At 61.4% G+C, this 57,671-nt stretch carries 47 protein-coding genes and 1 pseudogene (2 of these 48 running past the window's edge); 29 read left to right on the forward strand and 19 right to left on the reverse strand.

The window, feature by feature from the left end; translation table 11 throughout:
* Positions 1–407 carry the 3' portion of a TetR/AcrR family transcriptional regulator gene (locus C1T17_RS05875; protein WP_104952643.1) on the forward strand. Its footprint begins 337 nt before the window's first position, so only the last 407 of its 744 coding nucleotides appear in the window; its start codon lies beyond the left edge, outside the window; the stop codon is at positions 405–407.
* A gap of 229 nt (positions 408–636) precedes the next feature.
* Here the strand turns inward: C1T17_RS05875 and C1T17_RS05880 are convergent, their stop codons facing one another.
* From C1T17_RS05880 to C1T17_RS05890, 3 genes are all read right to left on the reverse strand, one after another.
* Positions 637–1,626 carry a family 43 glycosylhydrolase gene (locus C1T17_RS05880; RefSeq protein WP_104955029.1) on the reverse strand — a complete coding sequence of 330 codons (990 nt, stop codon included), beginning with the start codon at positions 1,624–1,626 and terminating at the stop codon, positions 637–639.
* A 63-nt stretch (positions 1,627–1,689) separates the two neighbouring features.
* Positions 1,690–2,715: a glycosyl hydrolase family 43 gene (locus C1T17_RS05885; protein WP_411269230.1), complete on the reverse strand. Its 1,026-nt coding sequence runs from the start codon at positions 2,713–2,715 to the stop codon at positions 1,690–1,692.
* A gap of 77 nt (positions 2,716–2,792) precedes the next feature.
* Positions 2,793–3,737 (reverse strand): Gfo/Idh/MocA family protein, encoded by a 945-nt coding sequence (locus C1T17_RS05890; protein WP_104952645.1) that lies wholly within the window; start codon positions 3,735–3,737, stop codon positions 2,793–2,795.
* A 258-nt stretch (positions 3,738–3,995) separates the two neighbouring features.
* Between C1T17_RS05890 and C1T17_RS05895 the strand changes: the two genes are divergently transcribed.
* The 5 genes from C1T17_RS05895 (at position 3,996) to C1T17_RS05915 (ending at position 11,847) form a co-directional block, all read left to right on the forward strand.
* A complete protein-coding gene (locus tag C1T17_RS05895) occupies positions 3,996–5,723 on the forward strand; it encodes an IlvD/Edd family dehydratase (protein ID WP_411269212.1) in 1,728 nt (575 codons plus the stop codon).
* Positions 5,723–6,571: an SMP-30/gluconolactonase/LRE family protein gene (locus C1T17_RS05900; RefSeq protein ID WP_411269213.1), complete on the forward strand. Its 849-nt coding sequence runs from the start codon at positions 5,723–5,725 to the stop codon at positions 6,569–6,571. Before C1T17_RS05895 ends, C1T17_RS05900 begins: the two co-directional genes overlap by 1 nt.
* Positions 6,572–6,585: 14 nt before the next feature.
* On the forward strand, positions 6,586–7,734 hold the full coding sequence (locus C1T17_RS05905; RefSeq protein ID WP_104952647.1) for an aldose epimerase family protein: 1,149 nt from the start codon (positions 6,586–6,588) through the stop codon (positions 7,732–7,734).
* A 17-nt stretch (positions 7,735–7,751) separates the two neighbouring features.
* Positions 7,752–8,885, forward strand: coding sequence for a cellulase family glycosylhydrolase (locus C1T17_RS05910; RefSeq protein WP_104952648.1), 1,134 nt, complete (start codon positions 7,752–7,754; stop codon positions 8,883–8,885).
* A gap of 145 nt (positions 8,886–9,030) precedes the next feature.
* Positions 9,031–11,847 carry a TonB-dependent receptor gene (locus tag C1T17_RS05915; protein ID WP_104952649.1) on the forward strand — a complete coding sequence of 939 codons (2,817 nt, stop codon included), beginning with the start codon at positions 9,031–9,033 and terminating at the stop codon, positions 11,845–11,847.
* A gap of 123 nt (positions 11,848–11,970) precedes the next feature.
* Here the strand turns inward: C1T17_RS05915 and C1T17_RS05920 are convergent, their stop codons facing one another.
* The gene (locus tag C1T17_RS05920) at positions 11,971–12,681 is read right to left on the reverse strand and encodes a FadR/GntR family transcriptional regulator (protein ID WP_104952650.1); all 711 of its coding nucleotides are present in this window, start codon (positions 12,679–12,681) and stop codon (positions 11,971–11,973) included.
* Between the two features lie 107 nt (positions 12,682–12,788).
* Between C1T17_RS05920 and C1T17_RS05925 the strand changes: the two genes are divergently transcribed.
* The 8 genes from C1T17_RS05925 (at position 12,789) to C1T17_RS05960 (ending at position 21,407) form a co-directional block, all read left to right on the forward strand.
* Positions 12,789–14,369, forward strand: a complete 1,581-nt coding sequence (locus C1T17_RS05925) for a sodium/sugar symporter (protein ID WP_104952651.1) — start codon at positions 12,789–12,791, stop codon at positions 14,367–14,369.
* Positions 14,360–15,247 (forward strand): 2-dehydro-3-deoxygalactonokinase, encoded by an 888-nt coding sequence (locus C1T17_RS05930; RefSeq protein WP_104952652.1) that lies wholly within the window; start codon positions 14,360–14,362, stop codon positions 15,245–15,247. The genes C1T17_RS05925 and C1T17_RS05930 overlap by 10 nt, the downstream gene beginning before the upstream one ends.
* On the forward strand, positions 15,237–15,866 hold the full coding sequence (locus C1T17_RS05935; RefSeq protein WP_104952653.1) for a 2-dehydro-3-deoxy-6-phosphogalactonate aldolase: 630 nt from the start codon (positions 15,237–15,239) through the stop codon (positions 15,864–15,866). The genes C1T17_RS05930 and C1T17_RS05935 overlap by 11 nt, the downstream gene beginning before the upstream one ends.
* A gap of 50 nt (positions 15,867–15,916) precedes the next feature.
* On the forward strand, positions 15,917–16,831 hold the full coding sequence (locus C1T17_RS05940) for a MipA/OmpV family protein (RefSeq protein ID WP_104952654.1): 915 nt from the start codon (positions 15,917–15,919) through the stop codon (positions 16,829–16,831).
* A gap of 155 nt (positions 16,832–16,986) precedes the next feature.
* Entirely contained in the window at positions 16,987–17,160 is a 174-nt protein-coding gene (locus tag C1T17_RS21200) for a hypothetical protein (RefSeq protein ID WP_189338508.1), read from the forward strand.
* Between the two features lie 312 nt (positions 17,161–17,472).
* Complete coding sequence (locus C1T17_RS05950) at positions 17,473–18,078, forward strand: RNA polymerase sigma factor (protein WP_223262825.1); 606 nt, start codon at positions 17,473–17,475, stop codon at positions 18,076–18,078.
* Between the two features lie 55 nt (positions 18,079–18,133).
* Entirely contained in the window at positions 18,134–19,123 is a 990-nt protein-coding gene (locus C1T17_RS05955) for a FecR family protein (protein ID WP_104952657.1), read from the forward strand.
* A complete protein-coding gene (locus C1T17_RS05960) occupies positions 19,092–21,407 on the forward strand; it encodes a TonB-dependent receptor domain-containing protein (RefSeq protein WP_189338509.1) in 2,316 nt (771 codons plus the stop codon). Before C1T17_RS05955 ends, C1T17_RS05960 begins: the two co-directional genes overlap by 32 nt.
* 67 nt (positions 21,408–21,474) lie before the next feature.
* Here the strand turns inward: C1T17_RS05960 and C1T17_RS05965 are convergent, their stop codons facing one another.
* The 3 genes from C1T17_RS05965 to maiA form a co-directional block, all read right to left on the reverse strand.
* Positions 21,475–22,221 carry a sulfite exporter TauE/SafE family protein gene (locus tag C1T17_RS05965; RefSeq protein WP_104952659.1) on the reverse strand — a complete coding sequence of 249 codons (747 nt, stop codon included), beginning with the start codon at positions 22,219–22,221 and terminating at the stop codon, positions 21,475–21,477.
* Positions 22,222–22,308: 87 nt separating this feature from the next.
* Entirely contained in the window at positions 22,309–22,491 is a 183-nt protein-coding gene (locus tag C1T17_RS05970) for a PspC domain-containing protein (protein ID WP_104952660.1), read from the reverse strand.
* Positions 22,492–22,845: 354 nt separating this feature from the next.
* On the reverse strand, positions 22,846–23,526 hold the full coding sequence (gene maiA / locus C1T17_RS05975; protein ID WP_189338510.1) for a maleylacetoacetate isomerase: 681 nt from the start codon (positions 23,524–23,526) through the stop codon (positions 22,846–22,848).
* Positions 23,527–23,732: 206 nt separating this feature from the next.
* On the opposite strand from maiA, the gene C1T17_RS05980 reads away from it, so the two are divergent.
* The 5 genes from C1T17_RS05980 to C1T17_RS06000 all read left to right on the forward strand — a co-directional run bounded on the left by C1T17_RS05980 (position 23,733) and on the right by C1T17_RS06000 (position 29,771).
* Positions 23,733–25,394, forward strand: coding sequence for an MFS transporter (locus tag C1T17_RS05980; protein ID WP_104952661.1), 1,662 nt, complete (start codon positions 23,733–23,735; stop codon positions 25,392–25,394).
* A 71-nt stretch (positions 25,395–25,465) separates the two neighbouring features.
* The gene (locus C1T17_RS05985; RefSeq protein WP_223262826.1) at positions 25,466–26,572 is read left to right on the forward strand and encodes an HlyD family secretion protein; all 1,107 of its coding nucleotides are present in this window, start codon (positions 25,466–25,468) and stop codon (positions 26,570–26,572) included.
* Positions 26,569–27,933, forward strand: a complete 1,365-nt coding sequence (locus C1T17_RS05990) for an efflux transporter outer membrane subunit (protein ID WP_104952663.1) — start codon at positions 26,569–26,571, stop codon at positions 27,931–27,933. The genes C1T17_RS05985 and C1T17_RS05990 overlap by 4 nt, the downstream gene beginning before the upstream one ends.
* A 66-nt stretch (positions 27,934–27,999) precedes the next feature.
* Entirely contained in the window at positions 28,000–28,581 is a 582-nt protein-coding gene (locus tag C1T17_RS05995; RefSeq protein ID WP_104955032.1) for an ANTAR domain-containing response regulator, read from the forward strand.
* On the forward strand, positions 28,578–29,771 hold the full coding sequence (locus C1T17_RS06000) for a CmpA/NrtA family ABC transporter substrate-binding protein (protein ID WP_104952664.1): 1,194 nt from the start codon (positions 28,578–28,580) through the stop codon (positions 29,769–29,771). The genes C1T17_RS05995 and C1T17_RS06000 overlap by 4 nt, the downstream gene beginning before the upstream one ends.
* Before the next feature lie 68 nt (positions 29,772–29,839).
* Here the strand turns inward: C1T17_RS06000 and C1T17_RS20960 are convergent, their stop codons facing one another.
* Positions 29,840–30,217 carry a hypothetical protein gene (locus tag C1T17_RS20960; RefSeq protein ID WP_145958959.1) on the reverse strand — a complete coding sequence of 126 codons (378 nt, stop codon included), beginning with the start codon at positions 30,215–30,217 and terminating at the stop codon, positions 29,840–29,842.
* Between C1T17_RS20960 and C1T17_RS06005 the strand changes: the two genes are divergently transcribed.
* From C1T17_RS06005 to cobA, 6 genes and pseudogenes are all read left to right on the forward strand, one after another.
* Entirely contained in the window at positions 30,216–31,424 is a 1,209-nt protein-coding gene (locus tag C1T17_RS06005; protein ID WP_104952665.1) for an MFS transporter, read from the forward strand. The two genes, C1T17_RS20960 and C1T17_RS06005, sit on opposite strands and share 2 nt — an antisense overlap.
* Positions 31,391–32,572: an alginate export family protein gene (locus C1T17_RS06010; RefSeq protein ID WP_223262827.1), complete on the forward strand. Its 1,182-nt coding sequence runs from the start codon at positions 31,391–31,393 to the stop codon at positions 32,570–32,572. The genes C1T17_RS06005 and C1T17_RS06010 overlap by 34 nt, the downstream gene beginning before the upstream one ends.
* A 9-nt stretch (positions 32,573–32,581) precedes the next feature.
* Positions 32,582–35,055: pseudogene (gene nirB, locus C1T17_RS06015) on the forward strand (nitrite reductase large subunit NirB).
* Positions 35,055–35,399: a nitrite reductase small subunit NirD gene (gene nirD, locus C1T17_RS06020; protein ID WP_411269231.1), complete on the forward strand. Its 345-nt coding sequence runs from the start codon at positions 35,055–35,057 to the stop codon at positions 35,397–35,399. Before nirB ends, nirD begins: the two are co-directional and overlap by 1 nt.
* Before the next feature lie 139 nt (positions 35,400–35,538).
* The gene (locus tag C1T17_RS06025) at positions 35,539–38,145 is read left to right on the forward strand and encodes a nitrate reductase (RefSeq protein ID WP_104952667.1); all 2,607 of its coding nucleotides are present in this window, start codon (positions 35,539–35,541) and stop codon (positions 38,143–38,145) included.
* Positions 38,138–38,944, forward strand: coding sequence for a uroporphyrinogen-III C-methyltransferase (gene cobA / locus C1T17_RS06030; protein WP_104952668.1), 807 nt, complete (start codon positions 38,138–38,140; stop codon positions 38,942–38,944). The genes C1T17_RS06025 and cobA overlap by 8 nt, the downstream gene beginning before the upstream one ends.
* Here the strand turns inward: cobA and C1T17_RS06035 are convergent.
* The 5 genes from C1T17_RS06035 to ung form a co-directional block, all read right to left on the reverse strand.
* On the reverse strand, positions 38,887–39,918 hold the full coding sequence (locus C1T17_RS06035; RefSeq protein WP_104952669.1) for an ATP-dependent DNA ligase: 1,032 nt from the start codon (positions 39,916–39,918) through the stop codon (positions 38,887–38,889). The two genes, cobA and C1T17_RS06035, sit on opposite strands and share 58 nt — an antisense overlap.
* A complete protein-coding gene (locus C1T17_RS06040; protein WP_104952670.1) occupies positions 39,915–40,853 on the reverse strand; it encodes a cation diffusion facilitator family transporter in 939 nt (312 codons plus the stop codon). Before C1T17_RS06040 ends, C1T17_RS06035 begins: the two co-directional genes overlap by 4 nt.
* Before the next feature lie 77 nt (positions 40,854–40,930).
* Entirely contained in the window at positions 40,931–42,178 is a 1,248-nt protein-coding gene (locus C1T17_RS06045; protein WP_223262828.1) for a cation:proton antiporter, read from the reverse strand.
* A gap of 79 nt (positions 42,179–42,257) precedes the next feature.
* The gene (gene purT / locus C1T17_RS06050; RefSeq protein WP_104952671.1) at positions 42,258–43,430 is read right to left on the reverse strand and encodes a formate-dependent phosphoribosylglycinamide formyltransferase; all 1,173 of its coding nucleotides are present in this window, start codon (positions 43,428–43,430) and stop codon (positions 42,258–42,260) included.
* Between the two features lie 33 nt (positions 43,431–43,463).
* A complete protein-coding gene (ung, locus tag C1T17_RS06055; protein WP_104952672.1) occupies positions 43,464–44,186 on the reverse strand; it encodes a uracil-DNA glycosylase in 723 nt (240 codons plus the stop codon).
* A 146-nt stretch (positions 44,187–44,332) separates the two neighbouring features.
* Between ung and C1T17_RS06060 the strand changes: the two genes are divergently transcribed.
* The gene (locus C1T17_RS06060) at positions 44,333–44,692 is read left to right on the forward strand and encodes a DUF962 domain-containing protein (protein WP_104952673.1); all 360 of its coding nucleotides are present in this window, start codon (positions 44,333–44,335) and stop codon (positions 44,690–44,692) included.
* 44 nt (positions 44,693–44,736) lie between these two features.
* Positions 44,737–45,813: a GNAT family N-acetyltransferase gene (locus C1T17_RS06065; RefSeq protein ID WP_104952674.1), complete on the forward strand. Its 1,077-nt coding sequence runs from the start codon at positions 44,737–44,739 to the stop codon at positions 45,811–45,813.
* Here the strand turns inward: C1T17_RS06065 and C1T17_RS06070 are convergent.
* The 6 genes from C1T17_RS06070 to C1T17_RS06095 form a co-directional block, all read right to left on the reverse strand.
* Positions 45,791–46,669: a cupin-like domain-containing protein gene (locus tag C1T17_RS06070; RefSeq protein WP_104952675.1), complete on the reverse strand. Its 879-nt coding sequence runs from the start codon at positions 46,667–46,669 to the stop codon at positions 45,791–45,793. The genes C1T17_RS06065 and C1T17_RS06070 overlap by 23 nt on opposite strands.
* Before the next feature lie 6 nt (positions 46,670–46,675).
* Positions 46,676–47,821, reverse strand: a complete 1,146-nt coding sequence (locus C1T17_RS06075; RefSeq protein ID WP_104952676.1) for a GNAT family N-acetyltransferase — start codon at positions 47,819–47,821, stop codon at positions 46,676–46,678.
* Between the two features lie 56 nt (positions 47,822–47,877).
* A complete protein-coding gene (locus tag C1T17_RS06080) occupies positions 47,878–48,588 on the reverse strand; it encodes a class I SAM-dependent methyltransferase (protein ID WP_104952677.1) in 711 nt (236 codons plus the stop codon).
* Positions 48,588–49,715, reverse strand: a complete 1,128-nt coding sequence (gene prfB / locus C1T17_RS06085; RefSeq protein ID WP_104952678.1) for a peptide chain release factor 2 — start codon at positions 49,713–49,715, stop codon at positions 48,588–48,590. The genes C1T17_RS06080 and prfB overlap by 1 nt, the downstream gene beginning before the upstream one ends.
* 61 nt (positions 49,716–49,776) lie before the next feature.
* Complete coding sequence (locus tag C1T17_RS06090; RefSeq protein ID WP_104952679.1) at positions 49,777–52,326, reverse strand: penicillin-binding protein 1A; 2,550 nt, start codon at positions 52,324–52,326, stop codon at positions 49,777–49,779.
* Positions 52,327–52,396: 70 nt separating this feature from the next.
* Positions 52,397–53,383 (reverse strand): N-acetylmuramoyl-L-alanine amidase family protein, encoded by a 987-nt coding sequence (locus C1T17_RS06095; protein WP_411269214.1) that lies wholly within the window; start codon positions 53,381–53,383, stop codon positions 52,397–52,399.
* Between the two features lie 414 nt (positions 53,384–53,797).
* Between C1T17_RS06095 and C1T17_RS06100 the strand changes: the two genes are divergently transcribed.
* Both C1T17_RS06100 and C1T17_RS06105 read left to right on the forward strand, forming a co-directional pair.
* On the forward strand, positions 53,798–56,566 hold the full coding sequence (locus tag C1T17_RS06100) for a ribonuclease E/G (RefSeq protein WP_223262829.1): 2,769 nt from the start codon (positions 53,798–53,800) through the stop codon (positions 56,564–56,566).
* Between the two features lie 123 nt (positions 56,567–56,689).
* Positions 56,690–57,671, forward strand: the 5' portion of a protein-coding gene (locus C1T17_RS06105; RefSeq protein ID WP_223262830.1) for a M48 family metalloprotease. Its footprint extends 383 nt past the window's final position; the window shows 982 of its 1,365 coding nt (coding positions 1–982); it begins with the start codon at positions 56,690–56,692; its stop codon lies off the right edge, out of view.

Consider the following 57,671-nt stretch of genomic DNA (forward strand, 5'->3'; position numbering starts at 1 on the left):
TCGCAGACGAGAATGGCGGCCACCCCTATTCGGCCTTCCTGGCGCAGTATCTCACTCGTTCACGGGCGGAGGGAATCAGGCATCCCTACGACGATCCGAAGGTTCCCGTGCCTGCGCTCCGCCGCGTAAGGCGGCTGATCGTGGAGCGCGTAAGCTATGTTCCGCCGGAGGTGCTGCGTCTGCGCGTCGGCCTGTGCAAGCTGATGTTCCTCAACATGCTGATGCGGCGCGACAGCGGTTTTCCTCTCCCCGATCAGGATATTGCTTTGCATTCGCTGGTCGATGACACACTGGAACAGATGTCGGCGGCGTTGACAGCGCCGTACCATGATAATGGCCTGAAGCTTTTCGAAAACCTCGCCCTGCCTAAGATCAGTGAAGGGCCAGAAGTGCTTGATGGAATTTAACGGCGCGAAGAGGATCCGCGCGTCTCGGCCGATGTCAGCTTGAGGCGCAGCATTATTTTGCGCGTGTGTTCGAGGATCGACGCCCAATTCGAAGGCGCATCTTATTTCGGAGTTTTGTGAAGGCTCATTCGGAGGGCGAGGAGCCGTTATCGATGGCGGACTGCAAAGCGTAATGGCCCGTTTATCGGCTTCGAGTCGATGGTGGCAGCAATGGAAAGAGGCAGGGGTCTCAACGCTTCCGCAGGGGTGCAGGAATGCGAAGCGCGGAGGACGCTGGAACAGGGAAAAGGGGTTGCCCTTTGGCGGACCATTCGATCCGCTGAATGCGCGGAGAGCGCTGCGACGTACATTTCATGTCCGGGGCAGGGTTGGCGTGATAGACGATCCACGTTTCACGTCCATCCGGCGCGGTGAAGAAGCCATTGTGCCCCGGCGCATAGACGCCTTGGTCAGGTGCCTTGGCCATCACCGGCTTCGGCGCCTTGATCCAGGCAGCGGGATCAAGGGGATCGCTGCCGGGTCGTGCGCTGAGTAGCCCGATGGCGTAATCGTCCGACCAGCAGGCGCTGGCGGAATAGCTGAGGAATAGATCTCCTTTGGGTCCGATCAGAAATTCCGGACCTTCAAGGATCTGACGTCCTCCGCGACGTTCCCAATCCAGATCGGGGCGAGCGATGATGCTTTCCCTGCCGACCAGCGTCCACGGGTTAGCCATCTCCACAATCGCCAGGACGCTGTCAGGTCCGACGTAGGGCGAATAGACAAAATACCGTTTGCCCCGATAAGCGAAGGTTGTGCCATCGATACCAGTATGGGCCGTCTCCAGACGACCGCGATCGATCCATTTACCCTGCGTCGGATCGCGGCTGACATTCTCCAGCACGAAAACGCCGCGATGCGCGTCATCGTCGTGCCCGGCCTCGGCCGCCGTGTAGTAGATGTACCATGCCTTCCCGATCCGATGGAGTTCGGGCGCCCATATCGATTGTGCGTTGAGGCCCGTTGCTGGTGGCGTCCACACAGTCGTCTCAGCGGCGTCCGACAGGCGCGAGAGATCCTTCGTTTTGCGGATGGCAATGCGATTGCCAAGCGTGTTCATGTAAAAATAGGTGTCGCCGCTGCGCACGATCCAGGGATCTGGCCCAGAGGGCAGGAGCGGGTTGGTGAAAGTCGCCGCGGATTTGTCGTTCCGGGCCGGCAACGGCGACACGAGCATCATACCAAGGCCCGTCGCCACGGCGAAGGCGACTTTCAATGGGAAGAACTTCAAGGCCATCCTCGCTTAATTCGCGGCGAAAGCAGCAACGATGGCGTCATATTGCGCACGGGAGATGCCGATCATCGACCCGTGACGCACGCCGGGAGGCATCTCAAAACGATTCCACTCAGGAACGCCACTGTTGCCTGATACCTGAAACCATGGACCTTCAAGTCGTGGTGCCATCGACAGGCCGTAGCTCGTGCCAGCATATTGCTCGTAGTACAGCATCCAGTCCTTGCCATTGGGCGCGCGGATGATCGTCGGCGCCTCGCGGAAATTCGGGCTGAGCGGCGGACCGGGCAGTGGATAGGGACCGAGCAGCTTGGCCGCGCAACTCATCCGTACCGTCTTGCCCGTCGTCCATTCGTAAGAGGGATAACGTTCGTCCTTGATGATCGCGCAATAGCCGCCTTTGTCGTTAGGCTGGATAATCGTGTCGATCGTTGCCATGTCCCATGCGAACAGGCGGCGGGGGCCGACCGGAAAACTCTTAAGATCCTTGGATTGTACATAAAGGGTTCGCTGACTGCCCCAGTATCGCTCGGGATCTTCCTTCGATCCCTCCAGGCTCGGCGTATGCCACGTCAGCAGGAACTGGCCGGACGGCTTGTCGAAGAACAGTTTCGGCGCACCGATGCGCTGGAGCGTAGTGGGATAGCCGGGAATGCCCTTCAAATTGGGCTGATAAGTGCCGTAGGGCGTCCAGCGTATCAGATCGTCCGACACCCAGAAGCGGATCAAAGGATCGTCGTCACCCTTGTTGCCGACCAGATAATAACGTCCGTCTCCGCCCTGCGCGACAGAGGCATGACCATGGTAGTCAGCAGAAACCGGCTTTCCGCCGTTAACTTCTTTCCAGTGCAGGCCATCCAGACTGACGGAATAGAAGAGGACGCCATATTTCGCTTTGGTCATGTGCAAGAACAAATAGGCCTTGGACGGATCGACATAGGGCGTGACCGGTCCGCCCGGAGCTACCTGCGCTGTTACGCTGGAGCCTCCAAGGGCGCCTATCGTCAGGGCCAATGCCAATCCGGCTCGCGCCATGGATTTCCTCAAGACCATCAATCCTCTCCAGATAACAATTAAGCTATAAATATGATATTTACGAGATGTCTAGCTGCTTAGAAGGCGAATGCGGGCGCTTGTCCTCGATGCGTTACGAGGAACACATCGGCTACCAGTTGCAGCGGGCGGAGATCGACATCACTTCGCTGTGTGCGGACAAGTGTTGCGAATTGCGCATAAAGCCTGGGATACTCTCCTGCCTCCTCACGCAATAACTGCTCCACATCGTTCAGGAACAGGCGCTTGCCCCCTTCGGTGAGCCGAACAGTGCCTGAGTCTGTCACGATCTCCATGGTCCAGATCTGCTCCCCGGTTTTCAGGAAATCCAGATGAAGCATGACCGGGGCATCGCGACCCAGGCGCATTACGATGCGGGCGGATATCGGCGACGCGCGATTTGCGGGAACCATGATAGTGCCGGACTCCACGATGAGATCGTCCGGCAGGATCGCAGTTGCAATCGACAGCGCATTGATGCCGGGATCGAACACGCCGAAACCCCCGGAATCAAGAATCCAGTCCTGGCCGGGGTGCCAGACGCGGATGTCCTCGCACCATTCGATCGTGGCTCCAGAGATGGTGCGGTTCGCCAGGCAAGATCGCGCTGCATCTACGCCTGCGGCTTCACGAGAGTGCCAACTGGCGAATAAAGTGACTCCACGCGCTTTGGCCGCGTGCTGCAATGCCAAGACCTCAGCCACTGTCGCGCCGGGAGGCTTCTCGATCATCACGTGCTTGCCAGCCATGATCGCCGCCAGTGCGATGCGGTCGCGCCCGCCAGGCGGAGTGCAGATCGAAACAGCGTCGAGCGGCGGCCCGGCGGTCAGCATGTCCTCAACACTGTCAAAATTCGGAACGCCTTCCAGTGTCGCGTGTCGGCTTGCCGCAGCCACCAGGGTAAATTCGGGGGAGGCAGCGATAGCGGGCAAATGCTGATCGCGTGCAATCTTGCCGATGCCGACAATGCCGAGCCGGATAGGCACCGCCTGGTCACCGCTCATACGGAGGCCCTTATACGTGCCATCTTACTCGATCTACGCATCTTCGCACCTTCCATTTTCTTTTATCCGATAAATAGGCTTTCTATAGGTCATTCTCTGCGCTATCAATCTTAAAAGAAGCCGAACATTTGACGGCGGGCAGAAGGAGGGGAGCATGATCGGCCATATTGTGACGCAGGGCGGAGGGTATCGCTTGTGAGTGATGCTCCTTCAAAACTCCGATCGCGCGCATGGTTCGATAACACCGAAAATCCCGACATGACGGCGCTCTATATCGAGCGTTATCTGAACTACGGTTTGAGCCTGGAGGAGCTCCAATCCAACCGTCCCATCATTGGTATCGCTCAATCGGGATCAGATCTCGTGCCGTGCAACCGCCATCATATTGTATTGGCGGATCGTGTTCGGGATGGCATCCGCGAAGCGGGGGGTATTCCCATCGAATTTCCCACGCATCCCCTACAGGAAACCGGCAAGCGTCCGACCGCCGGACTCGACCGTAACCTTGCCTATCTATCTTTAGTCGAAGTGCTGTTCGGATATCCGCTTGATGGAGTGGTGTTGACGATCGGGTGCGATAAAACGACGCCTTCTGCACTGATGGCGGCGGCAACGGTGAACATTCCGGCCATTGCGTTGTCGGTCGGACCGATGCTGAACGGCTGGCACAAGGGCGAGCGCACCGGGTCGGGCACGATCGTGTGGAAAGCGCGTGAAATGCTTGCTGCCGGTGAGATCGACTATAAGGGCTTTATCGAACTTGTTGCCTCTTCGGCCCCATCGACGGGCTTCTGCAACACGATGGGCACTGCTACGACGATGAACTCGCTGACTGAGGCATTGGGCATGTCGCTGCCTGGCTCGGCCGCCATTCCCGCGCCATATCGTGATCGTCAGCAATGTGCATGGGAAACCGGCCGCCGGATCGTCGAAATGGTGCGGGCTGATCGCAAGCCTTCGGATATCCTCACGCGTCCGGCCTTCCTCAACGCGATCAAGGTGAACTCTGCGATCGGCGGGTCCACCAATGCGCCAATCCATCTGAACGCGATCGCGCGGCATGTCGGGGTCGATCTTACGCTGGCGGACTGGGAAGAAGCGGGCGCCGACGTGCCCTTGATCGTCAATCTGCAACCGGCCGGAGATTATTTAGGCGAGGATTATTATCGCGCAGGCGGCGTGCCGGCAGTGATGGGCATGCTGCTCAAGGCAGGGCTGATTGATGGTGATGCGATGGCATGTAACGGCAGGACGGTTGCCGAGAATGTCGGTGATAAGTCAACCGAGGATGTCGATGTCATACGCACTCTGGAGGAACCGCTTAAGCAGGCGGCGGGATTGTCGGTGTTTACCGGCAATATGTTCGACGGGGCGGTTATGAAACTGAGCGTCATTTCGGACGAGTTTCGCGCGCGTTACCTGCGCAACCCCGATGATCCGGATGCGTTCGAGGGTCGGGTCGTCGTCTTTGACGGACCGGAAGATTATCATCGTCGCATCGACGATCCTGATCTCGATATCGACGAAAGCACCGTGCTTATCATGCGCGGGGCAGGGCCAGTAGGCTATCCGGGCGGTGCGGAGGTCGTCAACATGCGACCGTCCGCTGCGCTCATCCGTGCCGGGGTTCATGCACTGCCGTGTATCGGCGATGGCAGGCAGTCGGGCACAAGCGGCTCGCCCTCGATCCTCAATGCCTCGCCCGAAGCGGCGGTGGGTGGGGGACTTGCCCTTGCGCAAACCGGCGACAAGATTCGCATTGATTTGCAAAAACGCCGTGTCGACCTGCTCGTGACAGATGAGGAGATGATGCGGCGAAGAGATGCGCTCGCCGCTCAAGAGCAAGAACTGGCACCGCCATCGCAGACGCCGTGGCAGGAAATTCAGCGCGCCCTGGTCGGCCAGTTCGACACGGGTGCCGTACTCGAAAGCGCCGTAAAATATCAGCGGATTGCACAAGCGGGTCTGCCCCGCGACAGTCACTGATGTTACTGCGCACGATCACGCGCGATCGCCGCGATCTGCTGGGCGAAGGCCTGATGTGGTCCGCACGCCAGAATGCGGTCTACTGGACCGATATTCTCGGGCAGCGCGTCAACCGACTGCTGCTCGATAGCGACCAAGTCGATAGCTGGAAGATGCCGGGGACGATCGGCTGGGTTGTCGAACGGGAGGATGCCCCTGGCTTCGTGGCCGGCCTGGATCGCCGGATCGTCACGCTGACGCTCGACCCGTTGACCATCGGGACTCTTGCCGATCCCGATCGTGCCGGCAACCGCATGAACGATGCCAAAGCGGATGCCGCCGGTCGCATCTGGTTCGGCACGATGTCGATGGATGGAGCGCAGCCTACTGGCGCTTTTTATCGTCTTGATGCTGATGGAGCAGTTGCTCGCGTGGATGATGGATACCGTATCGCCAACGGCCCAGCCATTTCGCCTGACGGGCGCACGCTATTCCACACCGACAGCGGCCTTCGCACCGTCTACCGTTTCGCGATCGGCAACGATGGATCTTTGGGCGACCGCGAAATATTCATTCGGTTTGAGGACGACTGGGGCGATCCTGACGGCATGACATTGGACGCTGACGGCGGGCTGTGGATCGCGTGTTGGGGGGCAGGCTGCGTGATGCGCTTTACGCCGGAGGGCCGACGGGACAGATCGATTACGCTTCCGACGTCGCAGGTCAGCAATTGTATTTTTGCCGGAGAGAGGCTCGACATGATGTTTGTGACTTCGGCGTCGGACGGCGTGAACGATTCCCAAGCTGGAGCGCTGTTCGAGGTCGATCCTGGCTGTATCGGAACGCCCACTCGGCGTTACCACGGATAAACGAGGAGAGCATGATGACACGAGGCAACAGCCTTGCCGTGGCAGCCAGTATGCTGGCGATGGCCCTGACCAACTCTGCGCTTGCAGGTGAAGCGAAGGAGACGAACTTTGGCACCTTGCCCGATGGGCGGTCGGTCGCAGCGGTGACGCTGACCAATGGGCATGGCGTTTCGGCTCGCATCATTGCGCTCGGAGCGTCGCTACAGTCCGTTATTCTGCCGGACCGTAACGGTAAGCCAGCCGACGTCGCGATCGGCTACGACACGCTGGACGGCTATGTTGCCAAGCCGGAATTTTTCGGCGCCACGGTCGGTCGCGTGGCCAATCGTGTCGCCGGCGGGCGCTTTACTTTTGATGGGCGAGTGTATCGGACCCCTGTGAACAATGGGCCTAATTCACTGCACGGCGGCACCAAGGGATTCGATAAAGTTCTGTGGGACGTGGTTGAGACGAAGAGCGGTTCCACTGCCTCAGTTACCCTGCGTTACATCAGTCCCGATGGCGATATGGGCTATCCTGGTACACTCACGACATTCGCCACCTATGCGCTGGACGACCTCGATCAGTTAACGATTGAATATCGGGCGACGACCGACAAGCCGACCCTCGTCAACATTTCCAATCACGCGTATTGGAACCTGGCAGGTGCCGGGTCGCCTGGGGGAGCGATGGGGCATGTCGTGACCATTCCGGCAGCGCGCTATACGCCAACCGACGCCGTTGCAATTCCGACCGGGGACTTGCCAAGCGTGACAGGCACGGTGTTCGATTTCCGCGAGCCTCATGCCGTGGGCGATCGGGTGCGCGATGGGCGCGACCGGCAGATCATCTATGGACGGGGCTACGATCATAATTGGGTTGTGGAGGACGCTGTGACGGCCAAGCCGCACCTTATGGCCAAGGTGGCGGAACCAGTGTCCGGACGCGGCTTCGAACTGTGGTCCAACCAGCCGGGCCTACAATTTTATTCGGGCAACTTCTTCGATGGAACGGTCGTCGGCAAAGGCGGGCAGATCTATCGCATGGGCGATGCCATTGTGATGGAGCCGCAACTGTTTCCGGACGCGCCAAACCAGCCCAATTTCCCATCTGCACGGCTCGATCCCGGCCAGACATATCGTAACGTCATCATCTACAAATTCACTACTGGCGCGAAGCGCTAGCTTCTCGGAGGAACATCATGACCAGATACGGTGCGCTGCTTCTTGGTACGGCGGCAATATTATCGATATCCACCCCGCTCGAAGCACGGGAGCGTTGGTCGGCGAAGGAGGCGAATTCATGGTATGAGCATCAGCCCTGGCTCGTGGGTTCGAATTACACGCCCGCGTCGGCGATCAATCAACTCGAGATGTGGCAGGCCGCAACTTGGGATCCGACACGCATCGACCATGAACTTGCACTGGCGCAGAGCATCGGCATGAACACGATGCGCGTGTTCCTCCACGATCAATTGTGGGAGCAGGATACGGAAGGATTCAAGCGCCGCATTGATGAGTTCCTGACCATCGCCGCCAAGCATAAGATCAAGCCATTGTTCGTGCTGTTCGACAGTTGCTGGGATCCCGTTCCGGTGCTGGGGCCGCAACACCCGCCGATACCGGGTGTGCACAACTCCGGCTGGGTTCAGTCGCCCGGTCTGCCGGGCCTGCGGGACAAGACGCGCTATCCGAAATATCGTGCCTATGTAGAGGGTGTAATCGGCGCGTTTGCCAAGGACGATCGCGTACTGGGATGGGACTTGTGGAACGAGCCTGACAATCCGGCCGATCAGTATAAGGATCAGGATGGCAAGGAACCTCTGGTTCGTGCGTTGCTGACACAGGTGTTTGACTGGGCGCGTGCGGCTGACCCAACCCAGCCGGTGACAAGCGGTGTCTGGTGGCACGATGACTGGGCGTCAAATGCGAAACTGACGCCAATGGAAAAGCTGCAACTTAGCCAATCCGATGTGATTTCCTTTCACGATTATGGATGGCCGGAGCAGTTCGAAGGCCGGATCAAGCAGCTCAAGCAATATGGCCGGCCGATCCTGTGCACCGAGTTTATGGCACGCGGCAATGGGTCAACGTTCGATGGATCACTCCCCATCGGCAAGCGCTACAATGTGGCCATGTTCAATTGGGGGTTTGTCGATGGTAAAACGCAGACCCGCCTGCCTTGGGATAGCTGGAAAAAGCCCTATGTTCTGGAAGAACCGACTATCTGGTTCCATGAGGTGTTTCGCGCAGATGGTACGCCCTATCGCAAAGCCGAGACGGCTTTAATCAAGCAATTGGCCACCACGCCCAAAATGGTAGTGCCGCAGCAATAATCGATAGCTAATGGGAAGGTCGCAGTGGCGGCCTTCCCAGCACTTTTTCTGTGGTATGACAAATAAGACTTGTCGTATCGTAACCATAGATGTAGGCGTCCTTAAGAGCTGGATGGCAAATCGGCAGATGTCTTGGAGGGGTAAAATGATTTCCAAATTTGGCGTAATGTCTTCCGTATCGCTACTGGCTGTGCTGGTTTCGACACCTGCTTTGGCAGCGGACGCGATGGCTCAGCAGGACCAGGAGCAAGCGGTTGCGCCGGTTCAGGCTCCTGAAAACGACTCCGCCGATATCATTGTGACTGGCTTTCGCGCCTCGCTTTCGAAGGCAGCGGATATCAAGCGTGAATCCCTCAACGTAGTCGACTCAATTGTCGCGGATGACATTGGCAAGCTGCCGGATCGTACCGTAGCTGCGGCGCTGCAACGCGTGCCAGGTGTGCAGGTCACAGTGGGCGATAACAATGAGATCGTGAACCCAATCGTGCGCGGTCTGCCAGATATTCTGACCACCCTTGATGGGCGTGAGATATTCACAGGCGTTGGTCGTGGCTTCAGCTATCAGGATCTCCCAGCGGAAGCACTGGCGGGCGCGGATGTCTACAAGTCGACATCGGCCGACCTGATCGAGGGAGGCGTGGCTGGCGTCATCAATTTGCGGCTACACAAACCGTTCGACTTCAAAGGCTTCACCTTGGCTGCCAATGTGCGCGGTGTTTACACGGCCAACACGGAGAAGGTGAATCCGCTCTTCGGCATGCTCGTGTCGAGCCGCTTCGATACGGGGCTGGGCGAGATGGGGCTTTTGGCCAACCTGTCCTATTCGCACAACCGGTTTGACCGCCCCGTTGCGTTCAATTGCGATTTCCGCAGTGGGACGCAGGGGCCGGCGGGTGCCGCCGGGATCATTGCACCCACTTGCGTCGGTGGCGTTCAGCAGGAGGGCGAATATGATCGGAAGCAGGCCAACGTCGCCTATCAGTGGAAAGCGGCGCTTGGCCTAGAAATTTACGTTAACGGTCTCTACACTGCATATCGTAACAAGTCTGCGAGCTACTTCCAGATTGACGACGTGTTCGGTGGCGCTTTCAGCAATGTCGTGCCGACTGATAAATGCCAAGATTACGTCGTCAACAATGCCGGTTTTTTCCCAGGAGTGCGTCGTGGTCCGAACGGGGCGGTTCTCACCAACCCCGATGGTTCGCCGCAATATGATACTTCCAATGGTTTACAGGTGCAAAACCTGTGCACGGTAAAATCCTTTACCTCGACCGGACATGGTGGCTTCACCAGCACGCAGGCACATTACGACCGGACGCGGGTGTACATCGTCTCGGGCGGTGCGAAGTATGACGCAGGCCCGCTTAGCCTGAGCACGGATATTTCGTATCAGCAGTCGCGGGTGCGTAATCAGAACTTCATTCTGGATATTTTCAAGGCCGGTAACGGCATCACTACCGATGTTGCTACGAACGTCGGCGGCGGTGTGGTCTACAACGATACACTGAACGGTCTCGGCGATCCCGCCAACTTTGCTCTGTCCCCGTTGAATCAGGACAACATCCGCGACCGTGGCAAGGAGTTCGCCGCGAAGGCAGATGGCGTTTATCGGCTCGATACCTTCATCGACAATATTCAGTTTGGCGTGCGTTACGCCAATCACACGGCGACGCACGAGCAGTCGCTTGGCGGCACCAACAGCGCGGGGGGTACGCTAATTACGAATGTACCGTTCCTTGGCGCTGATTTCCTGAGGCGTACTTCGGGTACGCCCAGCATCAACAATGGCGTAGGTGTCATCGTTCCCGATCAAGATGCACTGCGGGACCCCGCCATCCAGGACCAATTGCGCGCACTTTATGGCTTGAGTGCGGGCTTTCCTGATTACACTCCGGACCGTTCTTTTTCTGCGGGAGAGAAGACCTATTCTGCGTACCTACAGGCCGAATACAAAATTCCGGTTAGCGACACGATCATGCTGGATGGTCAGTTCGGTGGGCGCTTTACGCGTACCGAACGTCAGATCGCTGGCGCATCATTCGTAACCCCGGCGGCAACGCCTGCCGTGCCTAGGCCGTTGCCGGTGCTCACGCCGTTCAGCGCCGATACGACAGACGATAATTTCCTGCCGAGCGCGAGTGCTCGCTTGAAGTTCGATGGTGGATTGCAGGCCCGCTTCAATTACTCACGCGCCATTGCGAGGCCGAGTTTTGGAGACCTTAATCCGGGGCTTAGCTATTTGATCTCCACCAATAGCCTTATATTGCCGGCAGGATCAGGAGGTAATCCTAACCTTCGCCCGCAAAAGTCGGATAGCTATGATGCGACGCTGGAATATTACTTCTCGGGTAATGGCTTCATCGCGATCGGCGCATATTATAAAGACATTCAGGACCGTGTAATAAGCCAGAGCCAGGTCGAGACGATCGATGGCTTTGACTATAACATCACGCGTCCGCGCAACGTGGGTGCTGTTACACTCAAGGGCATAGAACTGAGTGCGCAAACATTCTTCGACTTCCTGCCTGGCGCATGGAGCGGGTTCGGCGTGTTCGGCAACTTCACTCTTGCAGATAGCCAAGTGAAGACTCCGGGCGATGCCCTCTTCGGGCAAGACATCCAGGGCGTATCCAAATACAACTACAATGTAGGCGGCCTTTATGACCGAAATGGGCTTACCGCTCGTGTGGTATATACCTATCGATCGGGTTATTATGACCAGAATTATGGCGGCACCAATGTGCGCCCCGCCGGCGAGACTCTGATCCTCAATCAGGTTCGCCCGAATGGACGTTTGGATGCCAGTATTGGATACGAAATTCGCAAAGGTGTCACCGTCTCCCTCGACGGCACTAACCTGACCCGCGCCAAATACCGTAGTTATTATGGTGACTCCGCACTGCCGCGCGACAAGCGGTTCGACGATGCCTCTTATTCGCTGGGCGTCGCTTTTCGCTTCTGATCGAATTCACGTTCCCCCTCGTCTGGTCGGCATCCGCCGGCCAGACGCCCCTGATGGACGCGGCTGAGGCTGCGTCCATCTTTCGTCTATGTTGCCACTGTGGTCCGGAAGGCGCTCAGATGTTCACGACCGGACGATCAACTCCATTACTTCATCGATAATATGTTGCATCGCTGTGCGGGCGGTCTCTGCGTCTCGCGCTTCGATGGCACGCAGCACGGCCTCGTGCGCAGCAAGGTCCGCGGTGCGGCCCTGAATGCGATTGGTAAAGCGGATGGACGTGCGTAGCGCCGTGGCCACGACGTCACAGAATTGGGCGAAGAAAGGGTTGGTCGATGCTCGCAGGATCGCCACATGGAAAGCGATATCAGCCTCAAGCGTATCGTCGCCACCATCCTCAGCCACTTGCATTCGGGCAAAGCCTGCGCGGATCAGCGCCAAACCGTGTTTGTCGGCGAAGCTCGCCGCTAAGGCTGCTGCCGCTGGCTCAATTGCAACTCTGAGCTGATTGAAATCACGGAGCAGATCGAGGGAGAATTTGCGATCGAGCAGCCAACGCAGCACGTCCGGATCGAACAGATTCCATGCACTGTCGGGCTGCACAATAGTGCCCTGGCGCGGTCGCGCACTGAGCAGGCCCTTAGTCGTCAGCATCTTTACCGCCTCACGCGTTACGGAACGACTGACGCCATGTTGTTTGGATAGCTCTGCTTCGGTCGGGAACGGCTTGTCTACATATCCCCCCGTGACGATCGTCTTGCCGAGGTGATCTAACAGCCCATAGGTGAGGTTACGCCCGAGCGAGATCCTGATTTCTTCGGGATCGGTAGACATCGCTTGCACTCCATCCTGTTTGACTGTTACGTATAATAGATCATATAAATGGGCTGACCGCTACTATGATGCATAGCGGTCTGGCCGTGAATGGGGAAGGGCTTCGGATGCAGCTTGCCACAATCGATATTGTCGTTGTTGCGGTCTATTTCGTCTGCATCTTTGGTCTGGCTCAGTTTGTGTCGCGCGACAAGCCAGGCGCAGGGCCGAAGACGACGACGGATTATTTCCTAGCCTCCAAGAATCTGCCGTGGTGGGCGATCGGCGCATCGTTGATTGCCGCTAATATTTCGGCTGAGCAGATCGTCGGTATGTCGGGATCGGGCTACGCCATCGGTTTGGCGATCGCTTCTTACGAATGGATGGCGGCGCTTACGCTATTGATCGTCGGCAAATTCTTCCTGCCAATCTTCCTCAAGAATGAAATCTACACGATGCCGCAGTTCCTGGAGCGGCGGTACGGACCGTCCATCCGAACTCTCATGGCGTCGTTCTGGCTTGCACTATACGTATTCGTCAATCTTACCTCGATCATCTGGTTGGGATCGATCGCCGTGACCAAAGTAGCGGGAATCGATCAGAATTTGGCCCTCGTACTGTTGGGCGGTTTCGCATTGCTTTATCAGATTCGCGGCGGTCTCAAGGCGGTGGCGCTCACTGACATTGTGCAAGTGGCGCTGCTGGTGCTTGGGGGACTTGTCATTGCCGCCTTGACGCTGGGTGAATTGGGGCAGGGCGCCGGGCTGATCGCCGGGTTCCATCGTCTTACTGCCGCGGCGCCCGATCACTTCCACATGATCCTCAAGCCGGGGAATCCTCATTACATGGACCTGCCGGGTTTGTCGGTGCTGATCGGTGGAATGTGGATCGCTAACCTTAGCTATTGGGGGTTCAACCAGTATATAATCCAGCGCGCGCTGGCGGCTAAGAATATCGGCGAAGCACAGAAAGGCATCATCTTCGCTGCCTTTTTGAAGCTTTTGATGCCGCTCGTAATCGTCCTTCCGGGCATTGCCGCAGTGGTGCTCGCGCCCAACCTCGCCAAGCCAGACGAGGCGTATCCAACTATGATGCGCCTGTTGCCGAGCGGTTTGTTGGGTCTCGTCTTCGCCGCGTTGATCGCAGCGATCGTTGCGTCGACTGCATCCAAGATCAATTCGATCGCGACAATCTTCACGCTCGATCTTTATGCTAAACGCCGAGGTGGCGCCGCCCGCGGGGAGAAGCAGGAGCGCCATCTGGTATTCGTTGGCCGCGCGGCAGCGGTGGTCGCCATTTTGCTGGCAATTGTTACCGCACGACCCTTGGTCGGCAGTTCGGAGCAGGCATTCCAGTTCATACAAGAATTCACCGGCTTCTTCACGCCCGGCATAACCGTCATCTTCCTGCTCGGCCTGTTCTGGAAGCGGGCGAACGAGGCCGGCGCGTTAGCCGCTGCGGGGGCTTCGGTGATCTTGTCCTGGATGTTCAAGTTTCTGTTGCCGATGTTGCCGTTCATGGATCGCATGGGGATCGTGTTCCTCGTTGCGTTGGGATTGGCCGTGGTCGTCTCTTTAGTGACACGTTCGCGCGCTGACACCGACACGATCGACACGAAAACAGTTAGCTATGCAACGCACACATCGTTCAACATCGGCGCCATAAGCGTCATCCTGATCCTGATCGCACTGTACGGAACATGGTGGTGAGCGATCCCGCCTTCATAGCGATCGACTGGGGAACAACTAACCGCCGCGCCTACGCGATTGGTAATGATGGCACGGTCATAGAAACAATCCGTGACAACAAGGGGGTGTTGAGCGTCTTGCGGGAAGACTTCGCCCGCGAACTCGCTGCCATACGCACACAGCTGGGCGATGTGCCGGTGCTGTGCGCGGGAATGGTGGGATCGACGCGCGGCTGGACCGAGGCGCCTTATGCGCCATGCCCCGCAGGGATCGACGCTCTGGTCGAAGGACTCGTTTGGGTCGAACGGGGCCGTACGGCGATCGTGCCGGGGGTGGCGAGTCACGTGGGACGTGGCGATGTAATGCGCGGCGAGGAGGTACAACTGCTTGGTGCAGTGGCTGCCGGTTTGGCGCCGGCCGACGCCTTGTTGTGCCAACCGGGAACGCATTGCAAATGGGCCAGGATGCGGGAGGGGCGTATCGCCGATTTCAGGACTGCGATGACGGGGGAAATTTTTTCCCTGCTGCGTCAGCACAGCCTGCTCGGCGATTTCCTGCAAGATGATGTCGTCGATGGACCATTGTTTCGGGATGGGCTGGCACTTGCCGTTGAGAACCGGTTGCTGTCCGACCTGTTTGGCGAGCGGGCCGCCGTGGTCCTCCAATTGCGTGATGCAACGGATGTCGCCTCGCGCGTGAGTGGACTGCTGATCGGTAGCGATGTGCGGGAGCAAGCCATTCGCCCAGAAGAAGCCGTCTATATTCTGGCCGATCCCCTGCTCGGCCAGCTTTATGCGACGGCCATCGCGGCGGCGGAGGGACGACCCGTGATGGTGGACAGCCATACAGCTTTCCTGGCGGGTATCACTGCAATATGGGACAGGATTAATGGACGCTAAAACGCTTTTGAACACGGCGCTTGGGCGCTGCCCCCTTGTCGCTATTTTACGCGGGGTCAGACCGGCGGAAGTGGAACCCATAGTCGAGGCGGTGCTTGCTGCTGGCATCGGTATCGTGGAGGTGCCGCTCAATTCGCCGGAGCCATTCGACAGCATCGAAAGGCTCGTCGCGCGTTTCGGGAATGATGCGTTGATCGGGGCCGGCACGGTGCTTTCTCCGGAAGACGCGCGCCGGGTTGCGGACACCGGCGCACAAGTCGTTATTTCGCCGAATGTCGACACGAAGGTGATCGCCGAAACGGCTCGCCTTGGACTTGTTTCTCTGCCGGGATATTTCACCCCTAGTGAAGCATTTGCGGCAATCAACGCAGGTGCAACCGGGCTTAAATTGTTTCCTGCAGAAGCGGCATCGCCAAAGATCCTGAATGCGCAGCGGGCTGTAATTCCTCGCACTGTTCCGATCCTGGCCGTCGGCGGAATTACGCCCGACACGATGTCGAACTGGAGCGGTTCTTGCGAAGGTTTCGGGCTTGGCTCGGCTCTTTACAAGGCAGGAATGGACGCTGAGCAAACAGGTCGCAACGCGGCCGCCTTCGTTGCGGCACTTGAAACGTTCTGACTGATGGCTTCGCGTTACGGCCGCGCGGGGAAGTTCAGTAATAATTAAATTTGAAGGACCTGCTGAGGTTCGAGATCAACGTCGTCGTCTGGGTTGCAACTGCCACCGTCCCGGAGACGATAATGCTGAAATACTTGCTGTCCTCGATAGCCTTCCTCGCGTCCGCCATGCCCGCATTAGGACAGACCACACTCGATACCACCGCGCCTGCCCAGACGGTCAACCTGCCCACCGAAGACGACGACGAAGACAGTGGAGTGTCCGGCCTCATCGCTTTGGGAGGCGGCATCATGCCGAAGTACGACGGCGCCAGTAAGTACGAGGCCAGCCCCTTCGGACTTGCGGCTCTGCGTTGGAAGGGAATCGAGTTCAACCTTGTGGGCACCGAGCTGAAGGTCGACCTTGGCGGGGGCGGGCGGTTCCTCTACGGGCCGGTGCTTGGCATGTCCAACTCCCGGTCGGTCAGCGACGCGGAAGGGCCGGTAAAGCTGCTCAACCCGATAAAGGATAGTGCTGACTTCGGTGCGTTCGCCGGCTTTCGCTTTGGCGGCGACAAGAGAGGGCAGGGCCGCTTTGTGGTGTCTGTTCAAGCGACAAAGGATACGAAGAAGGAAAAAGGCATGTCGGCCGACGTCGGCATCAGCTACGCCGCCATTCGAAACAAGAAGGTCTTTGCGACTTTCGATCTTGGCGCGGAATTCAACGACAGCAAATATACGCGCACGTTCTTTGGGGTGACCGAACCTGAAGCGCTGGCATCCGGCCTTGACCGTTATCGCCCAAGTGGCGGGCTGACCAAGGTTTCGGCGGGTCTGACTGCCGGCTATCAGCTATCGCGCCACTGGGGCCTGCTCACCCGTATCCAGGGCGGCACCTTTACCGGCGATGCTGCCGACAGCCCCATCGTGAAAGATGGATCCAAGGGGTACGGACAGGCGCTGTTCGGCATCTCCTACGCATTCTGATATTTCGCTATTATCGGAAATGGCAAATTCGGCAGCGTGCGCGGGGGGGCAGTGGTCGACCTATCCGCCGCGCCTCACGTCGAATCAGGCGCCGAGGAACATTTGACCGAACATCGGATGACTGCACCGCGCGCGGTGCATTTGGGAATAGTCCCATGAGCTTCGGCGCCAAGATTCTCCACTCAATGCCCATGGCGGTGATGGGCCGCTTGCTTTCCCAAACTGCGCTCAGCGTACTCGTCGTGTCGGTCGCCTTCGTCTGTGTCGACGGGCTGGAGCATCTTATGGAAGGCACGCGATGCACGCTCATCGCGGAGATTTTCGCATGAGCGCGACGAGTATAAATTTTCCAGAGCGGCCCTTCAGCGAGCTGGAGCGCCGAGTAATCTGGCTTGGCTTCGCACTGAACGAACCCGCATACATATTAACGGGGCGACGGGTCAGCAGGCTTGAGCGGATACGCAGGCTCATATTCGGGTTTCGCCCTTCCAAGCCTCTGGCTGACAAACGGCTGGAAGCGTTGCGTGCGCTGGCCGCCGCTATCAGGAATTGCCCGTCAGCCCCGGATGCTGCCGTCGTTGAGGCTTCTGTCACCGCCGGATGGAGTCAGCGCCATATATCCATGATTCAGGAAATCGCTTATGGCGTCGAACATCGGGATACCATTTGCGATGCCCCGTTGCTCTGCACAGCCCTCGCGGCGTAGTTATGCGAGCACAATGATTCAGAGCCATGACGATGGGCTGTCGAAGGTCTACCATATTCATCGCCCGGCCCTGCTGCGCCTGCTGGCGGCCAGGACCGGAACTCAGGGTGATGCCGAAGACCTGCTTCAGGAACTTTGGATTAAGGTGCAGTGCAATCCGCCCGTAGTGGTGGAGCACGCCCGGGCATATTTGTTCCGTATGGCGCACAACTTGGCGACCGATCGATTGCGCACCCGTCAGCGCCGCATGACCCGCGAGCGGCGCTGGTCGGACGAGGCGACAGATTTCGCAACGTCGATCGATGAGCAGACGGATCGCGCAAAATCCGCGGAGCAGATTCTGCTGGATCGTGAAGAGGTCGCGATTTTGGCTTCTGCTATCGCAAACCTGCCGGAAGGATCACGGCGCGTATTTCACATGCACAAGATCGAGGGCAGCAGCCATGCCGAAGTGGCAAGTCGGCTCGGCATCACTCGCAGCGGCGTGGAAAAGCATATTGCCGCCGCCATGAAAAATCTCAAACGTGCATTGCTGGACTGAGGTAAAGGGAAATGGCGACGTCTATTCCATATAGAGATAGCCAAAAGGTAAGGTCATGACGGGACGATCCGCAGACGATGGCCCCGAGGATCGGAGGCCCGACATCGACGCGCTCGGCGAGGCCGCCGCTTGGCAGGTTGCGCTGGAACGCGAAGACGCGGACTGGGACGGATATACGGCTTGGTTGGAGGCTGACCCTCGCCACCGTACAGCCTTCAATGCACTGGAACTCACCGCGGCCGCCGTTCAGGATCATCGTGAAGCCCTGGATAATCTCGTCACTCCTGTCCCGTCAGCATCCTGGCCGGAACATGTAACCCGGCACTTTAGCAAGCGCATTGCGTATGGCGTTGGGATCAGCATTGCTGCGGCATTAGCGCTTATCGTGGCGATTCCTGCGTTGTGGCCTACGGAACCCTCTCGCTCCTACCAATCGGCAAGTGGTGAAAGGCGCGTGATCGAGTTAGCCGGAGGCGTGCAGGTTATCCTGTCGCCATCCACGCGCATACTCGTTCATGGATCGAAAGACGAACGGATCGAATTGACGAATGGAGAAGCGTATTTCGATGTCAAACACGATCCTGCCCGCACGCTTAGGGTAACCGCGGGAGACTACCGCATTTCGGACATCGGTACTCGGTTTGCGGTCAATTACAACGCGAACGCTTTACGCATCGGCGTATCCGAAGGTACGGTGGCAGTGTCCGCACGGGGGCTGACGCAGGACGTGAAGGTGGATGCGGGCCATCAGCTTTTCTCCACGAAGAATGATCTAACCTTGTCGACTGTGGCGATTTCCGACGTGGGAAGCTGGCGGTCTGGTCGCTTGTCGTATAGCGATGCGCCGTTGGGCCTCGTCGTTGCCGATGTCTCGCGCTATTCCGGCAGAACCGTCCGGTTTGATCCGAGTTTGGAGGATACGCATTTTTCGGGAAATCTGGTCATCGGCGACGGGTCCAGACTGGTTGCGGACTTGGCCACGATCATGGGCGTTAAAGTCGTCCCGGAGAAGGATGGCATGCGCCTTCGCGCTGGCGCTCGTTGATGCCGCCGTGCAGACCAGCTCAGCGCAGGCGCGCGAGGCGGTCTATGACCTGGAAATTCCTGCAAGCTCACTCAATGCGGCTCTCTCCCGCTTCTCGGAACAGACTGGATCCTCCGTAGGCATAGCGGGAAAAATGCCGCGAGCAACGACGCGTCGGATAAAGGGCCGGATGACCGCCGAAGCGGCATTGCGCGGACTGCTGGCGGGGACCGGGCTACGTGCGCGGCGGGTTGGGAGCGTATATAGGATCGAGCGGGCAGAAGCGGCGACTGTAATACGGCCGGAGATGGTCGATCGCGTCGAACCTCCTGTCATGCAGCCCGTCGACATCGTCGTGACTGCCCAAAAGCGCCGCGAAAACCTGGCCGATATACCGCTATCGATTGCCATCGTCCAATTCGGGCCATTTTCTAGTGGAGCGATGACGCCCTCCAACCGCGACGTGGGCTTTAGCATTGAAGGTCTGGCGACGACAAACTTGGGTCCGGGTCGCAACCGGCAATTTATCCGCGGTGTCGCGGACAGCCCGTTCAACGGACAAAGTCAGTCGACCGTCGCCGTCCAGATCGATGACGCGCGGGCCACGTTCGACGCGCCGAACCCGGATCTGCGACTGATCGATATGGACCAGGTTGAGGTACTGAAAGGCCCGCAGGGTCCGCTCTACGGCTCGGGAGCTATTGGCGGCATCTACCACATCGTCACTCGCAAGCCCGTCATCGATGAAGCTTCGGGATGGCTGCGAATGTCCGCCGAAGGCGTGGAGCATGGCGGCGTCACGGGCAGTCTGGAAGGTGTGATGAACATGCCCCTTATTCCGGGGCGGCTTGCGCTGCGGGGAAGCGCCTATCGAGTGGTCGAACCGGGGTGGATCGACAATGCAGATGGACGGGAAAACAGTAATTCCACCAAAATCTCGGGATCTCGGCTGGCGCTACGCTGGATTCCGTCTGAGGATTGGTTACTCGACGCGGGCATGAGCTGGCAGGACATCGATGCCCGCGACAGCCAATATATCATTTCAGGCCGGGAAGACCTTACGCGCGACAGCCGCATTGCAGAACCCACCGACAACGATTTCAAGATGGGACATGTGACTGTCGAAGGCGCGCTTGGTAATTTGCGGTTCGTGTCGGCCAGCAGCATTGTCAATCAGGGCTACGAATATATTCTTGATGCCAGCGACTCTGCGGCATATTTCGGCCTTGAGGGCTTCGCCCGTTTCCAGGACAGCCGCGCATATGCCGTCCTGAACCAGGAGTTTCGGCTTTCGAATGAAACGGGGCAGGACTGGCTTATCGGAGCTTCGTTGCTGCGTGCAACCTCAAAGGGCCGATCAATCGTAAGCGACGAAAGCGGAGTGTCCCGAACAGTGGAAACGCTGGATCGCCGGACCACGGAATTGGCGGTGTTCGGAGAATTTTCACGCCAGCTTGCCGGACGCTTACGCGCGACACTGGGCGCACGCCTGATCCGTACCGTTTCGCGAGACCTGACTACCGAGTTGGAAGCCCGAGCCAAACGGATGCTGGTTTCCCCCAGTGCTTCACTGTCACTGCCGCTTGATGAGGCGGGTATTATCTACCTGCGCTATGCCCGCGCTAAGAGGCCAGGCGGGTTGGCCGCATCCGACGCCGAAGTATCCGGGCAATATGCGGCTGACAAGGTCAACACATTGGACCTGGGCTTCAGGCGGTCGGGGTCCGACGGTCGCTTGTCCCTGTCGGGCAGCATCTACCATACGCGCTGGGACAGGGTGCAATCGGATTACCTGCTGCCCAACGGCTTGGTATCCACGCGCAACGCGGGGCGGGGCGCAATCTATGGCCTGGAAGCAGACTTGGATTGGAAGCTGGGCGCAGGTATTGACATTGCCGCGGGCACCTCCGTGCAACGGGCCCGCCTTGTTCGAGCAGATGACGGCTCTCATTTGAAGGGTGTAGCTCTTCCGGTTGTCCCTGATCTCAGCTTCCGGCTTACAGCTTCGAAGGCGCTTGCCATCAAGGGATGGCGTGGCCGAATTGCCGCACGGGCAAACTACGTGGGCAGCGCCAGCCTAAGCTTTGACGACGCGCTTAACCGGCCGATGGGGAACTATGCCGTCTTGTCGAGCGACCTTTATCTGGACAAGGGGCCCTGGACGGTGGCCGTTAGGCTCGACAATGCTCTTGATATTCGAGGGGACAGTTTTTCATTCGGTAACCCGTTCTCGATACGAACGCAGAATCAGCTCACCCCTCTACGACCCAGGGGTTTGGAGGTCGCCATCACCCGGCGCTGGTGATTGGAGGAGCACTTGGACGCGCCGGAAATGCGGTCACGCCCTAACCTGCGCTGTAGTCACCGCCGACCTAAAACGACCCGGCGATCAGCTTCAGCCCAAGTCCCACCATCAGTATATATGCCAGCGTGTAGAATTGCGCGCTGTGGAAGCGCTTCACGAGCCATACACCCATCAGCGTCGACAAAAGGGCAAGCGGTATCAATGCGGCCGATATAGTGAGGTTCGCGCGAGTAAGGCCGCCGAGCGCCATATAGGCAGGCACTTTCGCCCAGTTGATGATTGCGAATAATATTGAGAACGTCCCGACATATTCCGTATGGGGGAGCCGCTGCGGTGTGACCCAGATCTGAAACGGAGGCGCGCCTGCATGGGCCACCTGGCTTGTGAAGCCAGCCGCCAATCCGAACAATGCGCCGATAATGGGGGAGGATGTACGCGGGACGGGAACATTGCCGCCGCGCTCCACCCACAGCCGCCAAAGGCCGAACGCGACAGAAACCAAGCCAAGTGCAGCCATGATCCCGGCGACCGGCAACGCTGCCGCCACAAACCAGCCCAACGCGATACCCACCAAGGCGCCCGGCAACATAATCATGATGATCCGACGGTTCCAATCATGCCGGAAGGACCAGACGCCAACGGCATCGCTCGCAATCAGTGTCGGCAGTAGAATTGCGGCGGCTTGAACCGGGCTTGTTGCCAGCGCGAGAATGGGAGTGGCCAGCATGCCGATGCCAGCGAACCCGCCCTTTGCCAACCCGATCACGATCACTGCGATGGCTGCCGCAAGGAGGAAGTGAGGATCGCTTAACATGGCGATGCTCTACGCCACTGTTCTACTTCCTGGCCAGCGTAGAATAGGATGTGACGATGGGGAAAGTACCCCCCTCCGAGGTATCGGTCAGTTGGCGAGCCAGCCGACCAGTAGATACGCCACTACTCCGATCGGGCCGAGGGCGAATAACGTCAGCAACACCAGCGCGAGGCGAATGACGACGACATCTACGCCGGTCCGCGTGGCAAGTCCGGCACATACGCCCATGATCTTGCCTTTGTTGCGGTCGAGTGAAAAGCTGCGGTCCATAAAAAGTTATCCTTGTTCGATTGGGTGGTACGACGGGGGGCGGAGCCGGCAGGTCAAGCGAAGGAGACGGCCGGACCGGCGGCAGCGCCGACGAAAAGGGCGGTCGCTACGAAAGCGGCAAAGAGCGAAAGAGCAGCGTTCTGCATCTTGATGTAAGTCATAATAAATACTCCCTGAACTGGTTCGCTGGCTGATCCAGCCGATGCCGAACTATATTGCAGGGGGCGTGCCAATTTTCGATTTGACCGGAAATCAGCCGTTTTCGAATTAGCTTTGCCATTTCGTCGCGGGTAGAACACTACACGTTGGGATTTTTCACAATCTTTTGGCGTCAGCAAAGCTTCGCTTAATTGGCTACTCGGCGTCTGGTTGGTTCGCCGGATGCGCACGCTCGAACGCTGGCAGAGCCACGCAGGCAGCATTGACTTCGCGGATGCGTCCGAATGGTGTTAGGTCCAGAGCGAAATTCCCAGCGTTGTAGACCTGGGGCACCAGGCACAGATCGATCAGTCCGGGCGCATTTCCATAGCAGAATGGCCCGCGTGATGCGGTCTGCCGAAGCTCTGCTTCCAGTGCCGTGAAGCCCTCCGCGATCCAGTGGTTGTACCAGGCGGTGACGGCCGCCTGGTCCTGCCCCAATGTTTTGCGCAAATATTGCAACACCCGAAGATTGTCGATCGGATGGATATCGCAGGCGATGATCTGCGCCATCGCGCGCACCTTCGCACGATCCGTGGGAGCTTCAGGCAGCAGTGGGGATTCGGGAATGGTCTCTTCAAGATATTCGCAGATGGCGAGCGATTGCGTCAGCACCCGGCCACCGATCTCCAGCGCCGGGACCATGCCTTGCGGGTTGAGCGCCAGATATTGAGGCGCCCGTTGCTCATCCAGACGCAGATGGTGCGGCACGTCACGATACGCGATGCCCTTGAGGTTGAGCGCAATGCGGAGGCGATAGGAAGCCGACGATCTATAATAGCCATGCAGTGCTGGTATGGCGCTATTCAGGTGATCTATGGACGATCCGGTGGTCATGTCGTCATGCTCCTCTCGGGATCGGGTTGCCCTCAATATTCTCCGCATCGATACGGGTGTAGGCGGACGGGAGCAAGAGCGTGCGCACGTCATTCCCGGATCGATCATCACCTATCCAGTTGACAGGGCTGCTCGGCGTTGCAAGCCTTGGACGACCAACATCTTGATCCGGCTAGGTTTCGGGCGAACGCTAGGGAACGCGCATCGTGGCAGCAAGCGCCGACGAATACATCTTCAAGCCGCATGAGCGTCCCCTCATGCCGGGCTCCCCCGCAACTCCCGATCACCCTTTCCCAAGACGCATCGCCTATGCATTGATCGGCGTATTAATCTCGCTGACCAGCGGCCTCAGCAACGGGTTGCTGATCGCCAATCTTCCGCAAATACAGGGATCGCTCGGCTTGACCCCGGACGAGGGGGGATGGCTGACCGCCGCCTACTCCATGACCAATGTGTGCACCAGTTTCGTGCTGATCCGGTGCCGACAGCAATTTGGGCTGCAACGCATCACGCGCATATTCTTGCTGGGGTTCGTCATCGTGAACGGGCTGCTGGTGATAGTCGAAAGCTACGGGCTGGAGATCGCCGCACGGGCCGCCAGCGGCGTCGTCGCCAGCGGTTTCACGCCGCTTGGCTTCTTCTACATCATGCAGGCGATGCCGCCCAAGGCGCGCATGAGCGGCATGGTCATCGGCCTCGGCTTGACGCAGGTCGCCTTGCCGCTGGCGCGCGCAATATCCCCTTTGCTGCTGGTCGATGGAGAAGTGCAGAACCTCTACATCTTCGAGTTCGGCCTCAGCCTCCTGTGCCTGGGCTGCGTCGCCATTCTGCGCTTGCCGCCAAGCGAGCGGATACAGGTGTTCGAGAAGCTTGACTTCCTGACCTTCGCCCTGTTCGCTCCCGGCGTCATGATGCTGGCGGCGGTACTGGTTCAGGGGCGGATCGTCTGGTGGTCGACGCCGTGGCTGGGCTGGGCGACGGCGGGCGCGATCATCCTGATCGGCTTGGCGATGCTGATCGAGCATAATCGCGCCAATCCGATGCTCAACACGCGCTGGATCGCGAGCCGGGACGTACTCCGCTTCGCGATGATCGCAGCGTCCATGCGCATCCTGCTGGGCGAACAGAATTACGGGTCGATCGGCTTGCTGACCGCCGTGGGCATGGGGCCGGATCAGCTTGTCAGCTTCTATGGCGTCGTCACCGCTGCGACGCTGGCGGGATTGATCGTCGGCGTCTGGACGCTGAACCCGCTCGATCTGCTGCGGCAGATCGTGATTTCCGCCGCGCTGATCTGCATCGCCGCCCTGATGGATACCGACACGACCAACCTCACGCGGCCCGCCAATCTGTACCTGACGCAATCCATGATAGCCTTTGCGGCGATTTATTTTCTAGGGCCAACGATGATGGGCGGTATTCTGCGCGCACTCGCTCGCGGTCCCAGCCATATGGTGAGCTATTCCGCGGTATTTTCGCTGTCCCAGACCTTGGGCGGGCTTGCCGGGTCCGCCCTTCTGGGTTCTTTCCAGATCATCAGGGAGAAGTTTCACAGTCATGAATTGGTGCAGTCGCTGGTGATGACCGACCCGCAGATCGTGCTGAGGACGCAGCAATTGAGTGGCGCCTATGGCCGCGTGCTGGGCGACCCGGCGCTGCTTCAGGCGGAGGGCGGCAGCCTGCTGGCACAGCAGGTGACCCGGGAGGCCAATATCCTTGCGTTTAATGACGTTTTTCTGTTGATCGCCATACTCGCGGGGATGACGTTCCTGTGGCTTGGCGGAAGATGGCTGTATTTCCGCATCAAGGGCGTTAATCCGCTGGGGCCGGAACTTGAGGCGCTTCAAAGGATGCTGGCAAACAGGTAATGACCGATAGCACGACATCCCCATCCAGCCCCTCAACGGAACAGCCTTCGCCGGAACCAGATGCGCCGCGCATGCATGACCCTGTAGAAACCGCCGGAGAACAGCAGGCGAGGGGGTGGCGGCCACCCCGTAGCGGCTTGCGCATGACGCTGTTGTTCGTCGCGTTCCTGTTCGCGGGCGCGCTGCTGGTGCTCTACGCCTGGGGTCTCGGGCCGTTCGCGGGCAAGGTGCAGACCACCGACAACGCCTATGTGCGCGGCCAGACCACGGTGATCGCGCCGCAGGTCAGCGGCTATGTGGTGGAGGTGCTGGTTCAGGACTTCAACGAGGTGAAAAAGGGACAGCCGCTCGTCCGCATCGATGACCGCATCTATCGGCAGCGCGTGGAACAGGCGCGTGCCAACCTGTCGGCGCAGATCGCGAACCTCAACAACTCGCAGCAGAGCGCGCGGTCGAGCCAGGCGTCGGTCGCCGGGCAGGAGGCGTCCGTCGCCAGCGCACAGGCGCAGCTCCAGCGGGCGCAGGCAGACATGCGGCGCGTCGAGGATCTGGTCGCGGAAGGATCTGTTTCGCTGCGGGAACGCGATCAGACGCTCGCAGCGCTGCGGCAAGGCGAAGCGGCGGTCCGGCAGGCACAGGCGCAGCGCTCCGTCGCGCAGGAGCAGGTGCGCACCGTGACGGTCGGACGGGGCGGGCTGGAGGCGGCAGTCGAGAATGCGCGCGCGGCCCTGCGGCTGGTGGAGATCGACCTTGCCAATACCTTAATCCGCGCACCGCAGGCGGGACAGGTGAGCGAAGTCGGCGTGCGGCTCGGGCAATATGTCACCGCCGGGTCACAGTTGCTGTTCCTCGTGCCCGCGAAGACATGGGTCGTCGCTAACTTCAAGGAGGCGCAGACCGCCAACATCGTGCCGGGCCAGCGCGCGGTGGTGGCAGTCGACGCATTGGGCGGCGCAGAACTGAACGGCCATGTCGAGCGGCTTTCGCCCGCCGCCGGGAGCGAATTTTCCGTGATCCGCCCGGACAACGCCACCGGCAACTTCGTGAAGGTGGCGCAACGCATCGCCGTCCGGATAGCGATCGATCCGAACCAGCGCCTCGCCGCGCGGCTACGACCGGGCATGTCCGTCGAAGCGCGCGTCCGCACCGAGGGCGATGCGCACAGAGAGCAGCGTTGAAGCGGCTGTTGACGGGCGTGTGTGCGCTGGCGCTCGCCTCGTGCGCGGGGACCACGCCACCGCCCCGCGACGCCGCCGTGCAGGTGCCCGGCGGATGGCGCACCAGTGTCGGGCCGACCGCCGCCATCGAAAAGCAGTGGTGGAGCCGCTTCGGCGATCCGGCGCTGACGCAGCTTGTCGAGGCTGCGCTTGCCCATAATCCCGACATCGCCATAGCCGCCGCCCGAGTGGCCGAAGCCCGCGCGCAGGAGCGCCTGTCGCGCTCGCAACTCTTTCCCAGCCTCGACCTGAGCGCAGGCGGCACTTACAGCCGCTCGGTCAATGCCTTGGGGCAGGGGAGCGAGTCACTCGGCGCACAGCCAGCGTTCGAAGCTGCCTATGAAGTGGACGCATTCGGGCGCATTTCCAATCAGGTCCGGGCCGCGCGCCTCTCCACCTTCGCCGCCGATGCCGCACGCGAGGTGACGACGCTTTCGGTCGCCGCGACAACAGCCAGCGGTTATATCACCCTACGCGCGCTCGATGCGCGGCTCGGGGTAGTGCAGGCGACACTGGTGTCGCGCGCGGAGGCGCTGCGGCTCGCCCGCGACCGCGCACGCGTGGGCTACACCTCAGAACTGGAACTGCGTCAGGCGGAAGCGGAATATCAGGCCACAGCGCAGATCGTGCCGCAAGTCGAATTGAGCCTGCGCCGACAGGAAAATGCGTTGAGCCAGTTGATCGGGGTGCCCCCGCAAGCCATCGCGCGCGGACTGGCGCTGGCGGCGATACGACCGCCGCCTGTGCCGGATGGCCTGCCCTCCGACCTCCTCCGGCGGCGGCCCGACATCGCGCAGGCGGAATTCACGCTTGCCGCTGCCGATGCCAGTCTGGCGAGCGCGAGGGCGCAATTCCTGCCGCAGCTTCGCCTGACCGGATCGGCGGGCGCAGTGCTGTCTGATGCGCTGGGCGATCCGATCACGATCTGGACGCTGGGCGCCAGCATCCTCGCGCCGATCTTCAACGGCGGGCGCATCCAGGCGCAAGTCGAGACTGCCGCCGCCCGCCGGGACCAAAGCGCATTCGCCTATCAGCGGACCGCGCTGACCGCCTTCCGCGAAGTGGAGGACAACCTTGCTGCCGTGCAACGACTTGGCGAGCAGCGGGTAACGCTGGAGGCGCAGCGCCGGGCCGTCGCCGAGGCATTGCGCCACGCCACGAACCGCTATCAGGCGGGCTATTCCTCCTACCTCGAACAACTCGACGCGCAACGCGCGCTGCTGACCGTCGACCTCAGCCTCGTCCAGCTTGAGGCGGATCAACTGAACGCACTGGTCGCGCTGTATCAGGCGATGGGCGGCGGATGGACAGCGCCTTCCTAGAAGTTATGGCGTTTTGCCGAATGTCCTCTACAAGCCGCGAGACCCTGGCACGTGGCGGAGGCTATCCTGAAGATTGCAGTCGTCGATGAAAGCCCGGCCCGTGCGGCGGTGATCGAGGAAGGGCTGCGGGACGCGGGCTATAGCGACATTCATGTGCTGCTTGAGCGCAAGGCGCTGGTCGGCCGCCTGCATGAGCTTGCACCCGATGTCGTACTAATCAACCTGGAAAACCCAGGTCGTGACGTGCTGGAAGAAAGCTTCGCACTGTCTCGCGCCTTGGCGCGCCCCATCGCGATGTTCGTCGACCAGTCCGACGAGCGGTCCATCTCCGACGCGGTCGATGCGGGTATCTCCGCCTATGTGGTGGATGGCATGCGCAAGGAGCGGATCAAGCCGATCCTCGAACTCGCCGTCCGCCGCTTCCATGCCTTCACGCGCCTGCAAAGCGAATTGCACGAAGCCAAATCCGCGCTGGCGGAGCGCAAAGTGGTCGATCGCGCCAAGGCGCTGCTGATGAAGAAGCGCGGGATCGACGAACCCGCCGCTTACGCGCTGCTCCGCAAGCAGGCGATGGATAGTGGCCGCCGGATTGGGGAAGTCGCCGACGCGCTGGTGACGGCGCTCACATTATTGGGAGGCGACGAATGAGCCTGTTGCGGATCGGTTTCCTGCCGCTGGTCGACGCCGTGCTGCCGATCGTGGCGCATGAATATGGGCTGGCGGAAAAGGAAGGGCTGCGGCTGGAGCTGCACCGCGACACCAGTTGGGCGACGGTGCGCGACCGGCTGATCTATGGCCAGACCGATGCGGCGCATCTCCTCGCGCCACTGGCCCTGGCAACGTCGCTGGGGCTGGACCGTCCGGCCGTGCCGCTCGCCGCGCCGTTTATGCTCGGGCTTAATGGCAACACGGTCAATGTGTCCGCGCGCGTGGCAGGCATGATCGACTTGAGCGAAGATATCGCGGAGACAGGACGCCGCCTCGCCGCGCTTGCCAAGTCGGAAGCCGATGCGGGACGCCCGCTCCGGATTGCGGTCGTGCATCGCTACTCCAGCCACAACTACATGCTGCGCTACTGGCTCGCGGCTTCCGGCTGCGACCCGGACCGCGATGTGGTGATCGTCACTGTGCCGCCGCCGTTCATCGCCGAAGCCTTCGCGCTGGGCGAGATTGACGGTTCCTGCGTCGGCGAACCGTGGAACAGTGTCGCGGCCGAGCGGGGCGACGCCGTCACGATTGCCGCAACCAGTCAGATATGGAATCGCGGCGTCGAAAAGCTGCTGGCCTGCCGCCTCACCACCTTGGACGACCGCCGCGACGAGATCACGGCGCTCGTCCGCGCACTCCACGCGGCAGGCGCGGTGGCTGAAGACCCGGCCCACCGCGAAGACATCGCGGCCATGCTCGCCCGCCCCGAATATGTCGGGCAGTCGCCAGCGCTGATAGCCCGGGCGCTGTCGAGCCGCATATCGGTGCGCGCCGATGCGCCACCCGTTCCCGACTTTCTGGTGCTGCACCGGGAAGCGGCGAACTTCCCGTGGCGCAGTCAGGCCATGTGGCTCTATTCGCAAATGGCGCGGTGGCGACATGCGCCGCTCGATGCGGAAGGCTTCGAGAAAGCCGCCTCAGTCTTCCGCCCGGACATCTATCGCGCCGCCCTTGCCGGCACCGGCGCGATTCTCCCCAATGCCAGTGCCAAGGTGGAAGGCGCAATCGCCGCGCCTCTCGGCGTAGGCACGGCGAGCGGTCGGCTCATCATGGGGCCGGACCGCTTCTTCGATGGACGACTGTTTGATCCGGAGAAGGCATTGGAATATCTAGCGGAAAGCAGAAGCTAAGAAGGCGCGGCGGTCAGGCAGTTGCAAATGTTGCAACGCAACACTTTGCGTCTTGTCGAAATATCGAATCAATGACACTCTGATGACAGCCAGGCGATGAAGTCGGGCTGACATAAGCGGTCCGGGCCAATGGCGGTCAGGACTGTCGCCACGGCACTCGATTGAGTGCCAAAGCCCGAGGCAACGACGCCGCCCGAACCAGTCACTCGACTGGCTTTCGAGGCGGCTTTTTCGTGTTCGAAAAGGACGACCGATGCGGGATCATTACGATCACATGAGCCAGGAACGAAGCGCAATGCGGCTTCCCGTTCTCCTGTCTCGCCATACCCGCCCAGTGCCGCACTACACCATTCGAAGCCGCTCGCACTGTCTGCTCCCCCTGCGCCCAGAAGCGTATGCAGTCGCCGCCTCGCGCCTTCCCGCTTCAATCCATCGGGGGTTATCATGAACAAGGGTTTCTGGAATGCCGGTCATCGACCGACACTGTTTGCCGCCTTTCTGTATTTCGACTTAGCGTTCATGGTCTGGGTCTTGCTCGGGCCACTCGCGCCGATGATTTCAGCGGACCTCGGCCTCAACGCCGCGCAGAAGGGCTTCATGGTCGCCGTGCCGACCTTGGCGGGCGCTGTTCTCCGCCTCGTCAACGGTCTGCTGGTGGATCGCATCGGTCCCAAGCGCACCGGCGCCATTGGCCAGATCATTGTCATGGTGGGTCTGCTCTCGGCGTACATCATGGGCGTGCACAGCTTCGGCGGGACGATCGCTCTGGGCGTCATTCTCGGCTTCGCAGGCGCCAGTTTCGCTGTCGCGCTGCCACTCGCCAGCCGCTGGTATGGCCCAGAACATCAGGGTACGGCCATGGGCATCGCGGGCATGGGCAATTCGGGAACGGTGCTCGCATCACTGTTCGCCCCGTTGCTGGCCAAGGCATTCGGCTGGAACGCAGTGCTCGGCCTTGCCGTCATCCCGCTCGCCATCGTGTTCGTCATCTACATGGCGCTTGCCAAGGATGCGCCGAACCCGCCAGCGCCCAAGTCCGCGCTCGCTTATCTTGAGCCGCTCAAGAAGGCCGACGCCTGGTGGTTCATGCTGTTCTACAGCGTCACTTTCGGCGGCTTCGTCGGTCTCGCAGCCTCTTTGTCCATCTACTTCACCGACCAGTTCGGCCTGACGCCGGTCATGGCCGGATACTGCACCGCCGCCTGCGTGTTCGCCGGGTCGCTCGTCCGTCCCATGGGTGGCGCATTGTCCGACAGGATCGGTGGCACCAAGACGCTGATGGCCGTCTACCTCGTGGCCGCCGCCGCTCTGGTGGCGATCAGCACCGGGCCGTCGACCGTCGCGATGGCCCTTGGCCTCTTCGTCATCGCCATGCTGGCGCTGGGTGCAGGCAATGGCGCGGTGTTCCAACTGGTGCCGCAGCGCTTCAAGGAAGAGATCGGCGTCATGACCGGCCTTGTCGGGTTTGCCGGGGGCGTCGGCGGCTTTTATCTCGCCTCCTCGCTCGGCATCGCCAAGCAACTGACCGGCAGCCCGCAAATGGGCTTCCTGATCTTCGCCGCCCTCGCCTTGATCGCCTTCGCCAGCCTGGCAGGCGTCAAGGGTCGCTGGCGCGCGACATGGCCGACCGCTCTGGCGGGCGCACGGATATGAAGCGCGCGCTTCTCCTGGGGGTGGCGCTTGCCGCTACTCCCGCCGCCGCCCAGACGATTACGCTCAAGCCCATCGTCGATGCCCGCCTGCGCTACGAAGGCGTCGATCAGGACGGGATCGCCCGCGACGCCGACGCCGTCACCCTGCGCCTGCGTAGCGGCGTCACCGCCACCACCGGGCCATGGAGCGCGCTGGTGGAAGCGGAGGGCACGCTCGGCGTCGTCAACCGCTATAACAGCACGACCAATGGCAAGACCCGCTTTCCCACGGTCGCCGACCCGCAGAATATCGAACTGAACCGCATTCAGCTTCAATATAAGGGGATCGCGAAAACCACCGTCACGGTGGGTCGCCAGCGCATCAATCTGGACGATCAGCGTTTCGTTGGTTCGGTGGGCTGGCGGCAGAACGAGCAGACCTTCGATGCCGTTCGCGTCGAAACCGCCGCACTCGGCCCTTTGGTTGCGGATGTCACCTATAGCTGGTCCGACCGCACCATCTACGGCATTGACAGCCGGCTTCAGGCAATCAGCGGCGACAATGTCTTCGCGCAACTTGGCACCAAGGCTGGCCCTGTCGCGGTTAAGGGCTTCGCCTATCTGATCGATCAGGACGAAGCAGGCCGCCGTCAGTTTTCCAGCCAAACCTACGGCCTGCGCGCCGCAGCGTCCTTCCCGCTCGCCAAGGACATGAAGCTGGGCCTGCTCGGCAGCTATGCCCGCCAATCCGACTACGCCTCTAACCCCGGCAATTACGCTGCAAATTATTGGCTCGGCGAGGCAGCACTGGGCGTGAAGCACTTCACCGTCACAGGCGGCTATGAAGTGCTGGGCGCAAACATCCAGACACCACTCGCGACGCTGCACAAATTCAATGGCTGGGCCGACAAGTTCCTCGTCACGCCGGCCAATGGCCTGCGCGATGCCTATGCCAGCGTTGGCTATACCGGCCCGGTATCCGCGCTGATCGCCTGGCACCATTTCGAAAGCGACCGGCTTTCACAGAACTATGGCAATGAATGGAATGCGCAGGTCGGCTGGAAAGCCACCAAGCACACCGCGCTGCTCGTCAAATATGCCGATTATAATGCCAAACGCTTCGCGACCGACACGCGCAAGCTTTGGCTCCAACTCGACTACACGCTTTAAAAGGAGGCCATGATGTCCCCCAGCATCCCCACCCGCGAACATCTCGTCGTCATCGGTAACGGCATGGCCGGGTGTCGCGCCATCGAGGAAGTCATTGCCCGCGATCCGCATCGCTACAAGGTGACGATCTTCGGCGCGGAACCGCATGTGAACTACAACCGGATCATGCTCTCCCCGGTGCTCGCAGGCGAAAAGAGCTTCGAGGAGATCGTGATCAACGACCGCAGTTGGTATGCCGATCATGGCATAGAACTGATCGTCAGCGATCCCGTTAACGCCATCGACCGCGCGGCCAAGACCGTCACGGCGAAGTCCGGCAAGATCGTTGCCTATGACAAGCTGATCCTCGCCACCGGGTCCGATCCGTTCATCATCCCGGTACCCGGCAAGGACTTGCCCGGCGTCGTGTCGTTCCGCGACATGGCGGACGTGGATGCCATGGTTCACGCGGCCTCCCTGGGGGGGATGCCGTCGTGATCGGCGGTGGCCTTCTTGGTTTGGAGGCGGCCCATGGGCTTACTCTCCGGGGCATGAAGGTCACCGTCCTTCACATCATGCCGACATTGATGGAGCGCCAGTTGGACGAGTCCGCGGCCTGGCTCCTCAAGTCCGCTCTGGAGGCGCGGGGCCAGACGGTCCTGACCGGCGCCGACACCGCGGAAATCTTTGGAGAGGGGAAAGTCGAAGGAGTCAGGCTCAAGGACGGGAGAACAATCCCCGCCAGCCTGGTAGTGATGGCAGTGGGGATTCGCCCCAATGTCGGACTTGGCCGGGAGGCAGGTCTGGCCGTGGGACGCGGCATCCATGTGGACGATCACATGGTCACCTCCGATCCCGACGTCCTCGGAGTCGGCGAGTGCGTGGAACATGACGGCCTGGTCTACGGACTGGTCGCGCCCATCTGGGACATGTGCCGCGCGCTCGCCGATGGTCTTACCGGGAGCCATAGCGGTTATCGCGGCTCGGTCACGTCCACCAAGCTGAAGGTTGCGGGGCTCGACGTATTCTCCGCGGGCGATTTCTCCGGCGGTGATGGCGCGGAGGACATCGTGATGCGCGATGCCTCACGCGGCGTCTACAAGCGCGTGATCGTGAAGGGCGACCGGGTGGTGGGCGCTGTGCTCTACGGCGACACCGGCGACGGCGGCTGGTATTTCGACTTGCTTAAAAAGGGCGAGGATATCGCCCCCATTCGCGACGCGCTGATCTTCGGCCAAGCCTTCGCCTCTGGAGGGGGACAATCGGACCCTAACGCCGCCGTTGCAGCACTCTCGGACGATGCCGAGATTTGCGGCTGCAACGGCGTCAGCAAAGGCAAGGTCGTCGCCTGCATCGCCGCAGGATCGCAGACGCTCGACTCAGTGCGCGCCACCTGCAAGGCGTCGGCAAGCTGCGGTTCCTGCACCAATATCGTGGAAAGCCTGCTCGCCCTCACTCTGGGCGATGAATTCTCCGGCGACCGCGCGGTCAAGACGATGTGCAAGTGCACCAGCTTTGGCCATGACGATGTGCGCGCGCTGATCCTGGAAAAGAGCCTCAAGGCTATCCCGGAAGTCATGCAGGAACTGCACTGGTCGACGCCGGACGGCTGCTCCTCCTGCCGCCCCGCGCTCAATTACTACCTGCTCTGCGCTTGGCCGGGCGAATATGTCGACGACCAGCAGAGCCGCTTCGTCAATGAGCGCATGCACGCCAACATTCAGAAGGACGGTACCTATTCCGTAGTCCCGCGCATGTGGGGCGGGCTTACCAACCCCACCGAACTGCGCGCCATTGCCGACGTCGTCGAGAAATACGACGCGCCGATGGTGAAGGTGACGGGCGGCCAGCGCCTCGACATCTTCGGCATCAAGAAGGAGGATCTGCCCGCCGTCTGGGCCGATCTGAATGCGGCGGGCATGGTCTCGGGTCACGCTTACGGCAAGGCGTTACGGACGGTGAAGACCTGCGTCGGGTCCGACTGGTGCCGCTTCGGCACGCAGGATTCAACCGGCCTCGGCGTCAAGCTGGAGCGCAAATTCTGGGGCAGCTGGATGCCGCACAAGTTCAAGATGGCGGTCTCCGGCTGCCCGCGTAATTGCGCCGAAGCGACGATCAAGGACTTCGGCGTGATCTGCGTCGACTCCGGTTATGAGTTGCATGTCGGTGGCAATGGCGGCATTCATTTGCGCGGCACGGACCTGCTGTGCAAGGTCGCGACCGAGAAGGAGGCCATCCACATGGCCGCCGCCTATGTGCAGCTATACCGTGAGGAAGCCCGCTATCTGGAGCGCACCGCGCCATGGATCGAGCGCGTCGGCCTCGCCTATGTTACCGCGCGCATCGTCGACGATGTGGACATGCGCGACGCTCTTGCGGCCCGCTTCTGGATCGCGCAGAGCTTTTCGCAGGATGATCCATGGGCCGATCGCGCAGCCGGTGTGGACCGCAATCTGCATCGTCCCCTTGCCGCAGTCCGCCCACTTGCAGGAGCTTTCGCATGATGTTCGATACGCCCCAATGGCTCGATGTCGGCGCGGTCGCGGATATACCGCCGCGCGGCGCCCGCACCGTTGCCGTCGAAGGCGCGGACGAGATCGCGATATTTCGCACCAGCGGCGATCACATCTACGCACTCGTCAACCGCTGCCCGCACAAGAAAGGCCCATTGAGCCAGGGCATCGTCCATGGCGACAGCGTTGCCTGCCCGCTGCATAACTGGGTGATCAGCCTCGCGACGGGTGAGGCGCAGGGCGAGGACAAGGGCTGCACACCGACGATCCCGGTGAAGATCGACGCAGGCCGGATATTGCTCTGCCGCTCCACGACGTTGCAGATGGCGGCTTAGGATAGGTGCGCAACCTCTCCCTCCCGTTCGCCCTGAGCTTGTCGAAGGGTTCTGCTGAACGCAGTGAAGCGCCTTCGTCTTCGCTCAGGCTGGCCCTTCGACAAGCTCAGGGCGAACGGGTTGAAGGCGTGCTCTCGAAATGACCGCAATCCGCACCACCTGCGCCTATTGCGGTGTCGGCTGCGGCATCGTCGCGCGTCCTGGCGAGGACCGCACCGTCGCGATCGAAGGCGACACGCGCCACCCCGCCAATCGCGGCAAGCTCTGTTCCAAGGGCACCCATCTGGGCGAAACCGTCAGCCTCGAAGGCCGCCTGCTCCACCCGGAAATCAACGGCAAGCGCGCCACGTGGGACCGCGCCATTGGCCACGTCGCCAAGCGCTTCACCGACACTATCGCCAAGCATGGCCCCGACAGCGTGGCCTTCTACGTGTCCGGCCAGTTGCTGACCGAGGATTATTACGTCGCCAACAAGCTGATGAAGGGCTTCATCGGATCGGCGAACATCGACACCAACTCGCGCCTTTGCATGTCCAGCGCCGTCGCGGGGCATTTGCGCGCATTTGGCGAGGACATCGTGCCCGCCACCTACGACGATCTGGACGCGGCGGACCTCATCATCCTCGTCGGCTCTAACACGGCCTGGTGCCACCCGGTCGTCTACCAGCGTATCATGGCCGCGCGCGCCGATCGCGGCACCAAGCTAGTCGTGATCGATCCACGCCGCACCGAAACCTGCGAAGAGGCCGACCTGCACCTCGCCATCCGCCCCGGTACCGACGTGGCGCTGATGAATGGCCTGCTCGCCCATTGCGTCCGCGCCGGGACCGTCGACAAAGCCTATTGCGGCCGCCACGTTCAGGTGCCCGATGGCTTCTGGGATGCGATGGCCGAGGGCGCGCATGACCTGTGGTCCACGGCCCGCACCTGCGACATCACGCCCGCCGATCTGCAACGCTTCTACGACCTGTTCACCGCCAATCCGCGTACCGTCACGCTGTTCAGCCAGGGCATCAACCAGTCGGTGCGCGGCACCGATCAGGTGAACGCCATCATCAACGTCCACCTCGCCACCGGCCGCATCGGCAAGCCCGGTGCCGCGCCGTTTTCGATCACCGGCCAGCCCAATGCGATGGGCGGTCGCGAAGTCGGCGGTCTTGCCACCACACTCGCCGCGCACATGGACTTCGCACCGGAGAATGTCGCGCGCGTCGGCCGTTTCTGGGCCGCACCGAACATGGCGACCAAGCCCGGCCTCAAAGCCGTCGATCTTTTCCGCAACATCTCCGAGGGCCGCATCAAGGCACTATGGATCATGGCGACGAACCCCGCCGTGTCGATGCCCGACGCCAACGCCGTGCGGGACGCGATGGCGGCATGCCCGTTCGTCGCCGTGTCCGACTGCATCGCCGACACCGACACGTCCCGCTATGCCCACGTCAAACTGCCCGCCGCCGCATGGGGCGAAAAGGACGGGACTGTCACCAACAGCGACCGGATCATCAGCCGTCAGCGTGCGCTGTTCCCGCTGCCCGCTGAGGTAAAGCCCGACTGGTGGATCGTGACGCAAGTCGCCCGCGCGATGGGCTGGCGCGACCATTTCGTGTACGAACGTCCCTCGGACATTTATCGCGAGCATGCGCGCCTCTCGGCCTATCAGAATGACGGCGCACGATTGTTCAACCTGCGGGCGAATGCGTCGATCTCCAACCCCGCCTATGACGGGATGACGCCGTGGCGCTGGGGCGGCACCCCGTTCGTGGATGGTCAGTATTCCACGCCCGATCGCAAGGCGCGCCTTTTGCCGGTCCGGCAGATAGAATTACCGCAATCGCTAAGCCAGTGGCCGATGACCCTCAACACCGGCCGTTATCGCGACCAGTGGCACACGATGACGCGCACTGGCCTGTCGCCCAAGCTGTCGGCGCACCGGCAGGAACCGTTGGTGGAAATCCACCCCAGGGATGCCGAGGCGCTCGACATAGACGATGGCGACTTGGCACGCGTAACGACGGCGCAGGGTGAAAGCGTTTTTCGCGTTTCCCTGAGCGAAGGTCAGCGGCGGGGCGAGGTCTTCACGCCGATCCACTGGACGGACCGCCAGTCCACGGGCGGTCGCACCGGGCTGCTACCGCGGCCCAACGTCGATCCGCATTCAGGCCAACCCGGCTTCAAATCGACGCCAGTGCGGGTCGAGAAGCTGAGCGTGAAGTGGACGGGTTTTCTCGTTGCACATGAAGCGCCAGAGACAATCGACGCGATCTGGGCAACGCGCATACGCGTGCCGCAAGGCTGGCTGATCGAGATGGCGGGGGAGGGCGATCCAGCACGCTTGCTCGCCGCGCTGCTGCCCAAGGGCGACCGTATCGAAAGCAGCGATGTCGCGCGCGGCCAGTATCGCAGCGCCGTCCTGTCGAACGGAACGCTTGTTGCCGCTGCCTATGTCTCGAGCACCGGCGGACTGCCGAACCGTGAATGGCTCGTCGCCCAGCTACAGGCCGCCAGCGCCGCCTCCGCGATGGAACTGCTCGCCGGGCGGTCCGCCACACCGCAGGAGGATCGCGGGCCGATCGTCTGCGTGTGCTTCGATGTAGGCTTGAAGACGATCCTCGCGGCCATCGGCGAAAAGCAACTCGCGACGGTGGAGGCGGTCGGCGCCTGTCTTTCCGCCGGCACAAATTGCGGGTCCTGCCGCCCCGCCATTCAACGCCTTCTCAAAGACGCCAAGGAGCCAGTCCATGCCTGACGATCGTGATCTCATCCCGCCCGGCACAGTGTGGCTCGTCGGCGCAGGGCCGGGCGATCCGGACCTGCTGACGCGTAAGGCCGAACGGCTGATAAAGGCGGCGACGATCGTGTTCTACGATGCCCTCGTAGGCCCGGATATCTTGAGACTGATCCCGACGCATGTCCGGCAGGTTCCCGTTGGAAAACGCTCCGGCCGCCATTCAAAGGATCAGAGCGATATCAATGCCTTAATGGCGGAGGCAGCGCTGTCCGGCGAACGCGTAGTCCGGTTGAAAGGCGGCGATCCCAGCATCTTCGGCCGCTCCACCGAAGAGATAAATTACCTATTTGACCGTCAAGTTCAGGTTCAGGTTTGCCCTGGCATCACCACTGCCAGTGCCGCAGCAGCCAGCTCGAGCATCTCGCTTTCGACACGCGGCCTTGCCCGCCGCGTCCAGTTCGTGACAGCCCACGCTCGCGCGGGCGACGCGCTCGACCTGGACTGGAAGGCACTGGCCGATCCCGCCTGCACCACCGCCTTCTACATGGGGCGGACGGCAGCCCCGGAAATCAGCCGCGAACTGATCGCCGCCGGATTGTCGCCAATGACGCCCGTCCTCGTTGCCTGCGATGTCAGCCTGCCGACCGAGCGCCTGCTGCACACGCGCCTCGACCTGTTGCCGCTGGCGACGAACGCGCTGGCGGAGGGCAAGCCGACGATGATCCTTGTTGGCGAAGCCGTCGCCCAGGGCGCCAGGCATCAACGCCGCGCGACGACGGCTTCCACTTCCGCGGCACGCAGTTCCAGTATCAACTGATCCATCGTGCACTGCTCCGGCGCTTTGTCGGGCCGCCAGCGCAGCAGGCGCGTGCCATGGCGGAAACGGTCGCCGGTGACCTGGTCGTACACAACCTCGACCACCAGCTCTGGTTTCAGCGGCTCCCATGCGCTCGCCTCGCCATTGTTCCAACGGCTCGGCCCGCCCGGCGCCTTGCCTGTGAAACCTTCTCCGCCAAGGAAAGGTGCGATGCGATCGCCGATCGCCGCCCGTTCCTCGTCCTTGATCGCTGACGTAAAGCCGACATGGTTGAGCTTCCCCCCGTCGTCATAGAGGCCGAGCAGGAGCGATGCGACGCCATTCCCTTCCTTCTGACGCCGTATTCCACCCACCACGCAATCTGCGCTGCGGAGTTGCTTCACCTTCAGCATCGCGCGCTCGCCCCAGCGATAGGGTTCGTCCACACGCTTGGCGATGACGCCGTCCAGCGCGCCGCCGCTATGGGCCAGCCACGCCTGCGCCTCGTCCGCTTTGCTAGTGTAGGGCGAGAGCAACAACGACGCCCTGCCATGGTCACGATGAAAGCGATCGAGCGCCACGCGACGGTCCTTCAAAGGTAAGCCTGCCAGATCGTCCTTCCCCAACGCCAGGCAGTCGAACAGCATGAGCTGCGCAGGCGTCTCCTTCGAGAGCTTCGTGATACGGCTCGCCGCCGGGTGCAGCCTCTGCTGCAAGGCATCGAACGAAAGCACATCGTCCACCGGAAGGATTATCTCGCCATCCAGCAGGAAGCGCGACTCACTGATGGAGGCCAGCATTGCCACGATCTCCGGGAAATAGCGGGCGAGGCTCTTTCCGGATTTGGACAGGATCTCGACTTCTTTCCCTTCGCGCAGAGCCAGCGCACGAAAGCCGTCCCACTTCGGCTCAAATTGCCAGCCCGCGTCGCTGGGCAGAGTGGCGACCAGCTTTGCCTCCATCGGCGCTACATTGTCGAACTCTGCAAACATCATCCCGCCCCCTTCGGCAACAGGGCGAGGGGCGCGTCCTCGATCTTCTCCGGCCGGATATAGATAGACGTCAGTTGCGGCATCACCGCCTTCAACTTCGCCTGCAACTGGCTGATCAGCGTTTCGGCTTCCCCCATTCTCAGGCTGTCATCGAAGTCGGCACTGATCGCGACGAACACTTTGTCCGGGGCTGTGTGGATCGTCCTGACATGATTGACGGCGGTGATCCGGTCATGGCCGTTCACGATGGCTCTTACTCTTGCAATGACTTCGGGATCGGCACGCTCCCCGATCAGCAGGCCCTTCGCCTCGCGGGCCAGCAACATCGCTACGGCGGCCAACACCAGCCCGATCAGGATCGAGGCATAGCCATCGATCCGTGGATCATTGAAATAGTGGCTCGCCCAAACTCCGGCCGCAGCGACAATCAGCCCCAACAGCGCCGCCGAATCCTCGAACAGCACTATGAAGCCTGCCGGGTCTTTGGAATTGCGAATGGCCTGCCACCACGGCGTATCGCCGCGTCTGCTCTCGAATTCACGAACCGCGATCGTCCACGACGTGCCTTCCAGCGCCACCGAAACGGCCAGCACTATATAATTGACGAGCGGGTTGCGCAGCGGCTCCGGCTCGTTGATGTGGAGATAGCCTTCGTAGATCGAGACGCCCGCGCCGACCGCGAATATGAGGATGGCGACGACGAACGCCCAGAAGTACAGTTCGCGCCCGTAGCCGAAGGGATGCGTCTGATCGGGCGGACGCTTCGCCCGCTTCTGGCCATAGAGCAGCAGAATCTGATTGCCGCTGTCGACGAGCGAATGGACGCCCTCGGTCAACATCGATGAAGAGCCGGTGATCGACGCAGCGATGAACTTGGCGATGGCTATGCCTACGTTCGCGGCCAATGCGCCGAATAGGACGATGTTTTCCCTGAACATTATGTCCGTCCTTCAGCTAGTGGCCGATGGAGGATAACCCGGCAACGCGGCTTCAGTTCATAATGACTGCGGCTCGATCATGCGGCCTCCTCCGTGACGCGCTCCACCGCGGCACCTGCGCTCAGCCCATGCACCAAAGCGGAGACAAGGATTATGAAGGCAGCGGCCGCCCACAACTCCTTGGCGTTTTCGAAATCGGCATGGCTGGTCGCGTAGCCGAGATAGTAGATCGACCCTATTCCCCGTATGCCGTAAGCGGAGACAACGAGTTTTTCCCTCAACTTGAAGTCAGTACCAGCGAGCGCAAGCATGCCGCCCAGCGGTCGGATGAGGAAGATCAGCGCGATACCAATCGCCATGTAGCTCCAGTCAAGATACGGCCATAAGGTCGGCAAGGCCGCGCCAATGCAGATCAGCAGCGCGGCGGTCACGGCATGTTCGATCGCCTCGTTGAAGCCATGCAGCCGCCCGTGAAATTCATGATGTGCCTCGGCCCGGCGCAGGACCAGTCCCGCTACGAAGACGGCGATAAAGCCATAACCCTCGACCAGCTCGGTCGCGCCATAGCACATGATGACGCCCGCCAGCGCGACGACGCCGGTCCCCGTGTCCGCCAGCGGATTGCCTTTCGGCAGGACGAACAGCACGCGCCCGAGCAGCCAGCCGAGCGCCACGCCCGAAAGCGCGCCGATGCTGATGCGATAAAGCACGTCGCGCAGGAACCACTCCAGCCCCCATTGCGCGGGGTCGGTGCCCTGCGCAGCGAGGAGAAGGGCAAGGTACACAAATGGGAAGGCCAGCCCATCGTTCAGCCCCGCCTCGGTCGTCAGCGTGAAGCGCACCGGATGCTCCCCGCCCTCGGTCGGCGGCCCCACCTGCACGTCGCCAGCCAGCACCGGGTCGGTCGGCGCAAGGACCGCGCCCAACAGCAATCCTCCCGCCCATGTCATGCCCGCAAACGCCCATCCCAGCGTCGCGACCCCGAAAATAGTAATTGGCATGAGGATGAGCAGCAGACGCGCCGTCGGCCGCCATTGCGCATAGCTGGACAGATTATCGATCCGCAGGCCGGTGCCGAACAGCGAAACGATCACGGCGAATTCCGCCGCATGCTCCCAGATTCCGGGGTTCGCGATCGGCGAGAGCGCGCGGGGCATGGCGGGGAAGAAGCTGAACGCTGCAAACCCAATGAGGATCAGCAATCCGGAAGCAGCAGGTTCCCTGCCGGAGAAAAAGCGCGGCAACCAGTAGGCGACGATCACGCCAGCGCCGAGCACCGCTGCCGCAACGTGCATGCTGTCGAATGAGTAAAATGGCGCGTCCATGCGATCCCCTTTGGATCAGAACACGGGACAAGCGCCAAAGGTTCAGAGGTTGCCCCTTTATCGCGCCGGAACAGGTGCGCTATTCATAAAGGAGCTGGATGCACTGCGCCGCGGCGGTTGCGGTCTTCCGGGCCTCATCGACCGTATCGCCCGCGGCGAGAGCAACGGCCATCCTGCGGTTCTTGCGCGTGGCGGGCTTCCCGAACAGCCGCACATCGACATCCTGTCCGCTACGCCCGAGCGCCAGTGCATCATCCACGCCCGCGATGCGAAACGCGTCCGCCTCCCGGTCCGCCAGCACCACCGCGGAGGCGGTAGGTCCGTTCAGCCGGATATCGGTGATGGGCAGGCCCAGGATCGCCCGGATGTGCAGGTCGAACTCGGTCAGGTTCTGCGACATCAGCGTCACCATACCCGTATCGTGCGGCCGCGGCGACAGTTCGGAGAAGATCACTTCATCACGCGTCGCGAAGAACTCGATGCCGAAGATGCCGTAGCCGCCTAGGTTATCGACCACGGCCGTCGCCATCTTCTGCGCGTCGGCCAGGAAGGCGTCCGTCATCGGCGTGGGCTGCCAGCTTTCCTGATAGTCGCCGCGTTCCTGCCGGTGCCCGATCGGCGGGCAGAACAGCACGCCGTCCCGCGTTCGTACCGTCAGCAGCGTGATCTCATAGTCGAAGGCAATGAACTCCTCAACGATCACCTTACGCCGGTCGCCGCGCATGTTGGCGACGGCATAATCCCATGCGGCCTGCAACCCTGCCGCATCCTGAACCGTGCTTTGCCCTTTGCCCGACGACGACATCACCGGCTTCACGACGCACGGGAAGCCCGTGTACGCCGCGCCCGCCTGCATCTCTTCCCAGGTATCGGCATAGCGGTAGCGCGCCGTGCGAAGCCCCAACTCAACCGCCGCCAAGTCACGGATGCGGTCGCGGTTCATCGTCATATAGGCAGCGCGGGCAGAGGGAACGACAGTGAAGCCCTCTGCTTCCATCTCCTGCAGTATTTCCGTGCGAATCGCCTCAACTTCAGGGACAATATAGTCGGGCTGGTGCCGCAGGATTGCCGCGCGCAGGGCGTCCGCGTCCAGCATCGAGAACACGTCACGCTCATCGGCGACCTGCATGGCGGGCGCATCGTCATAGGCGTCGCAGGCAACGACATGGCAGCCAAGCCGCTTGGCCGATATCGTGAATTCCTTGCCCAGTTCGCCGGAACCGAGGAGCAACAATTTCGCGTAGGAGGCCATGTCGTTGCTCCGTGGGAGTGAGGGTAGGGCCGGTTACACCGCTTCGCTGCGCCGCTCAACGATTGGCGGCAAGGTCCAGTTGATCGGCGACAATCCCTGCGCTTCCAGAAAGGCATTAGCCTTCGAAAAGGGCCGGCTCCCCAAAAATCCGTTATGTGCGGAGAGCGGGGAGGGGTGTGCCGATTTCAGCACCAGATGCCGCCCGCCCTTGTCGACGCTGTCCACGAACGCCGCCTTGCGCTGCGCGTAGGCGCCCCATAGCAGGAAGACGACTGGCTCCTGCTTTGCATTGACCAGCCGGATGATGGCGTCGGTGAACCGCTCCCATCCTTTCTTCTGATGCGATGCCGCCTGCGCCATTTCCACCGTCAGCACGCTGTTGAGCAGCAGCACGCCCTGCTGCGCCCAATGCTCCAGAAAGCCGTGTCGGGCAGGTGCGATGCCAAGGTCGCTGTGCAGTTCCTTGTAGATGTTGACCAGCGAAGGCGGCGTCCGCACGCCCGGCTGCACACTGAAGGCAAGGCCATGCGCTTGCCCCGGACCATGATAAGGGTCTTGCCCCAATATCACCACGCGCACCGCCTCCAATGGCGTTAGGTCCAGCGCCCGAAAATAGTCCGATCCGCGTGGGAAGATCGTTTTTCCGGCCGTCTTCTCCGCCTGCAGGAATGTACGCAGCGCATGCATATAGGGTTCGCCAAATTCGTTCTCGAGCGGCGCTTTCCAGCTTTCGTGCAGCTTGATTCTGTCGGTCATCGGATCTCCCGTCGCTTGTACAACTACGCCCTAATGGTGGTCCTCCGTCAATCAAGCGGAATGGAGATTTGCCATGGCGTCTGTCGATTTTCGTTTAACCTCCATTTCCTTTGCCCCTAGAGAAGGAGAGGGAGAGAGGCATAAACATGCGCAAATTCAGGACCTTCCGGCAGTTCTGGCCTTATTATTTGCAGGAGCACGCGCGGCCGCTCACGCGCGCATTGCATTATGTCGGGACCAGTCTGGTCATTCTGCTGTTCGCCATCTCCGTAATCCGGGATCACCTTTGGCCTCTGCTGCTGCTGCCTGTCGCGGGCTATGGTTTTGCTTGGGCCGCGCATTTCGCGATCGAGCGAAACCGCCCTGCGACCTTCCACTATCCGCTCTGGTCGCTGGCGGCCGACTTCTGGATGTGGACGCGCTTCGTGACGGGGCGCATCGGCATGGACCTGGCCATGGCGGGCGTGCGTAGCGACGGCACCGTGGACCCCGACCGCCGCCTGTAGCGCTATTTCCTTGACCGCTCCTGCCGCCATGTAAAAAGAGCGGCATGACGCTGACCGCCACCTTCACGCCGCTGCCAGCGCTCGACCTGTTAGCGGCACGGTGGCAGGCGCTTGAGGCCCGTGCTGGCGAAGACAAGAGCTTCTTCCTGGGTTGGACATGGATGAAAAGCTGGCTCTCGACCAGCGGTGCCTCGCCCGAACTGCTCAGCGTGCAGTCGGAAGGTGGGGACGTGGCGCTCGCCTTGATCGGGCGTGCGCAGGTGCCGCGATTGCTGGGGAGCATCGCAACGCTTTCGCTAAATCAGGCCGGGGTCACATCGCAGGACCGTGGTTTTATCGAGTATAATGGGCTGCTGAAATCCGCCGATGCACCGGAGGGGATAGAAGCGATGGCGCTGCAAGCGATGATGGCCCGCACTGACTGGCGCGCCTTGCAATTGGCGGGCATCACTCCGAACTGGCAATCCCTCGACCAGGGCCGCTTCCGCCGCGCTACACGCGTTGATCGTTTGCCCGCCTATCTGATCGACCTAGCCGCTGTGCGGGGTGCGAATGGCGACTATCTTTCCCTGCTGAGCGCCAACACGCGAAGCCAGATCAAACGCTCAACCAAGGATTATGGCAGCGATCCGACAATCACGGTGGCGGCGGATTCTGTCGTAGCCGAAACATGGCTGACCGAAATGCAGGCACTCAACGCGGGCCGTCATGCCGATAATGCCTGGGATGACGCGGGCTTCAGGGCTTTTGCGCGGGCGCTGGTCTTGCGGGGACTGACGACGGGAGAAGTCGAACTCCTCCGCATCGCGGCGGGCGATCACTTGCTCGGTTATCTGCTGAACTTCCTCTACGCCGGGCGGGCGATGAATTACCAGTCGGCATTTTCGGCACCGATTTCATCGAAAGCGAAGCCGGGGCTGATGTGCCATGTCGCCGCCGTCACGCGCTATGCCGATGCAGGGCTCTCCATTTACTCCCTGCTGGCGGGCAAGGACCGCTACAAGCAGAGCCTCGCAACCGGCGAGGAGACGTTGGAATGGTGGACGCTCGAACGATTCTCGCCGCGCCTCGAAGCCGAAGCGCTGCTGCGGCGGATACTCAGACGCCCAGCTTCCGCATGAGGCGGTAGAGGAGCCGGTGAAACCGCTGGGCTTCCGGTTTCGCGCCGACCTTCACTGTCGGTAGCTTTCGGCGGCGCAGCATCGCGTTCAGGCTGTGTAACTCGCCCTCGGCGATGCTCCGGTCAGATCGCCAGGTGATAGAGAAGCTGATCGAGACGGCTGGCCCGTTATTCACGAAATGCGGCGCCTTCACCGGCACCAGAACAGCATCGCCCGCGAGAAGCTTAACGGGCTTACCCTTGTTCAGAAACGCCGCATCCCACTTCAGGTTGCGGTGCGCCCCGGCGTGAAACCCTTCACTTTGTTGCGGCGGCACCAGGGTCGGATCGCCCGCGGGAAAGACGGTCATCGTCTTCTCACCCTCGATCTGGAGCAGGATATTATGCTCCGGGTCCATGTGGAACGGCGTCACGCTGTCGGGCGAGGACAGGAAAATGAATGCCTCGCGATGGAGCATCCGCCCGGTCTTGCGGGCAACCATCGGCGCAAGCTCGGCCAACGCGGCGTCCAACATCGCGGCATATTCCGGATCGCACTCGACATTCTTCATCACGACCCAACTGCCATTAGTGTCGATGGTGCGGACCGTTTCGCCCAAGGTCAGTCCGTTGTTCGGCGTTTCCTCGGGCCGCACACCCAGCGGCAGCTTGCCGAGGTTATACTCGACTTGCGATCCGGGCATCCGCTCCGCCAGCATGGCCAGCGCCTCGCGCGAGAACAGCGGATGACCGGCCAGTTGATGCATCAACTTCACCGACAGGTCGGGATAGGCAGTGGCGAAGGCAACTCGCGCCGATTCACCGAAGGCGCGCGGCATGGCGGCAGAAGATCGGTCGATAGGCTGCTGGAGCGACATGCGTATCTATCTTCTCTTCATGAAAGCAGCGGCACGCTCGACCGCGCTGGCCAGTGCAAAGGTCGTGGCGCGGCGAGCACGGGTCAGGCCGCTACCTTTCAGCGCCACCCGATATTGGACGATGCTGCGCCGCTCGCCCCAAAGGCTGTCGATCATCGGGTGATCGGGTGCGGCGCAACTATCCATCCATGCGATTGCCGGATCGTCCTGCACCGCGCGCAGATTATCTATCTCGATCAGCACGCCGGGGGAAAAGCGGCCCAATGTCTCGTCGATGGCGATCTTGAAGGAGAATGCGCCGTCGCGATGCTGGAAGTTGATCAGCATGGCGATCGGCTTTCCATCCAGATCGAGCCGCAGGAAATGAAGTCGCCCATTCGCACAGGCCGCTGCCGTGGCAGCGCGGAAGAATGCCGCGTCGTCGGCGGAACAGGACAATGCTGTGCCTTCCTGACCTTTCCATCCCGATGCTTCGAGTGCGAGGAAGTCACTGCACCAGTGCGGCAGGTCGGCGGCATCCGTCAGCGTGCGGCTTTCAACGGCACCCATATCGGCAAGGCGCTTTTGCAGGCGGCGGATTTCCTTGCGCTTCTTCGCGCGGACGTTGGTCTCCCAATAGGCGTCGGCGGAAAGATCGGACCGGAGCAACGCGCGGTCGTACCGCCCGATCTCCGCAAATCTCCGCCGCTGCGAAACGCACACCGCTTCCAGCGCGGCGGCATTGGCCCCTGCCGCGTCGAAACCACGTAGATGCAGGAAGTTCGGTGCCCAATCTGCCGCATCCAGTTGCGTCAGGAAGCCAATCCAGGCTGCCTGCTCGTCTCCGCGATGGATGAGCGGCGCACCGTAGAAGCAATGCGCGTGCATCCAGTTGGCAACATTGGCAACAGGCAGGCGGCCATGGCGCGGCATCACCGTCACCGGCATCAGTCCGATCAACCTCGTGCCGTCGAAGACTTCGATCAGCCGGACGTTCTGCTTGCCACGCAGATGATCCAGCGCCGCGCGAAGCATGTCGGGCGCGTAGAAGGCATTGGCCTCCGCCGCTGCTTCACCCAGCACCGCCCAGCGCGCATCCGGCCCATCACCCGGAAACGGGAGAAGAGGCTCGCCCATGCCGGGCTTGAGGGCAGGATCGGGCGCCATGTCCATGACGCCGCATTTATCCGGCAAAGATTAGGGAAAGGCTAAGGTCCGCACGCGTGCCGTCATTCCCGCAAGGCGCAGGCGATGATGCTCTCCGGCTTCGGGCGTGCGCCGATCTTGCGGAACCGCGCCAGATAGCCTCCGGCATTGGGCCGCGCGACCACCTGTTCGAGCCTGTAGCCCACGGCAGCGAACTCGCAGGCGAGAAGACGCGGCGGGGTTCCATGTTGCCGTGTCGGCCGATTGGCATCGACTACGATGACTTCGCCATCCTTCTTCAGCGCCGGATGCATATGCCAGAGAAACGCATAGGGTTCGCTGATCTCATGATACATATGCACCATCAGGACACGGTCGAAACTGTCGGCGGGCAGCTTGGGATCGTCCGGCGTGCCAAGCTTGACGCTGACGTTCTTCCAGTCCTCTCGCGTCACGCGCCGACCAAGCGCATCGATCACTTCGGCCAGCACATCCTCGGCCAGAACGCGTCCCTGCGGCCCCACGCGCTTGGCAAGGCGCACCGTATAATAGCCTTCCCCCGCGCCGATGTCCGCAACCGTCATGCCGGGGCGTATCCCTGCGAGCTTCATGATGTCGTCGGCTTCGTTGAGGCGATCGCGTGCTTCCTCGGTCGACCAGCGTGTCGATACGATCGGCGCAACGGGCCGGTCCGCTTTGGGAAAGTTCTGCGCCGATGCAGGGCGACTGGGATCGCCCGAAGCGCTGCAACCGGCCAGCAGCACCGTGACGGCGAGCAGGCCGGAGGGTCGCATCAATCGACGTCCTCGACGACGACCTTCTCGCCCGTCACCTTCTGCGACAGGGCGGCGGCCATGTAGGGATCAAGCGCACCATCCAGCACATCGTCGGGCGCGGTGGACACTACGCCAGTGCGCAGATCCTTCACCATCTGATACGGTTGCAGCACATAGGAGCGGATCTGATGGCCCCAGCCTATGTCGGACTTGGACGCATGTTCGGCGCTTGCGGCGGCTTCGCGGCGTTGCAGTTCCGCCTCGTACATCCGCGCCTTCAGCATGTTCATGGCTTCCGCCTTGTTCTTGTGCTGGCTGCGCTGGTTCTGGCAGGCGACGATGATGCCGGTGGGTACGTGCGTGATACGGACGGCGGAATCGGTCGTGTTGATGTGCTGACCACCGGCACCGGACGCGCGATAGGTGTCGATCTTGAGGTCGCTTTCGTTGACTTCGATGTCTATATTGTCGTCGATCACCGGATAGACCCACACCGACGAGAAGCTGGTGTGCCGCCGCGCCGAACTGTCATAGGGGCTGATGCGGACGAGGCGGTGCACGCCGCTCTCGGTCTTGGCATAGCCATAGGCGTTTTCGCCCTTGATCAGCAGCGTCGCGGACTTGATCCCGGCCTGCTCGCCGCCATGATAGTCGACGATCTCGACCTTATATCCGCGCCGTTCGGCCCAGCGCACATACATGCGCTGGAGCATTTCGGCCCAATCCTGACTCTCGGTTCCGCCCGCGCCTGCGTGGATTTCCAGATAGGTGTCGTTCGCGTCGGCTTCGCCCGCCAGCAGCGCTTTAACCTTGTCCTGGTCGGCACGCTCGGCCAGTTCCTTTAGCGACTGGATCGCTTCGGTCACCATCGCCTCGTCACCTTCGGCTTCGGCCATTTCGATGAGTTCGGCGGTGTCGGTCTTCTCGCTGTCGATCGCGCGCGTGGCATTGATCGCACTATCGAGGCGCGTTCGCTCACGCATGACTTCCTGCGCCTTTTTGGGATCGTCCCACAGCGACGAGTCCTCGACGCGCGCGTTCAACTCGTCAAGCCGCCGCAGCGCGCGGTCCCAGTCCAGAAAACGCCGCAGCAAGTCGAGAGCGGCGTCGATACGGTCGATATGTTGCTGCGCTTCGGCGCGCATGGTGAATCTCCACTATGTCCATGTCCCTGATCGCTCGCTCTGACGGCGGGCGGGGGAAGTTCTAATATATGCCGCCTTGCTGCTGCATAAAGTCACTGTCGTTCCGTGGCCGCGATGCCGCACTTGCCGCGCGCGCCGCCGCCACTTTCTCCTGCGCCTCGACTTCATCCTTGCGGATGGTCCGGCGCGGTTCGGATTCGGGCTTGAAGGCTTCCCAGATCACGGGCGCCTTAGGATCGTTGGTCGGCCATGCCCCATAGACACGCTTGCCCGATCGCCGGTCGATGGTGACCATGCGGATACCGTTGGGTGCGATGAAGGGCGTTTTCGGCATCTTCGCCAGAATAGGCGCCATCGCCTGCTTCCAGATTGGCGCGGCAATCCGACCGCCCTGTGCATAACCCCCAAGGCTGCGCGGCGCGTCGTAGCCAAGATATACGCCTGCGACCAGATCAGGCGATCCCCCAACGAACCACACGTTCGTCGGTCCGTTGGTTGTCCCGGTCTTACCGAACAAGGGGCGCTCCAGATCGCGCAGGACCGTCGCAGTGCCGCGCTGGATCACGCCTTCGGTGATATGGACCACCTGATATGCGGTCATCGGGTTCATCAATTGCCGTCCTTCGGGCGTGAAGCGCGGCATGGCCTTCCCATCCCAGTTCGGCGCATTGCAGCCATCGCAAGCGCGCCAGCGCGTCGGCCAGATCACCTTGCCGCGACGATCCTGCACATAATCGATGACCTTGGGACTTAGCGCGCGGCCATGATTGACCAGCATCGCATAAGCGTTGGTTAGCTTCTCGACCGTCGTCTCGCCCGCGCCCAGCGCAAAGGAGAGATAGGGCTGATAATCGCCGATCCCCATCGTCTTGATGGTTTTGACCACGCGCTCCATTCCCGTCTGCGACGCCGCGCGCACCGTCATAAGGTTACGCGATTGCTCCACGCCCCAGCGCATCGTCTGCGGCCCCGCATTCTTTCCCGAGAAGTTTTTGAAACATTTTTGCCCCAGACTGCCGCCCTGATACACGCAGAACGGGCCGTCCACGATGATCGAGGCAGGCGTCATCCCATTGTCCAGCGCGGACGCATAGACGAACGGTTTGATAGTGGACCCCGGCTGCCGCAATGCCTGCGTCGCACGATTATAGGCGGAGAGGCGCGCATCGAACCCGCCCTGCAAAGCATGGATACGCCCGCTACGCGTCTCCTCGATCACCATGCCGCCCGACACTTCGGGAACACTGCGCAGTGCCCATTCGGAGCCGTTGCGCACCACCGCGATCAGGTCGCCGGGCTTCAATGCATTGAACGCCGGACCACCGATGCGGCGATAGGGGATTTGCGCCGCACTCGCCGGGAGTGTGCCCGTCTCTCCGCCGGAGAAGCCGATCTGCGCCGCACCGCTTTCGCGCGACAGCACGACCGCAATGCGCCAGCTATCATAATCGATGCCGACGGAGCTGACGGCCATCTCTCGCTGCCAGCCATTGTCGATATTGATCTTGCCGACCGGCCCGGACCAACCCTTGCCCGCGTCATAGCGTTGTAGCCCTGCACGCAGGGCGGTGGTCGCCAGCCCCTGCATCTCAGGGTCTAAGGGCGTGCGCACCCAGAGCCCGCCTGCATAGACGCTATTCGGGCCGTCCTGCGCCTTTTCGCCGAACAGCTGGATCAGCCGCCGCCGCACTTCCTCGACGTAATAGCCGCCCGCGCTGCCATAGGGCGAGCCGTGCGGCGCCACGGTGCCCAGCGGCTGCAAAGACGCAGCGGCAAACTGCGCGTCGGTGATGAACCCATTGTCACGCATTTCGCCCAGCGCCCAGTTGCGCCGCTCCAGCGCCCGCGCCATTCCGGTTTCGCTCTCTGGCCGATAGTTGGCCGGACCCTTCGGCAGGATCGCAAGATACGCCATTTCCGGCAGCTTGAGGTCCGCGACATCCTTGTCAAAATATGCGCGCGATGCCGCCTGTACGCCGTATGCATTGCGGCCAAGGAATATCTGGTTGAGGTACAGTTCAAGGATTTGCTGCTTTGACAGCACATTTTCGATGCGCCAGGCGAGGATCATCTCCTTCACCTTGCGCGTCGGCGAATATTCGTCGCCGATCAGCAGGTTCTTGGCGACTTGCTGTGTAATCGTCGATCCGCCCCGCGCGCGCTGGCCCGAGCCAAGCTTGCTCACATAATCGAACACCGCGCCCGCAAAGCCCGGAAAATCGACGCCATGGTGAGAGAAGAACGTCTTGTCCTCAGCGGCTAGATACGCCTTGATCAGCAGCGGCGGGTAATCAGCATATTGCAGTTGGACGCGTCGCTCGCGCGCATAGCTGTGCACCGGCTGGCCATTTACGTCCCGCACGATAGTCGGCAACGGCGGCTCATATTCCAGCAGCGTAGCCGCATCGGGCAGGCCGCGCGCGAAAATGATCCAGAACAAGGCTACGGCAAGGAAGACAAGAAGCAGCACGTAACTGGCGAGCCGAAACCAGCGCTTGCCCCATTGCGCTCCGAACTGATCCTTCAGACGCGCGAACGCGCTTCCTGCATCGCGGGATGCGCGATAGCGAAAGTCCTTGCTGTCGGGGGTTGTCGGGGCGTCCTCATCCATCGCAGAGAGGCTTTAGGGTCCAAAGCTGGAGAGGACAAGGGCAGGCGCGCAGCCCGGCATCATCACAGCGTCATGGTGCGGCGGCCCGGCGCGCGAAATAGACTTCGATGGCCTTGCCGACACCATCGGCGATCTGCTGCTGCCCCTCGCGGGAGGTGAGGAACGCCGCGTCCTGTGCATTGCTGATATATCCCGTCTCGAACAGTATGGAAGGCGTGTCGGGCGCTTTCAGGACGATCAGCGATGCGAAGCGATGCGCGGTGCTGCGGAAAGGCACGAACGGCGTGGCCTCCCGCTGAAGTATGCGCGCGAAACTGGACGATTGCTGCATCGTCTCGCGCTGCGTCAGGTCGATCAGGATGTTCGACACCGCCGATTCCTGACCGCTCAGGTTTACGCCATTGATGATGTCCGAGCGATTCTCCCGCGCCGCCAGTCGCGCCGCCTCCCGATCGGACGCGGTTTCGGAAAGCGTATATACGGTGGCGCCGCGTGCTTCGGCATTGGGCGCTGCATCGGCATGGATGGAAATGAACAGGTCCGCGCTCAGCCGCCGGGCAATGCCATAGCGCTCCTCCAGCACCAGAAAGCGGTCATCATTGCGGGTAAGCGCCACCCGCACGCGCCCGGAAGCGAGCAGCCGCTCGCGAATGGCCTGCGACACCGCCAGTGTGACGTCTTTTTCCTGCTCCCCAGCCGCGGCATTGCTTGCGCCCGGATCGTGACCGCCATGGCCAGCATCGATCACGACTAGCGGACGGGAACCATCGCGCGGTCCCTCGACCTTCGGCAAGGCAATGCCGCGTGAGGCGGGGGGGATGGGCACAGTGATGCTATGCATCTTGCGCGGTGGCCGCGCATTGAACGCAATTGGCGGCCGCACCATATCCATGGATGCCGCAGTACCGTTGATGGGCGCAGTCATCAGGGCAACACTATAAGTCAGCGCCAGAAACATGGCCGCGCTTGTGCCCTCTTCCGGCCGCCGCCGTCCAGCCGAAATCACGATGCGGCGTTGTAAAGGCGATCGGAAAATTAACCTTTCATTTACCATCATGCTGCAAACAGGACTTCAGGAACGATTGTAACAAAAAATTCAGGGTCGCCGTTGCCCCATCGTTCCTTGACTGCTACCCCTTTCAAATCCCGTGAAGTCCGCACATCTGCGGTAAACGCATGGGATGCTTACGAATCGCCGCCAATCGTGAAGGCGATCCAACAGGTTGACGCTGCATGAGGCATTTTTCCACGTTCCCCGACAGGCCGGTTTTGGGCCTTGGGGCGTGGACGGCTTTTGCCCGGCCCGGAAATATTCCCGGCCCTGCCCCCGCAGCAGACGCGCTTAACATCCTTACAACCCGGACGATGATCCAGCTCGCGCCAATGATGGCGCGCAGGCTCCGGCCGTCCCTCACCTTTAGCGTGGCCGCTTCGGCCAAAGCCGCCGGCCGCCACGCCCGGAGTATAATGAATGACACTGCGTATGATGATCGATGCGCGCCACCGGGAAGAAACCCGTGTCGCCATCGTCAACGGAAACCGGATAGAGGAATTTGATTTCGAATCCACTGAGCACAAGCAGCTCAAGGGAAACATCTATCTTGCCAAGGTAACCCGCGTCGAACCGTCGCTTCAGGCGGCGTTCGTCGATTACGGCGGCAACCGCCACGGCTTCCTGGCCTTCGCGGAAATCCACCCGGACTATTACCAGATCCCGAAGGAAGACCGCGAAGCACTGCTGCGTGAAGAACGCGAGCATGCCGAAGAAGAAGCCGCCCTCCGCGCCGAGGAAGATGACGAAGCCGCTCTGACCGGCGATGTCGAGGAACTCGATGCGCCGCACGATCATGATGAAGACCATCATGACGAGGACGAAGGCGAAGGCGCAGAGGAAGGCGAAGGTGGCGAGAAGCCACGCGCCAACACGCGCCGCAAGGGCGGCGATGATGCCGCCGAAGACCTGCGCCGCAAGCGCATGGCGCTGCGCCGCCGCTACAAGATCCAGGACGTCATCCGCCGCCGCCAAGTGCTGCTGGTGCAGGTCGTCAAGGAAGAACGCGGCAACAAGGGCGCTGCGCTTACCACCTATCTCTCGCTGGCGGGCCGCTATTGCGTGCTGATGCCCAACACCTCGCACGGTGGTGGCATCAGCCGGAAGATCAGCAACGCGGCCGACCGCAAGCGCCTTAAGTCGATCATCGCCGAAATGCGCTTGCCCTCGACCATGGGCTGCATCGTCCGCACGGCGGGCCTTGCGCGTACCAAGCCGGAAATTCGCCGCGACTTCGATTATCTCGCGCGTTTGTGGGACGAAATCCGCGAAAAAACCCTGAAGGCTTCCGCGCCTGAGCTGATCCACAACGACAGCGACCTCATCAAGCGGGCGATCCGCGATATCTACAACAAGGATATCGAGGAAGTGATCGTCGAGGGCGAGGAAGGCTATCGCGCAGCGAAGGACTTCATGAAGCTCCTGATGCCAAGCCATGCGCGGCGGGTGAAAGCCTATGCCGACACGGTGTCGCTGTTCCAGCGCTTCGGCGTCGAGGATCAACTGGCGGCGATGTATAATCCAGTCGTGCAGTTGAAGTCGGGCGGTTATCTTGTCATCAACCCGACCGAAGCGCTCGTCTCGATCGACATCAACTCGGGCCGCTCGACACGCGAGCATGGTATCGAGCAAACTGCCGTCGCCACCAACCTGGAAGCCGCACGAGAAATCGCGCGTCAGTTGCGATTGCGCGATATGGCGGGCCTGGTCGTTATCGATTTCATCGACATGGAAGTGAACAGCAATGTTCGCAAGGTCGAGAAGGCTATGAAGGATGCGCTGCGCGACGACCGTGCGCGTATTCAGGTGGGACGCATTTCGGGCTTCGGCCTGATGGAAATGAGCCGCCAGCGTCTGCGCACCGGCGTGCTGGAAGCCTCGACGCGCGAATGTCCGCATTGCGAAGGCACGGGCCTCGTCCGCACGGCATCGTCGGCGGGTCTTTCCGCGCTGCGCATGCTGGAGGAAGAAGCGGCACGCGGTCGCGGAACGCTCATCACCCTGCGCGCCAGCCAGGAAGCGGCGTTCTACGTCCTCAACAACAAACGGCGCGAACTGGACGAGATCGAGCAGCGCTATGGCGTGACGATCCAGATACTGCCCGATGGCGAAGTCGAAGGCGCACGCATGTCGGTGGAGGCCAGCGGGCCGAAGCCCACGCATGTCGTCACCTTCTCGCCCATCGTCGATGATGACGACGATGATCTTCCCGAGGAAGAGGAAGAGATCGAGGAAGAAGCCGAAGAGGTCGAGGAACGCGCGCCGCGCAGCGACAATCGTGAACGCGGCGAACGGCCCGATCGTCCGGAACGCAGTGCCGAGGAAGGCGAGGGCGGCCGTCGCCGTCGCCGCCGTCGTCGTCGCCGTGGTGGACGCACCGATGAGCAGGGCAACGAAATCGCCCCGGACAATGCCGAAGCAGCAGAAGGCGCTGAACCTTCGGACGATCAGGTGGAGGACGCCGACACTGATGCAGCGGAACTCGTCGAGGGTGGCGATAACGCATCGCTGATCGTCAGTGAGGAACAGGCAGAGGCACGTCGCCGTGGCCGTCGTGGACGCCGTGGTGGCCGTCGCCGTCGCGGTGAAGGTGCAGAGGGTGAAGCGCAGACGTCTGAGGCCGGCGAAAACTCCGTCTCAGCAGAAGGCGAAGCGGAGCCCGTGGCCGAAGCCGCGCCCAAAGCGCCGGTCGAAGCAGAGCCTGTTGCCGAAGCGCCCAAGACACGTCGTCGGCCGCGTGCTCGCAAGGGTGCGGTGAACGCTGAAGCATCGCCGGTGGAGCCAGCAGCAGAAGCAGCGGTCGTTGCGCCCGATGCGACGCCTACCGAAGCTGTGGCGGAAGAAGCGCCTAAGCCCAAGCGGACGCGCAAGAAGAAGGCCGACACCGCAGTGGAAGCTGAACCCGTGGCCGAACCTGCGGCAGAAGCCGTGGCGGTCGAGAAGCCCAAGCGCACACGTAGAAAGGCCTCTCCTGCAAAAGCCGTGGAGTCTGTGACGGAAGCTGTGGAAGACGCAGCACCCGTGACAGAAGCTGCACCTGCGGAGGTCACACCTGTTGAACCCACGCCGACGCCTGCAGCTTCCGAGGCAGACGCTACGCCTGCCGAGGCCTCCGCCGACGGTAGCGAAGGCGAAGACGGCGACGGTACGACTCGTCGCGGCTGGTGGCAGCGCACCTTCGGCGCCTGATCTCCCAATCAACGCGCACCAAGGAATGGCCTCTTCCCCCGTGGGAGAGGCCATTCTTCGTTTGAAACCTTCCCATCTACGCCCGCCATTGAACCGGGCGGCGACTTCGCCCATAGCGTGGCCATGGCTTCCGCCCGTATGATGATCCGCCTCGTTGCCGCGTTACTGCTGTCGTTCGCGCTGTTGGTCCAGCCTGCCGCCGCGCAGCAGATATTGCGCGATGCGGAGACCGAGGCGCTGCTCGATTCCATTTCCGGCCCGCTCGTCAAAGCCGCGAAGATGGAACCGCGAAATGTGCAGGTGCTCCTGATCAACGACAAGGAAATCAACGCCTTCGTCGCGGGCGGGCAATATGTCTGGATCCACAGCGGCCTCATCGCCGCCGCCGACAACGTCAATCAGGTGCAGGGCGTCATCGCCCATGAACTCGGGCACATAGAGGGCGGTCACGTCATCACCGGGGCAGAGGGCGCGAAGGCGGCGACCAACATCACCCTGCTCAGCCTAGTCCTGGGTGCGGCGGCGATCGCGGCGGGCGCGGGCGAGGCGGGCATGGGGATCATGGGCGCTGGCCAGCAGGCTGCCATGGGCAAGTATCTCGCTTTCTCCCGCACGCAGGAAAGCTCCGCCGACTTGGCGGGTGCCCGCTACCTGAGTGGCGCAGGAGTCAGCGGCAAGGGGAGCCTGGAGTTCTTCAAGAAGCTTCAGAACCAGGAATATCGGCTCGCGATCCCGCAGGACGACAGCTACGGACGCACCCATCCGCTTTCGGGCGAACGCATCGCCGTGTTGACCGACGTCTACGAGAAAGACCCCGCGTGGAAGAAGCCGGTCGACCCGGTGCTGGAAAAGAAGTTCGAGCGCGTGAAGGCGAAGCTCATCGGCTTCGTATCCGATCCCGCCCAGACCCTGCGCACTTACCCCGAGACCGACCAGTCGCTCCCGGCACATTATGCCCGCGCCTATGCCTGGCATAAAAGCGCCTATCCCGAAAAAGCACTGTCGGAAGTGGGTGCATTGCTGGCTGCGGAGCCGCACGACCCTTATTTCCTTGAACTCAAAGGACAAGTTCTGCTGGAAAGTGGTCGCCCCGCCGAAGCTATTG

Origin of the sequence: Sphingobium sp. SCG-1, assembly GCF_002953135.1 — a bacterium.
GTDB lineage: Bacteria > Pseudomonadota > Alphaproteobacteria > Sphingomonadales > Sphingomonadaceae > Sphingobium.

What these genes read in the sequence shown, in the direction of transcription:
- C1T17_RS05880 (WP_104955029.1), bottom strand. Translation starts at nt 1,626, where the DNA reads ATGATGCTCGTGTCGCCGTTGCCGGCCCGGAACGACAAATCCGCGGCG.
- C1T17_RS05885 (WP_411269230.1), bottom strand. Translation starts at nt 2,715, where the DNA reads ATGGCGCGAGCCGGATTGGCATTGGCCCTGACGATAGGCGCCCTTGGA.
- C1T17_RS05890 (WP_104952645.1), bottom strand. Translation starts at nt 3,737, where the DNA reads ATGAGCGGTGACCAGGCGGTGCCTATCCGGCTCGGCATTGTCGGCATC.
- C1T17_RS05895 (WP_411269212.1), top strand. Translation starts at nt 3,996, where the DNA reads ATGACGGCGCTCTATATCGAGCGTTATCTGAACTACGGTTTGAGCCTG.
- C1T17_RS05900 (WP_411269213.1), top strand. Translation starts at nt 5,723, where the DNA reads ATGTTACTGCGCACGATCACGCGCGATCGCCGCGATCTGCTGGGCGAA.
- C1T17_RS05905 (WP_104952647.1), top strand. Translation starts at nt 6,586, where the DNA reads ATGACACGAGGCAACAGCCTTGCCGTGGCAGCCAGTATGCTGGCGATG.
- C1T17_RS05910 (WP_104952648.1), top strand. Translation starts at nt 7,752, where the DNA reads ATGACCAGATACGGTGCGCTGCTTCTTGGTACGGCGGCAATATTATCG.
- C1T17_RS05915 (WP_104952649.1), top strand. Translation starts at nt 9,031, where the DNA reads ATGATTTCCAAATTTGGCGTAATGTCTTCCGTATCGCTACTGGCTGTG.
- C1T17_RS05920 (WP_104952650.1), bottom strand. Translation starts at nt 12,681, where the DNA reads ATGTCTACCGATCCCGAAGAAATCAGGATCTCGCTCGGGCGTAACCTC.
- C1T17_RS05925 (WP_104952651.1), top strand. Translation starts at nt 12,789, where the DNA reads ATGCAGCTTGCCACAATCGATATTGTCGTTGTTGCGGTCTATTTCGTC.
- C1T17_RS05930 (WP_104952652.1), top strand. Translation starts at nt 14,360, where the DNA reads ATGGTGGTGAGCGATCCCGCCTTCATAGCGATCGACTGGGGAACAACT.
- C1T17_RS05935 (WP_104952653.1), top strand. Translation starts at nt 15,237, where the DNA reads ATGGACGCTAAAACGCTTTTGAACACGGCGCTTGGGCGCTGCCCCCTT.
- C1T17_RS21200 (WP_189338508.1), top strand. Translation starts at nt 16,987, where the DNA reads ATGAGCTTCGGCGCCAAGATTCTCCACTCAATGCCCATGGCGGTGATG.
- C1T17_RS05950 (WP_223262825.1), top strand. Translation starts at nt 17,473, where the DNA reads ATGGCGTCGAACATCGGGATACCATTTGCGATGCCCCGTTGCTCTGCA.
- C1T17_RS05955 (WP_104952657.1), top strand. Translation starts at nt 18,134, where the DNA reads ATGACGGGACGATCCGCAGACGATGGCCCCGAGGATCGGAGGCCCGAC.
- C1T17_RS05960 (WP_189338509.1), top strand. Translation starts at nt 19,092, where the DNA reads ATGGCATGCGCCTTCGCGCTGGCGCTCGTTGATGCCGCCGTGCAGACC.
- C1T17_RS05965 (WP_104952659.1), bottom strand. Translation starts at nt 22,221, where the DNA reads ATGTTAAGCGATCCTCACTTCCTCCTTGCGGCAGCCATCGCAGTGATC.
- C1T17_RS05970 (WP_104952660.1), bottom strand. Translation starts at nt 22,491, where the DNA reads ATGGACCGCAGCTTTTCACTCGACCGCAACAAAGGCAAGATCATGGGC.
- maiA (WP_189338510.1), bottom strand. Translation starts at nt 23,526, where the DNA reads ATGACCACCGGATCGTCCATAGATCACCTGAATAGCGCCATACCAGCA.
- C1T17_RS05985 (WP_223262826.1), top strand. Translation starts at nt 25,466, where the DNA reads ATGCATGACCCTGTAGAAACCGCCGGAGAACAGCAGGCGAGGGGGTGG.
- C1T17_RS06000 (WP_104952664.1), top strand. Translation starts at nt 28,578, where the DNA reads ATGAGCCTGTTGCGGATCGGTTTCCTGCCGCTGGTCGACGCCGTGCTG.
- C1T17_RS06005 (WP_104952665.1), top strand. Translation starts at nt 30,216, where the DNA reads ATGAACAAGGGTTTCTGGAATGCCGGTCATCGACCGACACTGTTTGCC.
- C1T17_RS20960 (WP_145958959.1), bottom strand. Translation starts at nt 30,217, where the DNA reads ATGATAACCCCCGATGGATTGAAGCGGGAAGGCGCGAGGCGGCGACTG.
- C1T17_RS06010 (WP_223262827.1), top strand. Translation starts at nt 31,391, where the DNA reads ATGGCCGACCGCTCTGGCGGGCGCACGGATATGAAGCGCGCGCTTCTC.
- nirD (WP_411269231.1), top strand. Translation starts at nt 35,055, where the DNA reads ATGTTCGATACGCCCCAATGGCTCGATGTCGGCGCGGTCGCGGATATA.
- C1T17_RS06025 (WP_104952667.1), top strand. Translation starts at nt 35,539, where the DNA reads ATGACCGCAATCCGCACCACCTGCGCCTATTGCGGTGTCGGCTGCGGC.
- cobA (WP_104952668.1), top strand. Translation starts at nt 38,138, where the DNA reads ATGCCTGACGATCGTGATCTCATCCCGCCCGGCACAGTGTGGCTCGTC.
- C1T17_RS06035 (WP_104952669.1), bottom strand. Translation starts at nt 39,918, where the DNA reads ATGATGTTTGCAGAGTTCGACAATGTAGCGCCGATGGAGGCAAAGCTG.
- C1T17_RS06040 (WP_104952670.1), bottom strand. Translation starts at nt 40,853, where the DNA reads ATGTTCAGGGAAAACATCGTCCTATTCGGCGCATTGGCCGCGAACGTA.
- C1T17_RS06045 (WP_223262828.1), bottom strand. Translation starts at nt 42,178, where the DNA reads ATGGACGCGCCATTTTACTCATTCGACAGCATGCACGTTGCGGCAGCG.
- purT (WP_104952671.1), bottom strand. Translation starts at nt 43,430, where the DNA reads ATGGCCTCCTACGCGAAATTGTTGCTCCTCGGTTCCGGCGAACTGGGC.
- ung (WP_104952672.1), bottom strand. Translation starts at nt 44,186, where the DNA reads ATGACCGACAGAATCAAGCTGCACGAAAGCTGGAAAGCGCCGCTCGAG.
- C1T17_RS06060 (WP_104952673.1), top strand. Translation starts at nt 44,333, where the DNA reads ATGCGCAAATTCAGGACCTTCCGGCAGTTCTGGCCTTATTATTTGCAG.
- C1T17_RS06065 (WP_104952674.1), top strand. Translation starts at nt 44,737, where the DNA reads ATGACGCTGACCGCCACCTTCACGCCGCTGCCAGCGCTCGACCTGTTA.
- C1T17_RS06070 (WP_104952675.1), bottom strand. Translation starts at nt 46,669, where the DNA reads ATGTCGCTCCAGCAGCCTATCGACCGATCTTCTGCCGCCATGCCGCGC.
- C1T17_RS06075 (WP_104952676.1), bottom strand. Translation starts at nt 47,821, where the DNA reads ATGGACATGGCGCCCGATCCTGCCCTCAAGCCCGGCATGGGCGAGCCT.
- C1T17_RS06080 (WP_104952677.1), bottom strand. Translation starts at nt 48,588, where the DNA reads ATGCGACCCTCCGGCCTGCTCGCCGTCACGGTGCTGCTGGCCGGTTGC.
- prfB (WP_104952678.1), bottom strand. Translation starts at nt 49,715, where the DNA reads ATGCGCGCCGAAGCGCAGCAACATATCGACCGTATCGACGCCGCTCTC.
- C1T17_RS06090 (WP_104952679.1), bottom strand. Translation starts at nt 52,326, where the DNA reads ATGGATGAGGACGCCCCGACAACCCCCGACAGCAAGGACTTTCGCTAT.
- C1T17_RS06095 (WP_411269214.1), bottom strand. Translation starts at nt 53,383, where the DNA reads ATGATGGTAAATGAAAGGTTAATTTTCCGATCGCCTTTACAACGCCGC.
- C1T17_RS06100 (WP_223262829.1), top strand. Translation starts at nt 53,798, where the DNA reads ATGACACTGCGTATGATGATCGATGCGCGCCACCGGGAAGAAACCCGT.